Source organism: Pseudomonas sp. D47 (genome assembly GCF_045447305.1).
In the GTDB taxonomy this organism is placed as follows: domain Bacteria; phylum Pseudomonadota; class Gammaproteobacteria; order Pseudomonadales; family Pseudomonadaceae; genus Aquipseudomonas.
In genome coordinates, this window is sequence record NZ_JBJGXU010000005.1 from 57672 (window position 1) to 113046 (window position 55375).

The 55375-nt window shown below is 60.6% G+C and carries 56 protein-coding genes (2 of these 56 only partly in view); 24 read left to right on the forward strand and 32 right to left on the reverse strand.

Going from position 1 to position 55375, the window contains the following annotated elements:
• Positions 1-335 carry the 3' portion of a 2-C-methyl-D-erythritol 4-phosphate cytidylyltransferase gene (ispD, locus tag ACI77I_RS05970; RefSeq protein ID WP_094950039.1) on the forward strand. 376 nt of this gene lie to the left of the window's left edge, so 335 of the gene's 711 nt are visible here — the last part of the coding sequence; its start codon lies off the left edge, out of view; the stop codon is at positions 333-335.
• A 3-nt stretch (positions 336-338) separates the two neighbouring features.
• On the opposite strand, the gene ACI77I_RS05975 is transcribed toward ispD, so the two are convergent.
• Together ACI77I_RS05975 and ACI77I_RS05980 are read right to left on the reverse strand one after the other, a co-directional pair.
• Positions 339-3377, reverse strand: a complete 3039-nt coding sequence (locus tag ACI77I_RS05975; protein WP_406997128.1) for a dermonecrotic toxin domain-containing protein — start codon at positions 3375-3377, stop codon at positions 339-341.
• A gap of 69 nt (positions 3378-3446) precedes the next feature.
• Entirely contained in the window at positions 3447-4343 is an 897-nt protein-coding gene (locus ACI77I_RS05980; RefSeq protein WP_094950037.1) for a LysR substrate-binding domain-containing protein, read from the reverse strand.
• Positions 4344-4452: 109 nt separating this feature from the next.
• Between ACI77I_RS05980 and ACI77I_RS05985 the strand changes: the two genes are divergently transcribed.
• The 8 genes from ACI77I_RS05985 (at position 4453) to rpoS (ending at position 11576) form a co-directional block, all read left to right on the forward strand.
• Positions 4453-5565, forward strand: coding sequence for an S-(hydroxymethyl)glutathione dehydrogenase/class III alcohol dehydrogenase (locus ACI77I_RS05985; protein WP_012722612.1), 1113 nt, complete (start codon positions 4453-4455; stop codon positions 5563-5565).
• Between the two features lie 8 nt (positions 5566-5573).
• Positions 5574-6419, forward strand: a complete 846-nt coding sequence (fghA, locus tag ACI77I_RS05990; RefSeq protein WP_078047218.1) for an S-formylglutathione hydrolase — start codon at positions 5574-5576, stop codon at positions 6417-6419.
• 54 nt (positions 6420-6473) lie between these two features.
• Positions 6474-6947, forward strand: coding sequence for a 2-C-methyl-D-erythritol 2,4-cyclodiphosphate synthase (ispF, locus tag ACI77I_RS05995; protein ID WP_092487654.1), 474 nt, complete (start codon positions 6474-6476; stop codon positions 6945-6947).
• Complete coding sequence (gene truD, locus ACI77I_RS06000) at positions 6944-8002, forward strand: tRNA pseudouridine(13) synthase TruD (protein WP_094950036.1); 1059 nt, start codon at positions 6944-6946, stop codon at positions 8000-8002. The genes ispF and truD overlap by 4 nt, the downstream gene beginning before the upstream one ends.
• Positions 7990-8739, forward strand: coding sequence for a 5'/3'-nucleotidase SurE (gene surE / locus ACI77I_RS06005; RefSeq protein WP_094950035.1), 750 nt, complete (start codon positions 7990-7992; stop codon positions 8737-8739). The genes truD and surE overlap by 13 nt, the downstream gene beginning before the upstream one ends.
• Positions 8740-8780: 41 nt before the next feature.
• Positions 8781-9416 (forward strand): protein-L-isoaspartate(D-aspartate) O-methyltransferase, encoded by a 636-nt coding sequence (locus ACI77I_RS06010; RefSeq protein ID WP_169850588.1) that lies wholly within the window; start codon positions 8781-8783, stop codon positions 9414-9416.
• Positions 9417-9625: 209 nt separating this feature from the next.
• A complete protein-coding gene (locus ACI77I_RS06015; protein WP_242154772.1) occupies positions 9626-10462 on the forward strand; it encodes a peptidoglycan DD-metalloendopeptidase family protein in 837 nt (278 codons plus the stop codon).
• Positions 10463-10568: 106 nt separating this feature from the next.
• The gene (gene rpoS / locus ACI77I_RS06020; protein ID WP_094950033.1) at positions 10569-11576 is read left to right on the forward strand and encodes an RNA polymerase sigma factor RpoS; all 1008 of its coding nucleotides are present in this window, start codon (positions 10569-10571) and stop codon (positions 11574-11576) included.
• 263 nt (positions 11577-11839) lie between these two features.
• Here rpoS and ACI77I_RS06025 read toward each other — a convergent pair whose 3' ends face one another.
• Positions 11840-12049 (reverse strand): cold-shock protein, encoded by a 210-nt coding sequence (locus ACI77I_RS06025; protein ID WP_002554837.1) that lies wholly within the window; start codon positions 12047-12049, stop codon positions 11840-11842.
• Between the two features lie 389 nt (positions 12050-12438).
• Between ACI77I_RS06025 and dcd the strand changes: the two genes are divergently transcribed.
• The gene (dcd, locus tag ACI77I_RS06030) at positions 12439-13005 is read left to right on the forward strand and encodes a dCTP deaminase (RefSeq protein ID WP_003189215.1); all 567 of its coding nucleotides are present in this window, start codon (positions 12439-12441) and stop codon (positions 13003-13005) included.
• Between the two features lie 107 nt (positions 13006-13112).
• On the forward strand, positions 13113-13313 hold the full coding sequence (locus tag ACI77I_RS06035; RefSeq protein ID WP_406997129.1) for a hypothetical protein: 201 nt from the start codon (positions 13113-13115) through the stop codon (positions 13311-13313).
• A 30-nt stretch (positions 13314-13343) separates the two neighbouring features.
• On the opposite strand, the gene pdeM is transcribed toward ACI77I_RS06035, so the two are convergent.
• From pdeM to ACI77I_RS06105, 14 genes are all read right to left on the reverse strand, one after another.
• Positions 13344-13994, reverse strand: a complete 651-nt coding sequence (gene pdeM, locus ACI77I_RS06040) for a ligase-associated DNA damage response endonuclease PdeM (RefSeq protein ID WP_263274651.1) — start codon at positions 13992-13994, stop codon at positions 13344-13346.
• The gene (locus ACI77I_RS06045) at positions 13994-16474 is read right to left on the reverse strand and encodes a ligase-associated DNA damage response DEXH box helicase (RefSeq protein ID WP_406997130.1); all 2481 of its coding nucleotides are present in this window, start codon (positions 16472-16474) and stop codon (positions 13994-13996) included. Before ACI77I_RS06045 ends, pdeM begins: the two co-directional genes overlap by 1 nt.
• A 57-nt stretch (positions 16475-16531) precedes the next feature.
• The gene (locus ACI77I_RS06050) at positions 16532-17296 is read right to left on the reverse strand and encodes an ABC transporter ATP-binding protein (protein ID WP_094950030.1); all 765 of its coding nucleotides are present in this window, start codon (positions 17294-17296) and stop codon (positions 16532-16534) included.
• 13 nt (positions 17297-17309) lie between these two features.
• Positions 17310-18428 carry a succinylglutamate desuccinylase/aspartoacylase family protein gene (locus ACI77I_RS06055; RefSeq protein WP_242154780.1) on the reverse strand — a complete coding sequence of 373 codons (1119 nt, stop codon included), beginning with the start codon at positions 18426-18428 and terminating at the stop codon, positions 17310-17312.
• Between the two features lie 9 nt (positions 18429-18437).
• Positions 18438-19148: an ABC transporter permease gene (locus ACI77I_RS06060; protein WP_406997131.1), complete on the reverse strand. Its 711-nt coding sequence runs from the start codon at positions 19146-19148 to the stop codon at positions 18438-18440.
• Positions 19145-19873 (reverse strand): ABC transporter permease, encoded by a 729-nt coding sequence (locus tag ACI77I_RS06065; RefSeq protein ID WP_094950027.1) that lies wholly within the window; start codon positions 19871-19873, stop codon positions 19145-19147. Before ACI77I_RS06065 ends, ACI77I_RS06060 begins: the two co-directional genes overlap by 4 nt.
• Positions 19874-19932: 59 nt before the next feature.
• On the reverse strand, positions 19933-20712 hold the full coding sequence (locus tag ACI77I_RS06070; protein WP_094950026.1) for a transporter substrate-binding domain-containing protein: 780 nt from the start codon (positions 20710-20712) through the stop codon (positions 19933-19935).
• Between the two features lie 340 nt (positions 20713-21052).
• A complete protein-coding gene (locus ACI77I_RS06075) occupies positions 21053-22687 on the reverse strand; it encodes an ATP-dependent DNA ligase (RefSeq protein WP_406997132.1) in 1635 nt (544 codons plus the stop codon).
• Positions 22684-23688: a ligase-associated DNA damage response exonuclease gene (locus tag ACI77I_RS06080; RefSeq protein ID WP_094950024.1), complete on the reverse strand. Its 1005-nt coding sequence runs from the start codon at positions 23686-23688 to the stop codon at positions 22684-22686. Before ACI77I_RS06080 ends, ACI77I_RS06075 begins: the two co-directional genes overlap by 4 nt.
• Positions 23689-23880: 192 nt before the next feature.
• On the reverse strand, positions 23881-26322 hold the full coding sequence (locus tag ACI77I_RS06085) for a penicillin acylase family protein (protein WP_406997133.1): 2442 nt from the start codon (positions 26320-26322) through the stop codon (positions 23881-23883).
• Between the two features lie 156 nt (positions 26323-26478).
• Positions 26479-26685, reverse strand: a complete 207-nt coding sequence (locus ACI77I_RS06090; RefSeq protein ID WP_034137262.1) for an SEC-C metal-binding domain-containing protein — start codon at positions 26683-26685, stop codon at positions 26479-26481.
• Complete coding sequence (locus tag ACI77I_RS06095) at positions 26682-27164, reverse strand: LEA type 2 family protein (protein WP_094950022.1); 483 nt, start codon at positions 27162-27164, stop codon at positions 26682-26684. Before ACI77I_RS06095 ends, ACI77I_RS06090 begins: the two co-directional genes overlap by 4 nt.
• 19 nt (positions 27165-27183) lie before the next feature.
• Positions 27184-27654, reverse strand: coding sequence for a YchJ family protein (locus ACI77I_RS06100; protein ID WP_094950021.1), 471 nt, complete (start codon positions 27652-27654; stop codon positions 27184-27186).
• A 2-nt stretch (positions 27655-27656) separates the two neighbouring features.
• Entirely contained in the window at positions 27657-28154 is a 498-nt protein-coding gene (locus ACI77I_RS06105; RefSeq protein ID WP_094950020.1) for a DUF6231 family protein, read from the reverse strand.
• A gap of 190 nt (positions 28155-28344) precedes the next feature.
• Between ACI77I_RS06105 and ACI77I_RS06110 the strand changes: the two genes are divergently transcribed.
• The 3 genes from ACI77I_RS06110 (at position 28345) to ACI77I_RS06120 (ending at position 30245) form a co-directional block, all read left to right on the forward strand.
• Entirely contained in the window at positions 28345-29040 is a 696-nt protein-coding gene (locus ACI77I_RS06110) for an OmpA family protein (RefSeq protein WP_094950019.1), read from the forward strand.
• 160 nt (positions 29041-29200) lie between these two features.
• The gene (locus ACI77I_RS06115; RefSeq protein ID WP_094950018.1) at positions 29201-29494 is read left to right on the forward strand and encodes a DUF1145 domain-containing protein; all 294 of its coding nucleotides are present in this window, start codon (positions 29201-29203) and stop codon (positions 29492-29494) included.
• Positions 29487-30245, forward strand: coding sequence for a hypothetical protein (locus ACI77I_RS06120; RefSeq protein ID WP_094950017.1), 759 nt, complete (start codon positions 29487-29489; stop codon positions 30243-30245). The genes ACI77I_RS06115 and ACI77I_RS06120 overlap by 8 nt, the downstream gene beginning before the upstream one ends.
• Before the next feature lie 102 nt (positions 30246-30347).
• Here ACI77I_RS06120 and ACI77I_RS06125 read toward each other — a convergent pair whose 3' ends face one another.
• The gene (locus ACI77I_RS06125) at positions 30348-30812 is read right to left on the reverse strand and encodes a CopD family protein (RefSeq protein ID WP_242154787.1); all 465 of its coding nucleotides are present in this window, start codon (positions 30810-30812) and stop codon (positions 30348-30350) included.
• 99 nt (positions 30813-30911) lie between these two features.
• Between ACI77I_RS06125 and dinG the strand changes: the two genes are divergently transcribed.
• The 6 genes from dinG (at position 30912) to ACI77I_RS06155 (ending at position 39375) form a co-directional block, all read left to right on the forward strand.
• Positions 30912-33056, forward strand: a complete 2145-nt coding sequence (gene dinG, locus ACI77I_RS06130) for an ATP-dependent DNA helicase DinG (protein WP_094950015.1) — start codon at positions 30912-30914, stop codon at positions 33054-33056.
• Positions 33057-33154: 98 nt separating this feature from the next.
• Positions 33155-35452 (forward strand): beta-galactosidase, encoded by a 2298-nt coding sequence (locus ACI77I_RS06135; protein ID WP_242154789.1) that lies wholly within the window; start codon positions 33155-33157, stop codon positions 35450-35452.
• 82 nt (positions 35453-35534) lie between these two features.
• The gene (locus tag ACI77I_RS06140) at positions 35535-36680 is read left to right on the forward strand and encodes a serine hydrolase domain-containing protein (protein ID WP_094950013.1); all 1146 of its coding nucleotides are present in this window, start codon (positions 35535-35537) and stop codon (positions 36678-36680) included.
• Between the two features lie 143 nt (positions 36681-36823).
• Entirely contained in the window at positions 36824-37975 is a 1152-nt protein-coding gene (locus tag ACI77I_RS06145; protein ID WP_406997134.1) for an OmpA family protein, read from the forward strand.
• 27 nt (positions 37976-38002) lie between these two features.
• Complete coding sequence (gene pdxH / locus ACI77I_RS06150; protein WP_406997135.1) at positions 38003-38650, forward strand: pyridoxamine 5'-phosphate oxidase; 648 nt, start codon at positions 38003-38005, stop codon at positions 38648-38650.
• Between the two features lie 260 nt (positions 38651-38910).
• Entirely contained in the window at positions 38911-39375 is a 465-nt protein-coding gene (locus ACI77I_RS06155; RefSeq protein WP_003189251.1) for a glycine zipper 2TM domain-containing protein, read from the forward strand.
• 94 nt (positions 39376-39469) lie between these two features.
• On the opposite strand, the gene ACI77I_RS06160 is transcribed toward ACI77I_RS06155, so the two are convergent.
• The 3 genes from ACI77I_RS06160 to nhaA form a co-directional block, all read right to left on the reverse strand.
• A complete protein-coding gene (locus tag ACI77I_RS06160; protein WP_406997136.1) occupies positions 39470-39961 on the reverse strand; it encodes a DUF6124 family protein in 492 nt (163 codons plus the stop codon).
• Between the two features lie 272 nt (positions 39962-40233).
• A complete protein-coding gene (locus ACI77I_RS06165; protein WP_094950010.1) occupies positions 40234-41856 on the reverse strand; it encodes a methyl-accepting chemotaxis protein in 1623 nt (540 codons plus the stop codon).
• A 198-nt stretch (positions 41857-42054) separates the two neighbouring features.
• Positions 42055-43230: a Na+/H+ antiporter NhaA gene (gene nhaA / locus ACI77I_RS06170; RefSeq protein WP_242154797.1), complete on the reverse strand. Its 1176-nt coding sequence runs from the start codon at positions 43228-43230 to the stop codon at positions 42055-42057.
• A 216-nt stretch (positions 43231-43446) separates the two neighbouring features.
• On the opposite strand from nhaA, the gene ACI77I_RS06175 reads away from it, so the two are divergent.
• Entirely contained in the window at positions 43447-44541 is a 1095-nt protein-coding gene (locus ACI77I_RS06175; protein WP_094950008.1) for a PLP-dependent cysteine synthase family protein, read from the forward strand.
• A gap of 135 nt (positions 44542-44676) precedes the next feature.
• Here ACI77I_RS06175 and ACI77I_RS06180 read toward each other — a convergent pair whose 3' ends face one another.
• Both ACI77I_RS06180 and ACI77I_RS06185 read right to left on the reverse strand, forming a co-directional pair.
• The gene (locus ACI77I_RS06180) at positions 44677-46290 is read right to left on the reverse strand and encodes an NAD(P)/FAD-dependent oxidoreductase (RefSeq protein ID WP_406997137.1); all 1614 of its coding nucleotides are present in this window, start codon (positions 46288-46290) and stop codon (positions 44677-44679) included.
• 106 nt (positions 46291-46396) lie between these two features.
• On the reverse strand, positions 46397-47068 hold the full coding sequence (locus tag ACI77I_RS06185) for a COG3650 family protein (protein WP_094952963.1): 672 nt from the start codon (positions 47066-47068) through the stop codon (positions 46397-46399).
• A gap of 160 nt (positions 47069-47228) precedes the next feature.
• On the opposite strand from ACI77I_RS06185, the gene ACI77I_RS06190 reads away from it, so the two are divergent.
• A complete protein-coding gene (locus tag ACI77I_RS06190; protein ID WP_406997138.1) occupies positions 47229-47588 on the forward strand; it encodes a hypothetical protein in 360 nt (119 codons plus the stop codon).
• Between the two features lie 46 nt (positions 47589-47634).
• On the opposite strand, the gene ACI77I_RS06195 is transcribed toward ACI77I_RS06190, so the two are convergent.
• Positions 47635-48234: a short chain dehydrogenase gene (locus ACI77I_RS06195; protein ID WP_094952961.1), complete on the reverse strand. Its 600-nt coding sequence runs from the start codon at positions 48232-48234 to the stop codon at positions 47635-47637.
• 103 nt (positions 48235-48337) lie between these two features.
• Between ACI77I_RS06195 and ACI77I_RS06200 the strand changes: the two genes are divergently transcribed.
• Positions 48338-49252 (forward strand): LysR family transcriptional regulator, encoded by a 915-nt coding sequence (locus ACI77I_RS06200; RefSeq protein WP_406997139.1) that lies wholly within the window; start codon positions 48338-48340, stop codon positions 49250-49252.
• Here ACI77I_RS06200 and ACI77I_RS06205 read toward each other — a convergent pair.
• The 5 genes from ACI77I_RS06205 to ACI77I_RS06225 form a co-directional block, all read right to left on the reverse strand.
• On the reverse strand, positions 49243-49728 hold the full coding sequence (locus ACI77I_RS06205) for a DoxX family protein (protein WP_406997140.1): 486 nt from the start codon (positions 49726-49728) through the stop codon (positions 49243-49245). The genes ACI77I_RS06200 and ACI77I_RS06205 overlap by 10 nt on opposite strands.
• Positions 49725-50501: a putative DNA-binding domain-containing protein gene (locus tag ACI77I_RS06210; RefSeq protein WP_406997141.1), complete on the reverse strand. Its 777-nt coding sequence runs from the start codon at positions 50499-50501 to the stop codon at positions 49725-49727. Before ACI77I_RS06210 ends, ACI77I_RS06205 begins: the two co-directional genes overlap by 4 nt.
• Complete coding sequence (locus ACI77I_RS06215) at positions 50498-51376, reverse strand: DUF692 domain-containing protein (RefSeq protein ID WP_406997142.1); 879 nt, start codon at positions 51374-51376, stop codon at positions 50498-50500. Before ACI77I_RS06215 ends, ACI77I_RS06210 begins: the two co-directional genes overlap by 4 nt.
• Before the next feature lie 24 nt (positions 51377-51400).
• Positions 51401-51700, reverse strand: a complete 300-nt coding sequence (locus ACI77I_RS06220; RefSeq protein ID WP_083359753.1) for a DUF2282 domain-containing protein — start codon at positions 51698-51700, stop codon at positions 51401-51403.
• 69 nt (positions 51701-51769) lie between these two features.
• The gene (locus ACI77I_RS06225) at positions 51770-52030 is read right to left on the reverse strand and encodes a hypothetical protein (protein ID WP_176462993.1); all 261 of its coding nucleotides are present in this window, start codon (positions 52028-52030) and stop codon (positions 51770-51772) included.
• Between ACI77I_RS06225 and ACI77I_RS06230 the strand changes: the two genes are divergently transcribed.
• The gene (locus ACI77I_RS06230; RefSeq protein ID WP_406997143.1) at positions 51924-53216 is read left to right on the forward strand and encodes an MFS transporter; all 1293 of its coding nucleotides are present in this window, start codon (positions 51924-51926) and stop codon (positions 53214-53216) included. The two genes, ACI77I_RS06225 and ACI77I_RS06230, sit on opposite strands and share 107 nt — an antisense overlap.
• A gap of 50 nt (positions 53217-53266) precedes the next feature.
• On the opposite strand, the gene ACI77I_RS06235 is transcribed toward ACI77I_RS06230, so the two are convergent.
• The 3 genes in view from ACI77I_RS06235 to ACI77I_RS06245 are tightly spaced (at most 1 nt apart) and all read right to left on the reverse strand, a layout consistent with a single transcriptional unit that may run on beyond the window.
• Entirely contained in the window at positions 53267-53968 is a 702-nt protein-coding gene (locus ACI77I_RS06235; protein ID WP_094952956.1) for an ABC transporter ATP-binding protein, read from the reverse strand.
• Position 53969: 1 nt separating this feature from the next.
• Positions 53970-54737, reverse strand: a complete 768-nt coding sequence (gene livG / locus ACI77I_RS06240) for a high-affinity branched-chain amino acid ABC transporter ATP-binding protein LivG (protein ID WP_010212365.1) — start codon at positions 54735-54737, stop codon at positions 53970-53972.
• Positions 54734-55375, reverse strand: the 3' portion of a protein-coding gene (locus ACI77I_RS06245) for a high-affinity branched-chain amino acid ABC transporter permease LivM (RefSeq protein WP_064451210.1). It continues 612 nt past the right edge of the window; 642 of the gene's 1254 nt are visible here — the last part of the coding sequence; the start codon falls outside the window, past its right edge — the gene reads right to left on this strand; its stop codon occupies positions 54734-54736. Before ACI77I_RS06245 ends, livG begins: the two co-directional genes overlap by 4 nt.

A 55375-nucleotide genomic window follows, 5' to 3' on the forward strand; every position in this document is an offset into this window, starting at 1 on the left:
TGGCTGAACTGGCGCACGACCCAGTTGGCGGCTTGCTGGCCGTCCCCGCACGCGACACCCTCAAGCGCGCCGACAAGCACGGGCGCGTGGTCGAAACCGTGGACCGCAGCCTGATCTGGCAAGCCTATACACCGCAGATGTTCCGCCTGGGCGCCTTGCACCGGGCCTTGGCCGACAGCCTGGTGGCTGACGCCGTGATCACCGACGAAGCCTCGGCCATGGAATGGGCCGGCCAGGCGCCACGCCTGATCGAAGGGCGCGCGGACAATATCAAGGTCACCCGCCCCGAAGACCTTGAGTGGCTGCGCCAGCGCCGGGCTTATCAAGCGTCCTGACCTTCAAGCACTGACTTCCTCCAACCCGGGCTGGGTTTTCAGCGCGCTCACCAAGGCCTGAATGCTCTCGAACGGTTTCTCATCGACTGGCCAGCCGGTCACGCTGATGACGTACCGGCGGCCCTGCTGATTGATCCTGACACTGCGCAAATCCCCGCGTCGCGAGCGATAGTGAATCTGCGCTGCCTGAGTGGTAGCGTCCTGCGTGAGCATGAACTTGCCCGGCCGGTTCAGCAGGGTTTGGGGAGACTTCACCACCTGACTGTGCGACGCACCGGGCTGTGATTCCACCGAATGCTGCAAGGTGGCCGTGTCCACGCGCAAGACCAGGTTGGCCTTGACCGTGCCTTCCCCTCTGTTGATGCCCAGGCTGGCGGTGCGCCCCGGATCGGCTTCGATACCCAGGCGTTGGGTCGCCACTGCATCTTCGACCCGCAGGCTGATGCTGCCGGTGAGCTCCGCAAGCCCGGGGATGCCCTTGAACGTATTGGTGTGGGTGTTGCCCACCAGTGCCACCCATTTTCCTGGGCGGCGCTTGGTGGTCTGAAGCCATTGAATCACCTCGGTGGCGTAGTAGTTCATCATCCGTTGACGCAGTGTGCCGGCGGCGTCTTGCATGTCGCGAAGAATGTAGCTCGCGATGCAGTCGATCGGCTGGATCTTGATCCCCGCGTCACGGGCCTTGATGATGATGTTGCTGAACGAGTAATAGCGGTTGCGCAGGATCGGGTAGATCCCGTCCAGATATTGTTTCAGTTCATCGGCCATCGGCGCGGTCCTTGACCGGTAAAACGCCTTCAACAAGGGCACATGCACATCTGTCAGTAAATGCTCGAAGTAGATGCGTTTGACGCCTTGGCTGGCGAATAGCTGCATGTTGTCGATCAGGAGGGCTTTGCTCGATGCCGCTGCGTGGTTTTCGCCTATAACGAGGCCATCACTGGCGAGGAACAGTTTCTCGATAATGACCTGTTGTGATTCGTTCAAGCTGAATCTGGGGAGCACCGGTTGTATGGGCGACAAGGTCTGGTCGTTGAAGAACGTAGCCGAATCTTTGTCCAATTTGGCTCGCCTCTCGAAGAACACTTGCCGGGTATTCTTGATCGACTCTACGCTATCGCCAACGGGTTCGTAGTCTTGCGAAAACAAGCCTTTGTCGGTGAGCATGTCCGAGAGGGTGTCGCGCACGGGCGGTGGCATTTGGTAGGCCGCGAAGAAGCTCGAGTTGTCTGTGCCGCCAAACCATGTGTAAATCCGTTGCCAGGCATTACGGAAGGCCCCGCCGCCAGCCAGCCCGGCACGCCGCCATTGTTTGTCCGCGCTCTGAATGGCGTAGAGACCCGTGGACTGGAGGGTCTCGGGTGCGTTGGGGGCGGTCACGAAGAGTTCAAAAGAGCCCCAGGCATTCGGTGTTGTGTAGGTCAGGAACACCTCGCCCTGAATCTTTATGCGCTGTAAACCGCTGGGAGCGGAGGCGGTAACCAGCGGGCGACTTTCGGTGGGCGACGACAGTGCGGCTTCGCTTTGCACCTCGACACTGATCCGGCCGCCCCGCTCGCGTGAGGCCTGGCTCAAGGTGGGGCGCAGGCGCTCCAAGTTGTTGGCGCCTTTGGCAATGCCATGGAACACCACCGGCAGCGCATTCAGGGCGCCAAACACGATGCGCTCCATGGCTTGTGGTTTGTCTTTGAGCAAGTCGTCGGCACCGATTGCCATTGCGGCCAAGCCAGACGTCACGAAACAAAACTCCGCCAGTAGCGCGGAACCCATCGTCAGCGCCACAGGAATCGCCAGCAGGCAGGCTTTTTCGAGGGCGTCGAGGGTGTCGGCCTTGAAGGTATCCAGGGGCGAGACAATGGTTTTTGCCGCCATCTTTGCAATACGTGTCCTGATCTGCCGAGCGATGAATTCAAACGGGTTGCTGTTCAGCACCGGGTACATCGGGTTGTTGATGTATTGCTCAGGGTCCCAATAGCCGTTGTGCAGCAGGCTATTGAAAAAACCAGGTGGGCTGGAAACGTTTGGGTACAGCGCCATGCCTATCAGCGCTTCCTCGACGCCGCTGTACATCAGGCCGGAGTCGACGGTATCGGGTTCAAAGTGGTTGACCAAGGCTTTGCGCTGGGTGGGATCCTTCGCCACGTTTACCAATGCCATGCGCATTTCTGCCACAGCGTTGAAACCGTGGAAGGGCGAGGAGTTGCCCGGAATGTACAACAGGGTGATCTGGCTCTGGTTGTCAGTGATCGTCAGGATGTCCGTGGCTTCGGCCTGATGAATGCGCAGTAAACGCACCGACAGGTTTCTGTCCGCCTGGTAGGGCGCCTGAAAGTCTTCCAGGGTCAGGTTGCTGTAATCCTTGTCGACCAGGCCGGCCGCCCGGGCAGCCAGCTCCCTTTCTGCCACGGTCAGGGTGAACTCCTCGAACTGATCGAGGTAGGCCTTGGTAAACGCGATGCGCATCAGGGTGTTGTAATTATCCCGATGTGCGCTCCAGAACTGTGTGATTGCCCTGTCGTAGGCCTGTTCGAAATGGCTTGAGCGAATAGCATTTCTCAAGTCCTCGGGGGCGATGTCCAGTTGGGTGCTCGGGTCGTAAACTTGCGGCTCACTCTGTCGATACAGCGCTTCATAGCGCCTGGGCGGGATCCAGCCAGCGGTAATGAACTCTTCGTTGAACATCTCCGGGATGCGGTTATCCATCAGGCGCGGCAGTTCACTGACGATGTTGAAGTACGGCGCGGTGGTGGAAAAGCCAGTGGTATTGATCATGCCGCCCGGGGCGTGGGGGGCGTTGCTGATCATGGCCTCGGTGAGGGTCATGGATTGCACGATCACCCCGGTATACGCCGCGTTGGGCTTATCGGTGTTGTACTCGATGGTGGTCAGGAACGTGGTGTCCGGGTCCAATTGTTCCTGGCTGAACGGTTGCAGGCGGTCGTCGAGTAACCGGGCGGCGATTTCGCAGGGCACTGGAAAATCGGCCAGGACCTTGCGGACAAATTGATTGATGCGCTGAAGCTGGTAGGTGTTGGATGTCATGGGGTGGCCTGGCTATGCAGTGGGTGCGGCTATTTACCGGCAACCAGGCCATGAACAAGTGGTAGCTGTTTATTGCCGATAGACCGGATGTTCGCCCAAGCCCTGTTTGAGAAAATCCACCAGTTTCCTGACCTTGGGCGATAAATGCCGCTGCTGCGGATACAGCGCCCACACCGCCGTGTTCGGCGGCTGATGCGCTTCCAGCAGCGACACCAACGCGCCAGTGTGAAGGTGTTCCAGCACGTAATAGTCCGGCAACTGGCACAATCCAACCCCTTGCAACGCCGCATCCAATACCGCTTGCCCACTGTTGCAGCGCCAGTTTCCCTGCACCCGTTGAGAAAATTCGCGCCCGTCCTGGGCCAGTTGCCAAATATCCGAGCTGCCGATCAGGCAGTTATGCCGACTCAACTCCGACAAACTATGTGGTCGGCCATACCGTGCCAGGTAGGACGGCGACGCGCACAGGTACATGCGCCGAGGGGCCAAGCGGCTGGCGACCATGCGCGAATCCTGCAAACGGCCCAGGCGGATTGCCAGGTCGAGGCCTTCATGCACCAGGTCCAACTGGCGATTGCTCAACTCGATATCCACACGCAATTGCGGGTAGAGCCCCATAAACCGCGTGACCAGCGGCACGATAAAGCGCTCGCCGTACGCCACCGCGCAGGTCATGCGCAACATGCCCTTGGGTTCGCTGGTGAGGTCGCCGACGGCGCGCAGCGCTTCTTCGCGACCGTCCTGCAGGCGCTGGCAGTGTTGCAGGAAGGTCTGGCCGGCTTCGGTCAGGGTCACCTTGCGCGTACTGCGGTACAGCAACCGCGTTTGCAGGCGCTCCTCCAGGCGTGCCACCTGCCGGCTGATATGTGACGACGACACCCCAAGCCGCTCGGCCGCTGCCGTGAATTGGCTGCATTCGGCCACCGCAACAAACTCATCGATGCCTTCCCAGCGGTTCTCCAGCATGTCGATTATCCCTGTACAGCAATAAAGTTTTGCTTTCGCCCGGATTATTAATCACTGGGCCATGTTTTACACTCACCGCCTCAGTTTTTAATTCCATGGAGAAACCCGGATGATCAAGTCCCGCGCCGCCGTAGCCTTCGAAGCGAAAAAGCCCCTTGAGATCGTTGAAGTGGATGTCGCCATGCCCAAGGCCGGCGAGGTGCTGTTGCGGGTGGTCGCATCCGGCGTGTGCCATACCGACGCCTACACCTTGTCGGGCGCCGACCCAGAAGGCATCTTCCCGTCGATCCTCGGCCATGAAGGCGGCGCGGTGGTTGAAGCGATCGGCGAGGGCGTGACCTCGGTGGCCGTTGGCGACCACGTGATCCCGCTGTACACCCCGGAATGCGGCAAGTGCAAATTCTGCCTGTCGGGCAAGACCAACCTGTGCCAGGCCATTCGCGCCACCCAGGGCAAAGGCCTGATGCCCGATGGCACCACGCGTTTTTCCTACAAAGGCCAGCCGATTTTCCACTACATGGGTACTTCGACGTTCTCCGAGTACACCGTGCTGCCGGAAATCTCCGTAGCCAAGATTCCTAAAGAAGCACCGCTGGAAAAAGTCTGCTTGCTGGGTTGTGGCGTTACCACCGGCATCGGTGCGGTGATCAACACGGCCAAGGTCAAACCGGGCGACACCGTGGCGATCTTCGGCCTCGGCGGTATTGGCCTGTCGGCCATCATCGGCGCGGTCAAGGCCAAGGCCGGTCGCATCATTGCCATCGACATCAACCCGGCCAAGTTCGAAATCGCCAAGCAACTGGGTGCTACCGACTGCATCAACCCGAAAGACTACGACCGCCCAATCCAGGACGTGATCGTCGACCTGACCGACGGCGGCGTGGACTTTTCCTTCGAATGCATCGGCAATGTACAGCTGATGCGTGCCGCCCTTGAGTGCTGCCATAAAGGCTGGGGCGAGTCGGTGATCATCGGCGTGGCCGGTGCCGGCCAGGAAATCGCCACCCGTCCGTTCCAACTGGTCACCGGTCGCGTCTGGCGCGGTTCGGCGTTCGGCGGCGTGCGTGGTCGTACCGAATTGCCAAGCTACGTGGAAATGGCCCAGACCGGCGAGATCCCGTTAGACACGTTTATCACCCATACCATGGGCCTGGAAGACATCAATAAAGCATTTGACCTGATGCATGAAGGCAAGAGCATTCGTACCGTCATCCACTTCTGAGGTCGGCCATGAGTCTGGAAAACCTGTCCTGCCAGAAGAGCTTCGGCGGCTGGCATAAACGCTACAAGCATCATTCCGATGTGCTCGGTTGCGACATGACCTTTGCCGTGTACCTGCCGCCGCAAGCGGAGCAGGGCGGCAAGTTGCCGGTGTTGTACTGGCTGTCCGGCCTGACCTGCACCGACGAGAACTTCATGCAAAAAGCCGGCGCCCAGCGCATGGCCGCTGAGCTGGGGCTGATCATCGTCGCACCGGACACCAGCCCGCGTGGGCCGGGTGTGCCGGGCGACCCGGACAACGCCTGGGATTTCGGCCTCGGCGCGGGCTTTTATCTGAATGCCACCCAGGAACCTTGGGCCAAGCACTATCGGATGCATGACTACGTGGTGCAGGAATTGCCAGCGTTGGTTGAAGCGCACTTCCCGGCCTCGGATAAACGCGGCATCAGCGGCCATTCCATGGGCGGCCACGGGGCGTTGGTGTGTGCCTTGCGCAACCCGGGGCGTTACCAGTCGGTGTCGGCGTTTTCGCCGATCAACAACCCGATGGATTGCCCGTGGGGCCAGAAAGCCTTCTCCCGTTACTTGGGTGAAGAACGCTCGAAGTGGCGTGAATGGGATGCCTGCGTGCTGATCAGCGAAGCCTCGGAAAAACTGCCATTGCTGGTGGACCAAGGCGACCGCGACGATTTTCTCGCCGTGCAGCTCAAGCCAGAGGCGCTGCAGCAAGCAGCCAAGGCGGCCAACCATCCGCTCGAACTGCGCCTGCAACCTGGCTACGACCACAGCTACTTCTTTATCGCCAGCTTCATCGAAGATCATTTGCGACATCATGGTCGTGCTTTGCTCGGTTAATGTGAGGCAAAAGTAGGTAGAATCACGCCCTGAATTAAATCGGGGCGTTTTTTTATGCGTATTGGCCACGGCTATGATGTGCACCGTTTCGCTGAAGGCGATTTCATCACCTTGGGCGGCGTGCGCATTGCACACCACCATGGGTTGCTGGCTCATTCTGACGGCGACGTTGTGTTGCATGCCTTGAGCGATGCCTTGCTCGGCGCGGCGGCGTTGGGCGATATCGGCAAACACTTTCCGGACACCGACCCAACCTTCAAGGGCGCGGACAGCCGCGCGCTGTTGCGCCACGTGGTCGGCCTGATCCACGCCAAAGGCTGGAAGGTTGGCAACGTCGACAACACCATCGTCGCCCAGGCCCCGAAAATGGCCCCGCATATCGAATCGATGCGCGCATTGATTGCCGCGGACCTGCAAATTGAATTGGATCAAGTCAACGTGAAAGCCACCACCACCGAAAAGCTCGGGTTTACCGGCCGGGAAGAAGGCATCGCGGTGCACTCCGTTGCCTTGTTGCTGCGCGCATGAATGACTTGGAATTGCTGGGCCCGCGTGCCTATGGCGAGGCCTTGGGCAGCGCGGTCCTGAAGGCGACGGCTGAAGATTTTCAGGTCGACGAAGTCCTGGATATCCCGCTGACCGGCGACGGTGAACACCTGTGGCTGTGGGTCGAAAAGCGTGGTCTGAATACTGAAGAGGCTGCGCGGCGTATCGCCAAGGCTGCCGGCGTGCCGTTGCGCACCGTCAGCTATGCCGGGCTCAAGGACCGCCAGGCGTTGACCCGCCAGTGGTTCAGCGTGCAACTGCCGGGCAAGGCCGACCCGGACATGAGCGGTGCGGAAAACGACACCCTCAAGATCCTTAAAATGACCCGCCACAAGCGCAAGCTGCAGCGCGGTGCACATGCGGCCAACGGTTTTACCTTGCGCCTGACCCAGTTGGCCGGCGATACCGCCGCCATCGATGCGCGTCTGCAACTGATTGCCCAGCACGGCATCCCCAACTACTTCGGCGCCCAACGCTTTGGCCACAACGGCGGCAACGTAGTGGATGCGCGTGAATGGGCGGCGCGCAAGGCTTTGCCGGAGCAGCGCAATGTGCGTTCGCGGCTGTTGTCCACGGCGCGCAGTTTCCTGTTCAACAAAGTCTTGGCGGCACGTGTCGCAGACGGTTCCTGGCAGCGCGCCCAAGTCGGCGACCTGCTGGCCTTTACCGACAGCCGCAGTTTTTTCCCGGCCGGGGAAGCGGAATGCAGCGACCCGCGCCTGGCGATCCTGGACCTGCACCCGACCGGGCCGCAGTGGGGCGAGGGCGATTCGCCGGCCAGCGGCATCACCCATGAGCTTGAGCAAACGATTGCCGCCAGCGAAGCCGACCTGCGCGATTGGCTGGTGAATGCCGGCATGAGCCAGGAACGGCGCATTCTTCGACTGCCCATTGGCGGGTTGACGTGGCATTATCCCGGTCCTGACATTCTGCAATTGGAATTCGTCCTGCCGGCCGGATGCTTCGCCACTGTGTTGGTGCGCGAGCTTGTTGATCTGGTGCCGGTGGGGCAGACGGACAGCCCATGCGTATTCTGATATCAAACGATGACGGTGCCACCGCACCTGGCCTTGCCGCGCTTTATGCTGCGCTGCAAGATTATGCCGAGTGTGTGGTGGTTGCCCCGGACCAGGACAAGAGCGGCGCCAGCAGTTCGCTGACGCTCGACCGTCCGTTGCACCCGCAGGTTCTGGCCAATGGCTTTATCAGCGTAAACGGTACCCCCACCGACTGCGTGCACCTGGCGATCAACAGCTTGTTGGACCATGAGCCGGACCTGGTGGTGTCGGGCATCAACCTCGGCGCCAACCTGGGCGACGACGTGTTGTATTCCGGCACCGTGGCGGCGGCCCTTGAAGGGCGTTTCCTGGGGCGAACTTCGTTCGCTTTTTCGTTTGCCTCGCGGCAACTGGATAACCTGGCGACAGCGGCGTATTTCGCGCGCAAGCTGGTGCAAGCCCACGGCTCCCTGGACTTGCCGCCGCGCACCGTGCTCAACGTCAATATCCCCAACTTGCCCCTCGACCATATTCGCGGCATCCAGCTGACGCGCCTGGGCCATCGCGCCCGCGCGGCGGCGCCATTGAAGGTGGTCGACCCGCGTGGCAAGGAAGGTTATTGGATCGCGGCAGCGGGCGACGCCGAGGACGGTGGCCCGGGCACGGACTTTCATGCGGTGATGCAAGGTTATGTTTCGATTACCCCGTTGCAGCTTGATCGCACCTTCAGTGATGCCTTCAGTAGTCTCGATGGCTGGCTCGAGGGGCTGCGTTGATGGCGCGTGAACAAGACGACCTGTTGCGCCGTGGCATCGGGATGACCTCCCAGCGTACTCGCGAGCGTTTGATCCAACGTCTGTACGAAGAGGGGCTGTCAAACGCTCAGGTGCTGGAAGTGATCCGGCGTACACCGCGCCACCTGTTTGTCGATGAAGCGCTGGCGCACCGCGCCTATGAAGACACCGCATTGCCCATCGGCCACAACCAGACCATCTCGCAGCCTTATATGGTTGCGCGCATGAGTGAGCTGTTGCTGGCGGCGGGGCCGTTGGACAAGGTGCTGGAAATCGGCACCGGTTCGGGTTACCAGACCGCCGTGCTGTCACAACTGGTGGAGCGTGTGTTCTCGGTGGAGCGCATCAAGGTCCTGCAGGACCGCGCCAAGGAGCGCCTGGTGGAACTGAACCTGCGCAACGTGGTGTTCCGCTGGGGCGATGGCTGGGAAGGTTGGCCGGCGCTGGCGCCGTATAACGGCATCATTGTCACCGCTGTTGCCACCGATGTGCCGCAGGCGTTGCTCGATCAGTTGGCGCCTGGTGGCCGATTGGTGATCCCCGTGGGCTCCGGCGAAGTGCAACAATTGATGCTCATTATCCGCGAGGACGAAGGCTTTTCCCGGCACGTGCTGGGGGCTGTGCGCTTCGTGCCGTTGCTCAACGGCCCGCTGGCTTGATCATTTATTCGCTAGCAGTGAATTCTGTGAGTGGGGATGTGTCTTACGGCGGGGCTTGTAGAGTCAACATGATTGGAAGCCGGGTTTAAACATGATGAATTTTTCGTTTCAGTCGTGTGCCGGTAAAAATTCAATGCCCAGTTATACTTGCGTCATATTTCAAGCCTGATACAGGCGTTCATGTTCAGCCACCACAAAGGGAGCGGCGGGTGAGTCTCACAGGTCTTGCGCAGCGTATGAGTAAAACAAGCTTTCAGCGACTGGTGCTTGGCCTTGTCTTGAGTTCCTTATTGGCTGCTTGTTCGAGCACGCCTTCCGGGGGCGCGCGGGTAGTTGACCGTAATAATGCAGTGCCGCAAAAACCGACGGTCACCACCGGGCAGTATGTAGTGCGAAAGGGGGACACGATGTTCTCGATCGCCTTCCGTTACGGCTGGGATTACAAGGCACTCGCAGCGCGTAACAACATTCCTGTGCCCTATACGATACATCCGGGGCAGACCATTCGTTTCGATGGGCGCAGCGGTTCGGCGCCTACGGCAGTTGTGACAAAGTCCGGATCTTCGCCCTCGTCTTCGAGCAGAACCACCATCATCACCCGGCCTGCAGGCACCGCCGCGTCTACGGCTGCGAGCAAGCCGGCAGCCGCGCCGTTGCCGCCTGCAGGGCCTGCGCCGACCGGTTGGGGATGGCCTTCCAACGGGGTATTAATTGGAAAATTCTCTTCAAACGGTAGTTTGAATAAAGGCATTGATATCGCCGGGGATTTGGGACAGCCTGTTTTAGCTGCGTCTGATGGGACAGTGGTGTACGCCGGGAGTGGTTTGCGGGGCTACGGCGAACTGGTCATCATCAAACACAGCGATACCTACGTCAGTGCTTACGGCCACAACCGTAGGCTGTTGGTTCGGGAGGGGCAGCAGGTCAAAGTCGGACAGACAATTGCCGAAATGGGATCAACTGGCACAGACCGGGTGAAACTGCACTTTGAGATTCGCCGTCAAGGGAAGCCTGTAGATCCGCTGCAATTCCTACCCCGTCGTTGATAGGTTGCACAGCCTGTTCCCTCACGTAGAAGGAACAGGCTCCAGCGTTGCCAAGGATAAAGGCGTCGCTTGAGCTTGAGGTCGAACTCACCAAAGGACTATAACAATGGCTCTCAGTAAAGAAGCGCCGGAGTTTGACATCGACGATGAGGTTCTCCTTATGGAGACCGGCATCGCTACGGATTCGATGTCAAATGATGAAGGGCCTGCAACGCCTTCAGTTCGCACCAAATCCAAGAACTCCACTGCGTTAAAGCAGCACAAGTACATTGACTACACGCGGGCGCTCGACGCAACGCAGCTGTATCTCAATGAAATCGGCTTTTCCCCTCTGCTCACTCCCGAAGAAGAAGTCCATTTTGCGCGCTTGTCGCAAAAAGGCGATCCGGCTGGGCGCAAGCGCATGATTGAAAGCAACCTGCGGCTGGTGGTGAAAATCGCCCGACGCTACGTCAATCGTGGGCTGTCCCTGTTGGACCTGATCGAGGAAGGTAACCTGGGCTTGATCCGGGCGGTGGAGAAGTTCGACCCTGAGCGGGGCTTCCGCTTTTCAACCTATGCCACCTGGTGGATCCGCCAGACCATCGAACGGGCGATCATGAATCAAACCCGCACGATCCGGTTGCCGATCCACGTGGTCAAGGAGCTTAACGTCTACCTGCGGGCGGCGCGTGAGCTGACACAAAAACTCGATCATGAACCCTCGCCTGAAGAAATCGCCAACCTGTTGGAGAAACCGGTAGGCGAGGTTAAACGCATGCTCGGCCTGAACGAGCGCGTGTCTTCAGTCGATGTCTCGCTGGGTCCGGATTCGGATAAAACCCTGCTGGACACCCTGACGGATGATCGTCCGACGGATCCTTGCGAGCTGTTGCAGGACGATGATCTTTCCCAAAGCATTGACCAGTGGCTGTCAGAGCTTACGGACAAGCAGCGTGAAGTGGTGATTCGCCGCTTCGGTCTGCGTGGCCATGAGAGCAGCACCTTGGAGGACGTAGGCCTGGAGATCGGCCTGACCCGTGAGCGTGTGCGGCAGATCCAGGTAGAGGGCCTCAAGCGCTTGCGTGAGATCCTCGAGAAGAACGGCTTGTCGAGTGAGTCGTTGTTCCAGTAACGATTAATAAGGCCGTTACGACAAAACGCCCGGTGCATGAGAATGCACCGGGCGTTTTGCTGTGCGCCGTGAGCGTTTCCACGCTCTGCGTGGGAGCGCCTCTGTGACGCTCTGCGTCACGCTTTGGGGCGTAGAGCGTCCTTGGCTGAGTTCCCACGCAGAGCGTAGGAGCGATCGCCTATTCCCTTGGCGTAGAGCTAAATCCCAGGCATAAAAAAACCCCGCTTTTAAGGGCGGGGTTTTTTCGACTAAGTCAGTACAAGTTAGATAACTTGAACTTCTTCAGCTTGCATGCCTTTCTGACCGCGGGTAGCGATGAAAGAAACCTGTTGGCCTTCTTTCAGGCTTTTGAAGCCGTCGGATTGGATAGCTTTGAAGTGAACGAACAGGTCGTCACCGGATTGTGGAGTGATGAAGCCGAAGCCTTTTTCATCGTTGAACCACTTAACGGTACCAGTTTGGCGATTAGACATGGTGTATCTCCTTGGACAAAGTTAACTGCGACTCAGGAAAAGCCCTGGCCGAGACTGAGTGCAAAGAGCAGGAAAAATTCTTGGAGATGGTTGGATCGAAATTCAACATATCGTGTAGAGATTCTCAGTGACACAAGCAGCACAGTGGCGCCACCTTAACCCTTTTTCCGGAACGTGCCAATGGTATTTCCCAAGGTTTCTCTAAATTCGTGACTGGCGGTGGTATTTACAGTCCCTGATGGCTGCTATGTGAGCCCCGGCCCCACTGGCTACGGCCTATACCAGGCAGTGCATTCGTCAAGAAAACCCCGGCGCCCTTTGAACCCCAACGCCGGCCCCGGTAAGATGCCCAACAGAATTTTTCCACCTCGCTATTCAGGACACCCGCCATGAGCATCAAATCGGACAAGTGGATTCGCCGCATGGCGCAAGAGCACGGCATGATCGAACCGTTCGTTGAACGCCAGATTCGTGGCGAAGGCGATGAGCGCGTGATTTCCTACGGCGTTTCCAGCTACGGCTACGACGTGCGTTGCGCCGATGAATTCAAGGTGTTCACCAACATCAATTCGGCGATCGTCGATCCTAAAAACTTTGACGAAAAGAGCTTCGTCGACGTTAAGAGCGACGTGTGCATTATTCCGCCAAACTCCTTCGCCCTGGCGCGCACCGTGGAGTTCTTCCGCATTCCCCGCGATGTGCTGACCATCTGCCTGGGTAAAAGCACCTACGCGCGCTGCGGCATCATCGTCAACGTGACGCCGCTTGAGCCGGAGTGGGAAGGCCACGTGACCCTGGAGTTCTCCAACACCACCACGTTGCCGGCGAAGATCTACGCCAACGAAGGCGTGGCACAGATGCTGTTCCTGCAGTCCGACGAGGCCTGTGAAGTGTCCTATAAAGACCGCGCCGGCAAGTACCAGGGCCAGCGCGGCGTCACACTCCCACGCGCTTGATCGAAAGGTCTTACACGTAAAGGGAATTAGTCTGCGGGAAGTGACTCTATTGGGTGTACTGCCTCGGTGCGTGCAAAACGCACCGAGCCACGCTTGAGGAGTACTTTATGAAGATCGACCCGCGAATCAGCGCCGAACTCGCCCGGCTTGAACCCAACCAGATTGGTGTTCTGGCCTGGTCCCTGATGGCTGATCCGGCCTTTGCAGGTGGCATTCCCGGCCAGCCTGACGAAGATTGGCCCCAACAGCCCACCGAGCCCGGTGAGCCAACCCTTCCGGATGAGCCGCCACCCGCGCCTGTCGTCTGATCAGTCAGGGCAAGAGACATGGCCGGCTTTTCAGCGCACCGGCCATACTTGCTCGTCGCCGATCACAAAGATCCGCCGATCGTCGCTCTGCTCCACTGAATACCCCCCGGTAAACGCGCCAAATGCCGGCAACAGGCTGATCCGCGACCCCAACTGAAAGCACGGCAGGCGCAAACTCTGGCGGCCCTTGCCGCGCAAGCGAAACACCGGGTGCACATGCCCCGCCAGCACGTGGTGGCTGGCATGGGCATCCGGTTCGTGTTGCAGGGCAAACGGCCCCATCAGCAGCGGCTCGGGGAGCACCTCAATCCTCAAGTCGGCAGGCGGGTCGCCTGCGCGTTTATCGTGATTGCCGCGAATCAACGTCATGGCTACCTTGGGATTGCGCTCACGCCAGCCCCTCAAGGCGCTCAGGGTGCCGCTGGCGTGCGATCCCGGGCCGTGCAGGAAGTCGCCGAGAAAAATCACCTGCGCGCACGGTAAGGCCGATAACAGCCGGTCCAGGCGCAGCAGGTTTTCAGTGGTGGTGCCTTGTGGCACCGGTTGCCCCAGGCTGCGATAGGCAGACGCTTTGCCAAAGTGCGCGTCGGCAATCAGCAGGCACTGGCGAGCGGGCCAGAACATGGCCTTATCCGCCAGCAGCCAAAGCTCTTCTCCCTCAAGCGTCACTGAACAATGCATCAGCGTTTCCCGTTATCCGCGACTTTTTCCAGGTCCTTGACCATCCGCGCAATGCGCTCCGAGAGTTTTTCCGAACTCATGCTCTCGCGCATTCGCTCGACCAGCAGCGGGAAGGCCAGGGGTGTAGGCCGTTCGATCACATGCAGGTCCAATTGCAGCACCGCCAGATGGCGCAATGTCTGTTCCAGCCGACGAATGTCCAACTCATCACGCAGGACTTCTTCCCCGGCTTGGGTCAGCAACAGGTTCTGCGGGTCATATTGTTTGAACACTTCGAAGAACAAACCGCTGGAAGCCTGCACCTGCCGCGTGCTTTTCGGCGCGCCGGGGTAGCCGGGGAACACCAACCCGGCGATGCGGGCGATTTCGCGAAAGCGGCGCAGGGCCAGTTCTCCGGCGTTCAGGCTGGCCGCGACGTCGGTCAGCAAATTTTGCGGGCTCAGCAACGCCGCGTTCAGCAACAGTGGCCAATCCACCGGCGTGGCGCTCAACAGTTCCAGCCCGTAATCATTCACGGCAATTGAAAAGGTCACCGGCTGCTGTTGGCTGACCCGCCACGCCAGCAGGCTCGCCAACCCCAGATGCACCTGGCGCCCGGCGAACGGGTAAAGAAACAGGTGCCAGCCCTCCCGCGACTTGAGGGCTTCGGCCAGCAGATGCGCACGCGTCGGCAAGCCGGACCAGCGCAGCTGGGTTTGCAGCAAGGGTTGCACCGCCCGCATCTCCGGGCCATCGAAGTGCCCGTGTGCCGCCGCGTCAAAGCGCTCGACTACGGCCTGGGCCAGCTCGTTGGAAAGCGGCATGCGCCCGCCATTCCAGCGCGGCACAGCGGCTTTCTTCGCGGTGCTGCGGCGCACATAAGCGGTCATGTTTTCCACGCGCACCAGCTCCAGCAAACGCCCGGCAAACAGGAAGCCATCGCCGGGTTTGAGCCGTGCGATAAAGCCTTCCTCGACGCTGCCCAAGTTCTTGCCGCCGCCGCCCTTGCTCCAGAATTTCAGCGCAATACTCGCATCACTGACGATAGTGCCCACGCTCATGCGATGGCGGCGGGCCAACCGCGCATCCGGCACGCGCCAGATGCCCTGCTCATCGGGCTCCACCCGGCGATAATCCGGGTAAGCCGTCAGCGACAGCCCGCCATGGCGCACAAACCCTAGCGCCCAGGCCCAATCCGCCTGTGTGAGGTCGCGATACGCCCAGGCGCCGCGCACTTCCGCCAGCAGCGCATCCGGCGTGAAACCGCCGCCCAGCGCCATGCTCACCAAGTGCTGTACGAGTACATCCAGCGGTTTGTAAGGCGATTCACGGGTTTCGATGCGTCGCTGCGCAATCGCATCCTGGGCGGCGGCGGCCTCCACCAACTCTAGACTGTTGGTGGGCACCAGCGTCACCCGCGACGGCCGCCCCGGCGCATGGCCGGAGCGCCCGGCGCGCTGCATCAGGCGCGCCACACCTTTCGCCGAGCCAATCTGCAAGACGCGCTCCACCGGCAGGAAGTCCACACCCAGATCCAGGCTGGAGGTGCACACCACGGCTTTTAGCTGACCGTCTTTCAGGGCCCGCTCCACCCAGTCGCGCGTCTCCCGCGAGAGTGAGCCATGATGCAAAGCAATCAACCCCGCCCAGTCCGGACGGGCTTCGAGCAACGCCTGATACCAAATCTCCGACTGCGCCCGCGTATTGGTAAACACCAGGCAACTGCTGCTGGCATCCACTTCGGCCACCACCTGCGGCAACATTTTTAAACCGATGTGCCCGGCCCAAGGAAAGCGCTCGGTGGCGGGCGGCAACAACGTATCCACGTGCAACTTTTTGGCTGTTTGCCCCTGCACATTGATCCCGCCGCCTTGTGGGACCAAAACCTCCAAGGCGTGGGATTGATTGCCCAGCGTCGCGGAAATCCCCCACACCATCAGCTCCGGATGCCAACGCCGCAGTCGCGCCAGCGCCAGCTGCAGTTGGACGCCACGTTTATTGCCGATCAGTTCATGCCATTCATCCACGATCACCATGCGCACGTGCGCCAGGCTCGTCTCGCTGTCGGCACGCGCCAGCATCAACGTAAGACTTTCCGGCGTGGTGACCAGCGCAGTGGGCTGGCGGCGGGTTTGGCGTGCGCGTTCGCTGCTGCTGGTGTCGCCGGTGCGCAGGCCGACGCTCCAGGGAATCTGCAAGGCCGCCAGCGGCGCTTCAAGGGCGCGTGCGGTGTCGGCGGCCAGCGCACGCATCGGCGTGATCCACAGCACCGTCAGCGGCGCAGCCGGCGCTTTACGTTTACCGGTGGTGGGTGGGCGGGTGATGGCGAAGCGATTGAGGGCAGCAAACCACAGTGCATAGGTTTTACCCGCGCCGGTGCTGGCATGCAGCAAGCCTGACTGGCCCTGCTTGACCGCCGCCCACACGTCTTTCTGAAAGGCGAAAGGTTTCCAGCCTTTGGCGGCAAACCAGTGTTTGGCGAAGTCGAAGGGTTTTGCCATGCGGTGGCTGACGCTCTGGGGGCTCTCTTCCAGAGACCCTCCAGGCGCCGCAAAGGTTTACTTCAAATTGCCGCTCAAGAACTGCTGCAGGCGCTCGCTCTTTGGATTGCCCAGCACATCGGCAGGCGCACCTTGCTCTTCCACCAGGCCTTTGTGCAGGAACAGCACCTGGCTCGACACCTTGCGCGCAAAGCTCATTTCGTGGGTGACCATGATCATGGTGCGGCCTTCCTCGGCCAGCCCCTGGATCACCTTCAACACCTCACCGACCAGCTCCGGGTCGAGGGCCGAGGTCGGTTCGTCGAACAGCATCACCTCCGGTTCCATGGCCAGGGCGCGGGCGATAGCCACCCGTTGCTGCTGGCCACCGGAGAGGAATGCCGGGTACTGATCGGCCACGCGTGCCGGCAAACCTACCTTGTCCAGGTAGCGACGGGCGCGGTCTTCGGCGTCTTTCTTGCTGCAACCCAGCACTCGGCGCGGGGCCATGGTGATGTTTTCCAGCACGTTCATGTGGCTCCACAGGTTGAAATGCTGGAACACCATCGCCAACCGTGTGCGCAGGCGTTGCAACTCGGCGTCGTCGGCCACGCGCATGCCGTGGCGGTCGCTGACCATGCGGATCTGCTGGCCGTCGAGGGTCATTGCGCCGTCGTTGGGGGTTTCCAGGAAGTTGATGCAGCGCAAAAAGGTGCTTTTGCCCGAGCCGCTGGCGCCGATCAGGCTGATCACGTCGCCGGTCTTGGCCTTGAGCGAGACACCTTTGAGCACTTCATTGTCGCCATAGCTTTTATGCAGGCCTTCAACGGTCAATTTGTACATGGGGCGTGCATCCTCAAGGCGAAAGTAGGTAGCCGCTGCGGTAGGCTTCAGTACCGGCGACATGGCTGATGACCATCCCGGCAGTGGCCATGCGGCGCAGCGAACGGGCGTAAAGTAGGCCGGCGTTTTTACAGTGCACGGGCGTTACGCGGTCGGTAATGGGGTCGATGATTTCGGCGATCAATTGCCCGGCTTCCAAGTATTCCCCCGGCAGGGCGCTGAACACCAGCAAACCGCCGACTGGCGTGGTCACAGGTTCCACGCCTGCCAACGGGGTGGCCGGGTAGGGCAGCTCGGGCAGTGGCGCGACGTCGCCGGCAATCGCGCCGAAGCGGATCAGGTAGTCGATGATCGCCTGGCAGTCGAGGCTGGCGAGGCCGTGATTGACGTCGCCCTGGCCACGCAGTTCGACGGTCACCGAAAAGCTGCCTAGGGGAATCGGGAAGCGCTCGCCGAAGCGTTGCTGCAACTGCCACCACACCAGGGTGAAACACTCATCGAAGGACTGCCCGCCGGAATCGGTGGCGAGCAAGTTGGCTTCCGAGCCGATATAGCGCGCCAGCGGCTCCACCTGTGGCCACGCCTGGGGCGTGGTGTACAGGTGCGCCACGGCTTCGAAGTCGCAATGCAGGTCCAGCACCATGTCGGCGTCGCAGGCCAGGCGTTGCAGTACCAGGCGCTGGGATTGCAGCTGGGTGTCGGCGGTTTGCGCGGCCAAGGCCGTGGCCAAGGCGGCGCGAATCAGACGCGCGTTGTGCTGGGGATCATTGCCCAGCAAATATTCGACTTGGTCACCGACTTGCTCACTGAGGTCGACAAACAGGCGATTGAAGTTCTGCCCGCTTTCGAGCTCGTAGCGGCCCAGCGCAATGTCCATCAACACCTGCTCCAGGCCCACCGGGTTGGCAATCGGCACCAACACGATTTCGCTCAGCAGCCTTCCGGCCGCTGCCAACTCAGCCAGGCGCACCTTGAGGTGCCAGGCCACCAGCATGCCCGGCAGTTCGTCGGCATGCAGCGATGACTGGATGTAGATCTTGCCTTCAGCCTGTTCCGGGCCGAAGTGGAAACTGTGAATCTGCCGCGCCGTGCCGGGCACCGGCGCGATCAGCTCATGTACCTGATGACGCATAACGACTCCTTAGTGGCTCGGCCCGAGAAAGGCCAGCCAACGGCGCTCCGCCAGACGAAACAGCCCCACCAGGGCAAAGGTCACAGTCAGGTAGATCAGCGCAGCGATGCCGAATGATTGAAAGGTCATGTAGGTAGCCGAGTTGGCATCCCGCGCTACCTTGAGAATGTCCGGCACCGTCGCGGTAAACGCCACGGTGGTCGAGTGCAGCATCAGGATCACTTCATTGCTGTAGTACGGCAACGAGCGGCGCAGGGCCGACGGCATGATCACATAGGCGTACAGCTTCCAGCCGCTTAAGCCGTAGGCCTTGGCCGCTTCGACTTCACCGTGGGCCATGCTGCGGATCGAGCCGGCAAAAATCTCGGTGGTGTAGGCGCAGGTGTTCAGGGCGAAGGCGAGGATGGTGCAGTTCATCGCATCACGAAAGAACGCATCCAGCACCGGTTGCGCACGCACGGCCGCAATGCTGTAGATCCCGGTGTAGCAGATCAGCAGTTGGATATACAGCGGCGTACCCCGAAACAGGTAGGTGTAGAACTGCACCGGCCAGCGTATGTAGCGCTTGCGCGAAACGCGGGCGATGGACAGCGGGATCGACACCAGAAAACCAATCACCAGCGAGGCGCCGAGCAGCCACAGGGTCATCGCCAGCCCGGTGATGTTTTGGCCGTCGCTATAAAGGAAGGGGCGCCAGTATTGCTGCACAAGTTCGATCATCGCACGGCCTCCCGGGACCCAGCGGAGTAGCGACGTTCAAGCCGACGCAGGACGAAGTTGGAGGCGCTGGTGATCAGCAGGTAGATAAACGCTGCGATGACCAGGAAATAGAACAGTTGATAGGTGCTCTTGCCGGCATCCTGAGCCGCCTTGACCAGGTCCGCGAGACCGATGATCGACACCAGCGCCGTGGCCTTGAGCATCACCATCCAGTTATTGCCGATGCCCGGCAGGGCAAAGCGCATCATCTGCGGGAAGGTCACGTAGCGAAACCGTTGCCCGCGCTTGAGCCCGTAGGCGGTCGCCGCTTCCAACTGGCCACGCGGCACCGCGAGGATCGCGCCGCGAAAGGTCTCGGTGAAGTAGGCACCGTAAATGAAGCCCAGGGTGATGACCCCGGCGCTGAATGGGTCGATCTCGATGTAGTCCCATTCCATAAAGTCGGTAAAACCGGTCAACCAGATTTGCAGGCTGTAGAAAATCAGCAACATCAGCACCAGGTCGGGCACGCCGCGAATCAAGGTGGTGTAGAGCTGGGCGGGGATGCGGATCAGGCTGACGCTGGACAGTTTCGCGCTGGCGCCGATCAGGCCCAGCAGGACGCTGACGGCCAGGGAGGCGACCGACAGTTTCACGGTCATCCACGTACCTTGCAGCAACAGCGGGCCGAACCCCTTCAAACTGAAGGCACTCAGCCCCAGGGTTTGCAAAAGATCTTCAAACATGAATTCAGGACCTATGGCGATAAAAAAGCGCCCACCTGAAACAGGTGGGCGCCAGGGTGTTATTTACCGCTGTACAGGTTCAGATCGCCGAAGTGTTTCTTCTGGATAGTGGCGTAGGTACCATCATCGTGTAACGCTTTGATACCTTTATCGAGTAAGGCCTTGAGGTCTTTGTTACCTTGTTTGATACCGACCGCCGTTTTGGACGGCAGCAATGGGTCGTCGATGGCCTTGCTGACTTCGTAGTCAGCGCCTGCCGGCGACTTCAAAAAGCCCAGTTCGGCTTGCAGCATGTCCTGCACCGAAGCGTCGAGACGGCCGGACGTCAGATCGGCATACACCTGATCCTGGTTGGCGTAGGCCTTGGTGGTCACACCGGCCTTGTCCAGTACCGCCTTGGCGTAGGCTTCCTGAATAGTGCCTTGCTCGTAGCCTACCGATTTGCCCTTGAGGGACTCAGGCGTGGAGTAGTTCGCGCCTTTTTTGAACACCAGGGAAGTTGGGCCGGAGAACAGCTCGCTGGAGAAGTCGATCGCCTTTTCACGGGCTTCGGTCACTGTCATCGAGGAAATCACGCCGTCGAACTTGTTGGCGTTGAGGCCTGGAATCATGCCGTCGAAGTCACTTTCAACCCACTTGCACTTAACCTTCAGCTCGGCGCAGATCGCATTGCCCAGGTCGATATCGAAGCCCACCAGGCTGCCATCGGCGGCCTTGGATTCGAACGGCGCGTAGGAAGGATCGACACCAAAACGCAATTCCTTGTATTCCTTGGCTGTCGCAACACCAGCAGCCATGCACAGAGCCAGTGCAGAAAGGGTCAGCAATGCTTTTTTCATTATGTAATCCCTGGAAACCAAGATAAGCGCTTGTGGCGCGTTTAGGACTGTTACTGAACGGTGTCAGACGGATCACAAGTAGCAATTTCTGCACCATAGTTCCGAATGTAGTTCCGAATGAGCTTTTTAAAAGGTGGGATAAGGGAGATCTGAGTGTAGGAGATGCCCGAAAATGGGCGTTGATTTTTCAGTGCACCATTTTGGATCTGACGCAGATCAAAATGTGGGAGCTGGCTTGCCTGCGATGGTGGTGGGTCAGGCCCAATCTATTTACCTGACCCACCGCCATCGCGGGCAAGCCCGGCTCCCACATGGTTTTGCATGGTTTGTAAGTGACCAGTCAGGGCAATAGATCTTGCAAAGTTCCTAGGTTGTCAGCCTCATCCACCGCCTTATCCTGCCGCCACCGCAACATCCTGGGAAACCGCACCGCAATTCCGCTCTTATGCCGCTTGGACAGGGTAATCCCTTCAAACCCCAGTTCAAACACCATGCTCGGCGTCACGCTGCTGACCGGGCCGAATTTCTCTACCGTGGTTTTGCGCACGATAGCGTCAACCTTGCGCATTTCCTCGTCGGTCAGCCCTGAATAGGCCTTGGCGAATGGCACTAACGTGCGCTCCGTGCCTGGCGGGCCGTCCCACACCGCAAAGGTGTAGTCGCTATATAAGCTGGCGCGGCGACCATGGCCGCGCTGGGCGTAGATCAACACCGCATCGACGCTGAACGGGTCGACTTTCCATTTCCACCACACGCCCATGTCCTTGGTGCGGCCCACGCCGTACAGGCCATCCTTGGCCTTGAGCATCATGCCTTCCACGCCGAGGCGGCGAGAGTCTTCACGTTGCTGGGCCAGGTCGGCCCAACTCGTGCCCGTCAGCAACGGTGATGGCAGCAGCACCGGCTGCTTGCACTGAGCAATCACCTGCTCAAGCTGGGCGCGGCGCTCGGCCTGGGTGCGGTTGCGCCAGTCGGCGCCCTGATGTTCCAACAGGTCGTAGGCCAGGACGGCGACGGGCGCGTCCTCGAGGATTTTTTTGCTCAGGGTCTTACGGCCAATCCGCTGCTGCAGCAGGGCGAAGGGTTGCACCGACGCCTTCCACACCACGATTTCGCCGTCGATGACTGTGCCGTCCGGCAAGCCGCTGACCAGGCTGTGCAGTTCCGGGAAACGTTCAGTAACCAGCTCTTCACCCCGGGACCAAACCCACAGCCGGCCCTCACGCTTGACCAGTTGCGCGCGAATGCCATCCCACTTCCATTCCACCTGCCAGTCGGCGGGCGAACCGAGCAGGGCGTCGAATTGCTCCACCGGTTGCGACAGGCCATGGGCGAGAAAAAACGGATAAGGCTGCCCGCCGCGTTGCGCATGCTCGTCGGACGATTCGGCGGCGATCAGCTTGAGGTAGCCCTCTGCCGTAGGACGATTGGACAAGTCGGTGTAGCCCACCAGCCGCTGGGCAACGCGTTTACTGTCCAGGTCAGCCATGGCCGCGAGGGCGCGGGTCACCAGCAGTTTGGACACGCCCACGCGAAAGCTGCCGGTGATCAACTTGATGCACACCATCAGGCTCGGCTGATCCAATTGTGCCCATAACGCGGGTAGGCGCTCGGCCAATTCCAGCGGCGGCAAACCACGCAGGGGCAGGAGTTTTTCTTCCAGCCACACCGCCAGGCCGTCTTGCGAGGTGTAAGTGGATTCCGGCAGCAGCAAGGAAATGGTTTCGGCCAGGTCACCCACCGACTGGTAGCTCTCTTCGAACAACCACGGTTCGATGCCCGATGCTTCGGTGGCCATGTCCCGAAGCAGGCGCGTGGGCACTAGTTGCCGAGGCCGCCCGCCGGACAGAAAGTACACCGCCCATGCGGCATCCTCAGGCGGGGCTTGGCGAAAGTAGGCTTGCAGCGCCGTGAGCTTGGCATTGCTGGACGTGGTGGCGTCGAGGTTGGCATACAACTCGGCGAAGGCTTTCATGCCGTGGCCTCTTCTTCGTCATCGCCGTATTCGGTGCTGAAGCCCTGGGCATCCAGGCCTTTTTCCCGCAGGTGGCGCACCAATACGCCGACAGACCCGTGTGTGACCATCACCCGTTCGGCGCCGGTGTGTTCGATGGCCCACAGTAGCCCCGGCCAGTCGGCGTGGTCCGATAGCACAAAGCCGCGGTCCACACCGCGCCGCCGCCGTGTGCCGCGCAGGCGCATCCAGCCACTGGCGAAGGCGTCGCTGTAGTCGCCGAAGCGCTTGATCCAACTGCTTCCGCCCGCGGACGGCGGGGCGATGATCAGCGCTTGGCGCAGTAACGGGTCGGTCTTTTTGAAGTCGCCGGCGTAGAGGGTTTCGGGGATATACACCCCGGCCTCTCGGTACACACGGTTCAAGGGTTCGACCGCGCCATGGCTGAGGATCGGGCCGATGCTGGCGTCGATACCATGCAGGATGCGCTGGGCTTTGCCGAACGAATAACAGAACAACACGCTGGCCTTGCCGGCGGCACTATTGGCCTGCCACCAGTCATTGATCCCGGCGAAGATCTGCGCTTGGGGCTGCCAGCGGTAGATCGGCAGGCCAAAGGTGGATTCGGTGATAAAGGTGTGGCAACGCACGGGTTCGAACGGCGCGCAGGTGCCGTCGGGTTCGACCTTGTAGTCGCCGGACGCGACCCAGACTTCGCCCTGATATTCCAGGCGCACCTGGGCTGAGCCCAGTACATGCCCGGCAGGGTGAAAACTCAGGGTCACGCCGTGGTGCACGAGTTTTTCGCCATAGGCCAGGGTTTGCAGGTTGATGTCCTGGCCCAGGCGCGAGCGCAGGATGCCTTCGCCGGGCGCGGCGGCCAGGTAATGCTGGTTGCCGGTGCGGGCGTGGTCGCCGTGGGCGTGGGTAATGACTGAGCGTTCCACCGGGCGCCAGGGGTCGATGTAAAAATCTCCCGCGGGGCAGTAGAGGCCTTCGGGCCGGGCAATGACAAGGTCCATGGGCGTGCCGGGGCAATGGGCTTATCAAATAGGAGGAGAGGCGCAGCGCAGAAGTTCTATCGGAATGCATGCAGTGGGATCGTTCCCACGCAGAGCGTGGGAATGCAGCCCTGGACGCTCTGCGTCCGCTTTTTTATGGCGTGACGCGGAGCGTCACAGGAGGCATTGCCACGCAGAGCGTGGGAACGATCATTACTTGCCGGGAGTGAGGGTCAACCGAGTCTTCCCATACACCTTCTCAAAGTTCTGCGGCTGCATCGGGAAGCTCAGGTATTGCGCCTTGAGCGACGCATCGATGCCGTTCGCATAGTTCGGGCTGGCCGGGTTGCCGGATTGGCCGATGCCGCCCTGGCCCATCATCGGTTCCACCTGGCCGAAGTCGACAATCATGCGCAGCGCCGGCACCTGAGTGGTGTTGAAGTCCTGGCCCCAACTGTACGGCGCCGAGTTCAAGGTGTTGTGGTCGCCGCCACTGGCCAGCGGGCCGCGAATCACCTGGCCGTTGGTGTTTTTCCAGGTGGTGCTGTGCAGTTTGCCCCACTGCCAGGCCTTGTGGTCGCCACCTAACTGACTGTCGCCAGCTGTGATTGCGGCAGCCAGGCTGCGGGCCAGGATCGCCGGTTTGTCTTCTTTCTGCGCGGTGCGCGCGTCGTCCCAGAACGGGCTGTCTTCGCGGCCCAGCAGGTGGTCGGCGTTGGCGGAGTAGGACAGGTTGGCGTTGCTGATAAAGGCTTTCCAGCTGGCGCTGTTTTCCGGGCCGAGTTCGTCGAGGAAGATCTGCTTCGTGCTTTCCTGTAGGAACAGCTCATAGATCGCCGCGTCGGCGGAAGTCGGCGCCAGGCGCCCATCAAACGCCATCAGGCGGTTCAGCGCCTCGCGGGCCTTGGTCGCGTCGGCCGCCGGCAGTGCATCAATCGCCTGTTTCAACGGCTGAGCCATACCCGGCGCCTGGAACATAGTCTTGAGCTTGGCGGCGAATGTGGTGGTCTGGTCGTATTGCATGGCGATCATGCTGCGGCTGTCATGCTTGCCGGCATTGGCCAGTTGCGCCAGGCGCTCGCTGCGCTCCGGCGCATCCCAGGAGTTGGACAACTGCATGCCATAGCCGCGCGGCGCGGTGCGCTGGTTGGCGGTGCCGATCCAGCCTTGGGCCGGGTCCTGATCATACGGGTGCAGCATCGCGTCGGCGTAACCGTCCCAGTCAAAGCGTGTGTCCCAGCCCGGCGAGGGCAGCAGGCCTTCGCCTTCGCGGCGGTTGGGGAAGCGGCCGGTGACTTGCCAGCCGATGTTGCTGGCGTCGGCGAAGATCATGTTCAGGGCAATCGCGCGGATTTCCCGGGTTGCGTCCGAGGCCTTGCCGGCGTTTTGCGCACGGGACAGGTCGAAGAACGCATCCAGGCTCTTGTCGTCCTTGAAGTCGGCGGTTTGCAGGGCCAGGCCGAAACCGGTGTTCAGGGCCTGGCTGCTGTTGAGCAGGGCGCCGTGGCGGGTTTCGTATACCACTTCGCGCAGTGGCCGCTGGCCCTTGGCGAAGAAGGTTTCGTTACGCACGGTGGCCGGTAGCCATTTGCCGTTGTTCTCGTAGTACAACGCGCTGCCTTGGCGTTTGACCTTTTCCAGGAACAGGTCCTGGGTGTCGCCTTTGACCGCACTCATGCTCCACGCCACTTTGCCGTTGAAGCCGGACAACAGGGTCGGCAGGCCGGCAATCGAGGCGCCGACCGCTTGGTATTTCGGTGCGCGAATCTGCACGTAGCTCCACGGCGACGGCGCTTGCGGCTGGGCGGCAAGGTCGCTGGCCAGCAGGCTTTTGCCGCTGCGGCTGCGTTGTGGGCCGATCGCCCAGTTACTCGAGGTCGTCACCGCCAGTGCATTGAGGCTGTTGAGTTGCTGGCCGACGGCGTCCAACCCGGCGAGGCCGGTGATCTGCCCCAGGTTCACGCCCTTGAGCTTGTCGGTTTCGGCCAGTGGGATCGGCTCATCCGGCGCGCTAGGGGTGAGCCAGGCGAGCTTGTCGACCCCGACTTTCTGCGCCAGCACCAGCGACGAGAGTTCTTCCTGCAGGTTGCTCGACTCGCTGAAATTCAGCAGGGAGAACAACAGCGCCGAATCTTCCGGCTTCCAGTACTCAGGCTTGTAGCCGGTCTGGGCCAGGTCCGGCGGCAGCTTGTCGCGGTAGCGGAACAGGTAGGCGTTGACGCCACGGGCATACACTTCAAAGAAGCGCTTGAGGCGCGGCGACGAGGCGTTATACAGCTCGCCGGCGCTTTTTTTCAGGTTGACCGCGCGCATGAAGCGGTCGACGTCCAGCACTTGCGGCCCGGACATTTCCGCCAGACGGCCCTGGGCCAAGAGGCGCAAGGTGACCATCTGCGTGATGCGGTCGCTGGCGTGTACATAACCGAGGCTGAACAGCGCGTCATGGAAGGTGTTGCTTTCGATCAGCGGCATGCCCTGGGCATTGCGGCGTACCGATACATTCTGGGCCAGGCCTTTGATCGGCTGCACGCCGGCAACGGGCGGCAGGGTGTCCTGGGTGCTCTGGAGCTGGCAACCGGCCAGGCTTAATGCACTGGCCACTGCCGCGGCAACGCCGAACCGGGGAAGAAAATGTGAGAGGGCTGGCGAGGCCATGGCAAAGCTCCTGCGGGGGGTAGCGTCATTAAAGGCGCTACGTTAGTGAGCGCGGCGAAACGACGCAAGCAGGAGTTTTGGGTTAAGCGTGAGAACTTAAGTCTTGCGCAAATCAATGTGGGAGCGGCGCTCCCACATTTGGATCTTCAGCGCGGCTTATGCCCCGTGGCACTTCTTGAATTTCTTTTCACTGCCGCACGGGCAAGGATCGTTGCGGCCAACGTCCTTCAACGCATTGCGCACCGGCTCTTGGTGAGCGTGGCCGCAGTTCGGGCCGTGGACATGGCCGTGGTCGTGATCATGATGATCGTGATCGTGATCGTGGTTGCAGTCAGGACCATGGACATGGGGTTGCTGAGTCATCGATGTCGCTCCGGAATAAAATCGCCGGGGATTATCTCGCCATTGTGGGCCACCTGCACGTCATTACCGATGAATAATCCGGTTTTCAGCTCGCCCTCCAGGCGATAGGGCACGGGCTTGCTCGGATTCTTCAGCATCTGCACTACATCGCGTATCTGCGGCCAAAGGTTGGTGCGCACCGTCACCCTGAAAAAAGCGTGGCCGCGCGGTGGCACGGTCAGCCATTCGTTGGACTCGCCTTCGGTCAGCACAAAATCGTCCAGGCTGACCTTGTAGATCAGGCCGCGCACTGTGAGGTCGGCGTCGTCGCGGTTGTCGACGCGAAAGTACAGCTTGAATTTCTGCTCCAGTAACTTGGCCCGCACCACTTCGACTTTCACCAGCGATACATGGGGCGCGGGCGCATCGTCTGCGAACCACGAGGCGCAACCGCTCAGGCCCAGGGTTAACGCCAGCATCAAGCTGTAAATCCGAAGCATGGCGTGAGTCCTGTGGTGGTTAGAGGTAGCTGGAGCAGCACTTCTTGAATTTCTGCCCACTGCCACACAAACATACATCATTGCGCCCTGCCTTCACCTCCACCGTCGGGTCGATGAAGTACCAGCGCCCCTCATTCTGTACGAAAGACGACTGCTCACGGTGGCTGTGTTCGCCGGTGCTGTCGTGCCAGCGCGCGGTAAAGGTCACAAAGGCATGCTCCGGCTGGCCGCCAAACACCTCGGAGCTTTCCACTTCAAGGCCGAGCCAGGTGCTCTGGGCACTCCAGGTGCCGATGGCGACGCGGTCCAGGCCGGCTTGTTGCGCGGGCAACGTGGTGGCGACCAGATAGTCCACCAGCCCCAGCACATAGGCACTGTAGCGCGAGCGCATCAGCGCGGTGGCGCAGGGCGCCGGGTGGCCGGCGTGATAATGGCCGCAGCAGGCCTCCAGCAGATTGCCGCTGCCACAGGGGCAAATGGATGTACTCATGGTTACCACCAATACTTTCCGAAGTTTTCCGGGTTGGCCCAAAAGCGGGCGTTGAGCCAGTCCGGCACCTGTTTATAGTCAAGCAGATCATAGGTAAACAGCGTCAGAACCTGATCATCGCGCTGGAACCGTTCGCCGGCCTGCAGGGCCAGGGAGAAGAAGTCGGTGTCCTTCCAGCCGCAGGCGCCCAGATCGGCCAGCACCGCAATGCGGCTGGCATTGAGGTTGCGAATGCCGCCGAGCAAGGTCAGGCCTTGCGGTTTTGACAGGTGCTCCAGGCAATCGACCACCAGCGCCAAGTCAAAACGCTGCGCCGCCAGCTCTGCCGGCAATGGCCCGGGCGCAGCGATGGCGACAACGGTGCCCGGGTGCTCGGCTTGAAACGCCTCCAGCGCCGGAAACTGGCTGGCGCCCAACAGCAACAGGCGTTTGGGCTGGTGCAGATCCAGCAAAGCGGCCAGCGCTTGCTGTGGCGTACGGGAAGAAATACCAGCGATCATCAGAGATCCTCACATCAGGACCCTAGAGACTAGCGCGGCTGAGCCTGCGGGCCTAGAGCGGGCGGCGGCGAAAAGTCCTGCGTGAACGGCCAACCTCAATAAATACGGGGGTGCGGCGCAGTGGCGCAGATGAAAAGAGCCGTCTTTACTCCACCTGTCGGCCCTCGCCGACCCCCTCAGGAGAAATCAAATGAGCATCATGCGGACAGCTCTACCCTTGGTTCTGCTAACCGGAGTATTGACAGGTTGCGCAGGTTTGCAAAAAACCGATTGGCCCACCTGTGCCGCAGTCGGTGGTGTGACGGGCGCTGCGATTGGCGCCACTGAAAGTTCGGCGTACGCCGGCGCTGGCGCGCTGCTGATCGGCGGCATGGCTGGCGCCTATTGCTGGGTGCACGGCGATGGCGACGAAGATGGCGATGGCGTACCGGACAGCCGTGACAAGTGCCCGGGCACACCGAAAGGCATGCAGGTGGATGTGAACGGTTGCCCTCCGGTGCCGGTGGCGGCCGTGGTTGAGGAGGTGGTGGTAGTCAAGGAAGAAACCATCGTGATCCGCGATGTGCACTTCCAGTTCGACTCGGCCAAGCTCACGGCGGCGGACAAAACCAAGCTCGACACCATCGCCACGCGCCTGAAACAGGAAGCCCCGAGTGCGCAGCTGCGGGTCAGTGGGCACACCGACAGCGTCGGCAAAGACGCCTATAACCAGAAACTCTCGGAAAAACGCGCGCACTCGGTGACGGATTACCTGGTTAGCGCGGGCGTGCCGCGCAGCAACTTTGTATCGGTGGTCGGTGCGGGCGAAAGCCAGCCGGTAGCCGATAACAATGCCGCTGACGGGCGCGCGTTGAACCGCCGTGTGGAAATCAAAATCAGCCGCTGACGGCCTTTGCCCCTGTGGGAGCCACAGGGGCATTGCTGGCGATCCTCGTCGAAACCGCAGGCAAACCAGCCCTTTATCAAGTTTTTTCAACCTTCACTGGCAAATCGCCTGCAGAAGTCGGTACTGTGCGCCCAAAGAATAATAGGCAGGGGCATGCGGGATGAAGGTGTTTTGGGGGTTGGGAAAGTTTCTGACGTTGCTGTTCTGGGTCGTGGTAGTGGTCAATCTGTTCCGGCCGCTCGCCAATCCGTTCCACCTGTTGGTCAGCCTGGCCGGCAGTCTGTTGTTCCTGACCCATCTGTTGGAACTGCTGTTGTTCAACAGCAGCTTGAAACACCGTGCCCACCCTTGGCGTGACCGCTTGCAGATTCTGCTGGTGGGGATGTTCCATGTGCGGGGCCTGTCGGCGCCTGCCGCAATTGATGAAACGAACAAGGAGGCCAATCATGCGTAAGGTTTTTCTGTTGGCCCTGTTGGTCAGCCCCATTGCCCTGGCCCAGAGCGTCAGTGTCGAAACCAACTCGCTGATGCGCCTGCCCAGCAGTACCAGCGTGTTGCAGCTCGAACGCCTGGATGTGGCGGACTACGGCACGTTGCTGGTGCCGGCCACCATCAGCCAAGTCACGGTGGATGAGCTGCATTTGGGGCGTGAGGCGCGTATCGCCATCGCCCCCGGCAATACCGCGCTGCAATTGCAGGTGCGCAATGCGCAGCTGGAACATGGCAGCCAGATCACCTCGCGCGGCGCTCCCGGGACCCACGAACGGCCGGCCAAGGCCGGGCGTGATTTGGTCTTGCGCATCAATGCCCTGAGCGCCGAAGAGCTGTCGGTGGATGCCCGTGGCGGCGCCGGTGCCCAAGGTTATGCGGGCCTGGATGGCGCCAACGGCGTGGACCCGGGTTGCACCTGGGGTTCGGCCGGGCGCGGCGCCAATGGCGATAACGGTGGCGATGGCCTGCCAGGCGCGGCGGGCGCGACCGTGCGTGTCGAGCTGCCGCAGAGCTTCCCGGCGGAGCAGATCAAAGTCTGGGTGGATGGCGGGGCCGGCGGTTTGGCCGGCACGGCGGGTAAGCCGGGTAAAGGTGGGCAATCCAAAGGCTGCGTGGTGTATCGCGCCGATGGTGGCGACAAGGGCCGACCTGGCTTGGAAGGGCAACCGGGGCCGGCAGGGCCTGCGGGGGCTGTGACTATTCAGCGGCTCTGAGTCGCCTGGTCTGACACCATCGCGGGCAAGCCCGACTCCCACATTGAAATGCGATTACCTGTGGGAGCCGGGCTTGCCCGCAATGGCGGAATAAAGATCGCCTCAGAACATCGGCCGAGCCGAAGCAATCGCCACCACCACCAACCCAACAATCAGATTAATCCCCACCAACTTGCGAATCTGCCCCAGCGCAGCCGCACCTGTCGGCCAATCCTCAGCCGCCACCGCCTTGCGCAGTTCCGGGAACTTCAACGCCTGGATACGGATAAACAGCGCCGTCATCACCAGATACAAGCCCATCATCACTTGCACATAGCGCGGCGCGGTCTCAAACCCGCTGAAGCGCAGTTGCAGCAGGCCGATGCCGCTGATCGGCAAAACCGCCACCGCGACCCAGACCCACACGAAAAAACGTTGAAACACATTCGCCCACAGCTTGAGCCGGGCAGGGCCCTCAAGTGCCGCCATGGCGGCGGGGCGCAGGATCATCCAGGCGAAAAACATACCGCCGACCCAAACCAGGGCGGCCAATACATGCAGGGTGTAAGCGAGGCTAAACGCGGTCATTGTGGTACTCCGTTCTGCGCGGGATTAATTAGCGGGGTATGATAGCGGCCGATCCGAACCACTGAAAATTTATCCAGCGTTTTTTGCGCCCGACTATCCATGATCAGCACTGAACTTAAAACCACGATCCAGGGCGCCTATTCGCGTTTTCTCGAAGCCAAGAGCTTGAAACCGCGCTACGGCCAACGCCTGATGATCGCCGAAGTCGCCAAAGTCCTCGGGGATATCGACACCGACGACGAAGGTCGGCGCAGTGGCGACCCCGCGATCGTGGCCGTCGAGGCCGGCACCGGCACCGGCAAGACCGTGGCCTACAGCTTGGCCGCGATCCCGACTGCCAAGGCCGCCGGCAAGCGCCTGGTGATCGCCACCGCCACCGTCGCCCTGCAAGAGCAGATTGTCTACAAAGACCTGCCTGACCTGATGCGCAACAGCGGCTTGAATTTCACCTTCGCCCTGGCCAAGGGGCGTGGCCGCTACATGTGCCTGTCCAAGCTCGATGTATTGCTGCAGGAAGGTCACGCGCAAACCGCCACGGCGTCGCTGTTCGAAGAAGAAGGCTTCAAGATCGAGGTTGATGAAGTCAGCCAGAAGCTGTTTACCAGCATGATCGAAAAGCTGGCCGGCAATAAATGGGACGGCGACCGCGACAGTTGGCCCACCGCCCTGGAAGATGCCGACTGGGCACGCCTGACCACCGACCACAGTCAGTGCACCAACCGCCATTGCCCCAACTTCGGCCAGTGCGCCTTCTACAAGGCCCGCGAAGGCATGGGCAAGGTCGACGTGATCGTCACCAACCACGACATGGTCCTGGCTGACCTGGCCCTGGGCGGCGGCGCCGTGCTGCCGGACCCGCGCGACACCCTTTACGTATTCGACGAAGGCCATCACCTGCCCGACAAGGCTATCGGCCACTTCGCCCACTACACGCGCTTGCGCTCCACTGCCGACTGGCTGGAAACCACCGCCAAGAACCTCACCAAGTTGCTGGCCCAGCACCCGCTGCCCGGCGACCTGGGCAAGCTGATCGAGCAGGTGCCGGAGCTGGCGCGCGAGATCAAGACCCAGCAGCAGTTCATGTTCAGCGCCTGCGAACAGGTCGCCGACTTCAAGCCCGGCGAAGACGTGGAGGGCCGCGAGCGGCCGCGTCACCGCTTTGTCGGCGGGTTGATCCCCGAGCACATGCGTGAAATGGGCATCGAGCTCAAGAAGGGCTTTTCGCGCCTGACCGACCTGTTCACCCGCCTGACCGACTTGCTCAAGGAAGGCATGGACGGCGAGGTCAACATCGGCATCGCCAGCAACCAGGCTGAAGAATGGTATCCGCTGTTCGGTAGCCTGTTGTCGCGTTCCCAGGGCAACTGGGAGTTGTGGACCGCCTTCACCGTCGAAGACCCGGAAGACAACCCGCCAATGGCGCGTTGGCTGACCTTGTCAGAAAGCGGCGCGCTGTTTGATATCGAGGTTAACGCCAGCCCGATCCTTGCCGCCGAAATGTTGCGCCGCAACTTGTGGAACGTGGCCTACGGTTGCCTGGTGACCTCGGCCACGCTGACGGCCCTGGGCACCTTCGACCGCTTCCGCATGCGTGCCGGCCTGCCGAAAAAAGCCGTCACCGCCGTGGTGCCGAGCCCGTTCCACCACGCCGATGCGGGTGTGCTGCGGGTGCCGGACCTCAAGGCCGACCCACGGGACGCGCCGGCGCACACGGCGGCGATCATCCGCGACCTGCCGGCGTTGGTTGAAGGCTCGCGGGGCACCCTGGTGCTGTTCTCCTCGCGCAAACAGATGCAGGACGTGTTCGACGGCCTCGACCGCGACTGGCGCAAGCAAGTGTTTATCCAGGGCAACCTGTCCAAGCAGGAAACCCTGAACAAGCACAAGGCGCGCGTCGATGGTGGCGATTCCAGCGTGCTGTTCGGCCTGGCCAGTTTCGCCGAAGGCGTGGACTTGCCCGGTGCCTACTGTGAGCACGTGGTGATCGCCAAGATCCCGTTTTCGGTGCCGGATGATCCGGTCGAGGCGGCTTTGGCCGAATGGATCGAAGCCCGTGGCGGTAACCCGTTCATGGAGATCTCGGTGCCGGATGCTTCCTTGAAGCTGGTTCAGGCCTGCGGGCGCTTGCTGCGTACCGAGGAAGACCGGGGCACCATCACCTTGCTCGACCGCCGTTTGGTCACGCAGCGCTATGGCAAAGCCATCCTCAATGCTTTGCCGCCGTTCAGGCGCGAAATTTCTTAAGCCGCCGTGGGCGAATTCGCCCACTTCGTGGTCTATCTCACTGCTATCGATGTATGTCATCAGGCCAGTCACCGGCCGTTTGGGAGAACCTTGTTCGTATGATTCGCACGCTGCCCGCTCTTTTTGCCTTGTTGTTCGCTGCGCCCCTGATGGCCGCGCCTGCCGGGCAACAAACGCTGTTCAATTTCGTCCGGCCTGCCGATGTGGTCAAGGTGGCGACCCTGGACGCCAGCCTGCCGCAATACAACGCCGAACAAACTGCTGAAGGTGAAGTGCTGCGCCGCATCACCTTCAACCCGGCGGCTGAGCCGAGCCTGGTGCTCAGCCCGCAGACCGGCGTGTGGGACTGGTCGCAGTCCGGCGCCATGAGCCTGCGTATCCAGAGCGCGATGGACTGGGCGCTGACCCTCTACGTCAAAGTGCAAAGCACCGACGGTAAAACCTTGGTCAGCCGCATCGACCTGCCAGCCGGGCCAGCGCAGACCCTGCTGATACCGCTGCAAGCCAACACCCCGCTGAGCCAAGGCATGAAAGCCGGCCCGCCGATGCCGATCACCGTGGACGGCCAGCGTGTATTGCTGGCGGGCAGCGCCGGGGAAATCGACCGCAGCCAGGTGGCGTCGGTCACCCTGTCGATGGTCAAGCCCAACGCCGCGCAAAGCATCCTGTTGGAACGCTTCGGGGTTCAGGACAGCGAGCCGGTGCTGAAGGTGGCCTACAGCGAACTGGTGGATGCGTATGGCCAGTCCACCCGCGCGCGCTGGCCCGAAAAGGTCAGCAACGATGAACAACTCAAGGCCGCAGCAGCCAAAGAGCAGCTACAACTCAAGGGCTGGCTGGCTGAGCGCGACAAGTCTTCCCTGGACCAATACGGCGGCTGGAACAAAGGCCCGGCGTTTGAAGCCAGCGGTTTTTTCCGCACCGAGAAACGCGACGGTCGCTGGTTCTTGGTGACGCCGGAAGGCCATCCGTTCTACTCCTTGGGCGTCAACACCGTGGCGCCGGACAACAACCAGACCTATGTGGCCGGTCGCGAGTGGATGTTTGCCGCGCTGCCCAAGGCCGGCGAGCCGTTCGACACGTACTACGGCAGTGGTGATAACCGCGGCGGCAACGGCGCCGACCAAGGCCGGGGCTTCAATGTGGGGCGTTGGTACGATTTCTACGGCGCCAACCTGCAGCGTGCTTACGGCACCGACGGTTTTGATCAGAAGCGCTGGGTCACGCACACCCTAGACCGCCTGCAAGCCTGGGGTTTCAATACTGTGGGCAACTGGAGCGACGAGGATTTGGCCCGCGCCGACCGCGTGCCGTACACCTTGCCGCTGTCGATTGTCGGTGACTACGCCAGCATCAGCACCGGCACCGACTGGTGGGGCGGCATGCCCGACCCGTTCGACCCGCGTTTTGCCATGGCCACTGAACGTGCGGTGGCCATTGCTGCTCGCGATCACCGCGACGACCCGTGGCTGATCGGCTTCTTTGCCGACAACGAGCTGGCCTGGGCCGGCCCCGGCGACGATGCAAAATCCCGTTACGCCTTGGCCTACGGCACGCTGCGCATGACCACCGACGTACCGGCCAAGCGCGCATTCCTCAAGCAACTGCGCGACAAGTACCGCAATGAAGACGGCCTGTCGAAGGCTTGGGGCATTCACCTGGCGGGCTGGGAGCTGATGGAAGACCCAGGCTTCGAGCCGCCGATGCCAAACCCTGAGCATCCGGAGATCGAAGCTGACTTTAAATACTTCCAGAAGACCTTCGCCGATGCGTATTTCAAGACCATCTCCGATTCGCTGAAATGGCACGCGCCCAACCAGTTGCTGCTGGGCGGCCGTTATGCCGTGAGCACCCCGGAGGCCGTGGCGTCCTGCGCGCAGTATTGCGATGTGCTGAGCTTCAACATGTACACCCTCAAGCCGCAGGATGGTTATGACTTTGCCGCTCTGCGAGCCTTGGATAAGCCGGTGCTGATCACCGAGTTCAACTTCGGCTCGGCGGACCGTGGCCCGTTCTGGGGCGGCGTGACGCAGTTGGCCAAGGAAGAAGACCGTGGCGTGGCCTACAACAACTTCCTCAAGCAGGCCATGGCTGAGCCGTCGATTGTCGGTGTGCACTGGTTCCAGTACTTGGACCAACCAGTGACCGGGCGTCTGCTGGACGGTGAAAACGGACACTTCGGTCTTGTCGGCATCACCGATGTGCCGTTCCAGGGCTTTGTCGACAGCGTGCGTAAAAGCAACCTGGCGGCGGTCGATCAGTTGGGTAAAGAGGCGCAAAAGGCCAAGGCCGCCAGCGCGGTTCGTGAGAGCGAAGGCGGCAGGTCGGGGAGTGCAGGCAAAGGCGCGGGGCAGGGCGCCGGGCACGCCGGCGGTCACTCTGGAAACGGCCATTGATTCATCGATGACGGGTTCACAAAACCCCTAATGACTGGAACAATGACGGCCACTTCTTACAGGGTTTTCCGAGGCGGGTCAGGTGCAGATTCAGGGTCATTACGAACTTCAGTTCGAAGCGGTACGTGAAGCGTTCGCCGCGTTGTTCGATGACCCGCAGGAGCGTGGTGCTGGGCTGTGTATCCAGATCGGCGGCGAAACCGTCGTCGACCTGTGGGCCGGCACCGCCGACAAAGACGGTGCTGAAGCCTGGCACAGCGACACCCTCGTCAACCTGTTCTCCTGCACCAAGACCTTCACCGCCGTCACCGCCCTGCAATTGGTGGCCGAGGGCAAGTTGAAACTCGATGCGCCCGTGGCTGACTATTGGCCCGAGTTTGCGGCGGCCGGTAAAGAAACCATCACGCTGCGCCAGCTGCTCTGCCATCAGGCCGGGCTGCCGGCGATCCGCGAGATGCTGCCGGCCCAAGCCTTGTACGACTGGCAACTGATGGTCGACACCCTGGCGGCCGAAGCTCCGTGGTGGACGCCGGGCGAAGGGCATGGCTATGAGGCCATCACTTACGGCTGGCTGGTCGGTGAATTGCTGCGCCGTGCCGACGGGCGTGGGCCGGGTGAGTCGATCGTCGCGCGGGTTGCGCGGCCATTGGGCCTGGACTTCCACGTGGGTTTGGCGGATGAAGAGTTTTATCGTGTTGCCCATATAGCGCGCAGCAAAGGCAATATGGGCGATGAGGCCGCGCAACGATTACTGCAAGTAATGATGCGCGAACCTGCGGCCATGACTACGCGTGCATTTGCCAACCCACCGTCTATTCTGACCAGCACTAATAAGCCCGAATGGCGGCGCATGCAGCAGCCAGCGGCAAATGGTCACGGTAATGCGCGCAGCCTGGCGGGTTTTTATAGCGGATTGTTGGACGGTAGTTTGCTGGAAAGCGACATGCTCGAACAATTGACCCGCGAACACAGTGTCGGGCCGGATAAAACCTTATTGACCCAAACCCGTTTCGGTTTGGGTTGCATGTTGGATCAACCGCACTTGCCCAATGCCACGTTCGGCCTTGGCCCACGTGCGTTTGGCCATCCTGGGGCTGGGGGTTCGGTGGGGTTTGCCGACCCGGAACATGATGTAGCGTTCGGTTTCGTGACTAATACACTGGGGCCTTACGTACTTATGGACCCGCGTGCACAGAAGTTGGTCGGAATATTGGCCGGTTGTCTGTAAAGAGCTTGCTGTTTCACGTTTTTTTGTTACAAAGGCAACTATAAGAAGGCGCTGAACGAAATTTTGTAACTTTAATGTTCTGTAAGCGTCTGTTTAACGGGTCAACCAGACCCCCCGGTTTTTTCTCATTTTGTGGATATCTCATGTTATCGAACAAGTCCTTGGCACTGGCGCTGTGCCTCACTATTACTGGCTGCGCACAAACTCCACAAAATGATGCCGAAGGCGGGCATTGGTGGTCATTTGGATCTGACAAGGCTGCTACCAAGGACGCAGTAACCCAGACCGACGCCAAGCCGGATGCAAAACCAGCCGCTGGCGCCAAGCCTGCCGCGCCGGTGGCTGCTGCTGCTGCTCCTGCGCCCGCTGCTGCCCCGGTAGCCAAGGCTGATGCCGACGGCTCTAGCTGGTGGCCGTTCTCTTCCAAAAGCGCCGACGAAAAGGCCGCCGATGCCAAGGCTGACCTGAAAGCCGACCTTAAGGCCGCCGACCCGGCGACGCCTGCAGTCGCCAAGACTGACAGCGAGCCACGCTGGTGGTGGCCGTTCGAGAGCAAGCCAAAGCCACTGGCCAAGGTCGACGTGACCAACGTGCCGATGCCCGACCCGAAAATCACCCAAGCCTGGCTGGATGACTATGAGCCGCGCTTGCGCGCTGCTATCAAGGACAGCAACCTGCAACTGGAACGTCGCGACAACGTACTGGTGGTGATTGCCCCGGTAGACGGTTCCTACAACCCGAAACGCCCGGCGATGCTGCTGCCGGTTACCCTGGGCCCGTTCACCCGTGTTGCCAAGGCTGTTGAAGCTGACCCAAAGACCGCTGTACTGGTCCTGGGCCACGTTGATGCCACCGGCGCCGCCCCGGCGAGCCAGGCCTTGACCAAAGAGCGCGCGCAATCGATCGCCTCGATTTTCAGCCTCAGCGGCCTCAAGCAAGACCGCCTGATGCTGCGCGGCATGGGCGACCTTATGCCGCGTGCTGCCAACGACAGCAATCAGGGGCGTGCGCTGAACCGTCGCATGGAAATCATGTTCACTCAGCGTACAACTATGTTGGCCCTGCTGAGCAAGTACAACTCGGGCAAGACACCGCCTGTAGCCGAAATGGTGGCTGTGCAGAATGTGCCTGCTCCGGCGCCTGCTGCAAAAGCTCCGGCGAAAAAGGCTCCAGCGAAGAAAGCCGCTGCCAAGCCCGCCGCTAAAAAAGCCCCGGCTAAGCCAGCTGCCAAGAAGCCAGCCCCAGCCAAAGCCAAGGCCGCGACACCGGCTGCCAACGACCAGGCGAAAAACTGATCTGCTGAACCATAAGGATAAAGCCGCATGACCCAGGCACTGGCCGATATGCGCCGTGACTACACACGCGATGGTTTGAGCGAGGCCCAGGCCCCGGGCGAGCCGTTTGCGTTGTTCCACCAGTGGTTTGGCGACGCGGTGAAAACCGAGCAGCCACCGGTGGAGGCCAATGCCATGACCCTGGCCACGGTCGACCAGGACGGTCGCCCGCACTGTCGCATCCTGTTGCTCAAGGGGTTGGATGCACAGGGCTTTACCTTCTTCACCAATTATCAGAGCGCCAAGGGCGAACAGCTTGCGGCGCGGCCTTTTGCGGCCATGACGTTCTTCTGGCCCACCTTGGAGCGCCAGGTGCGTATCGAAGGGCGGGTGGTCAAGGTCACGCCTGAAGAGTCGGATGCTTATTATCAGGTCCGCCCGTTGGGCAGCCGACTTGGTGCTTGGGCCTCGCCGCAGAGCCAAGTCATTCGTGACCGTGAAGCGCTGCAGGATTTGCTCAAGGCTACCGAGCAGCGTTTCAGCGACACCCAACCCGACTGTCCTGAGCATTGGGGTGGCTATCGCCTGCTGCCCGAGCGCATCGAGTTCTGGCAGGGCCGCGCCAGCCGCCTGCATGACCGCCTGAACTATCGCCTGCAAGCCGGCGAGTGGACGCGCGAGCGCCTGGCGCCCTGAGCTGCACCTCTCGTCACATCCCCCGAATGTTGCCTACCACACGAAGTCTCTCTCCTAGAGGCTTCGCGTGTGCTGCTGCACGACTACAATGAACGGGCCCATGGCCGTCTTTGGAACAAGGGTGAGAGCTACCGTTCGTCTATTTTTCTGGTACTGGCAGTCTGTACTGAGGCTGAATGAAAGCAACTTTCTGACGTGCTTGCCGTGACAGGCGCCAAGCTGCGGCGTCTAATGAATACCTGTCCTTTGGAGTTGAAGCTATGCGTAAGTCCGTTTTACTAGTTGCCTGCTTTACCACCCTGTCGTTGTTGTTGGGTGGCTGCGCCTCGAGTCTGACCGGCGACTCGTACTCCCGTGACGAGGCGCGCCGTGTACAAACCGTTCGCATGGGCACCATTGAATCCCTGCGTCCGGTGAAAATCGAAGGCACCAAGACCCCAATCGGCGGCGCTGCTGGCGCAGTCATCGGCGGCGTTGGCGGCAGCGCCATTGGCGGCGGCCGTGGCAGTATCGTCACCGCGGTGATCGGCGCCGTAGCCGGCGGCCTGCTGGGCTCGGCCACCGAAGAAGGCCTGACCCGTACCCAGGGCGTGGAAATCACTGTTCGCGAAGACGACGGCAGCATGCGCGCCTACGTACAGGCCGTGCAGGAAAATGAAATCTTCCGCATCGGCGATCGCGTACGCATCATGACCGTTGACGGTACCAGCCGCGTTACGCGTTAAGCGTCGGCCGTAGCAACACAAAACCCCAACCGGGTAACCGGTTGGGGTTTTTTGGTTTTGTGGGCTGGGATTGCCGATAACATTTCTAGCTCTGTTATGTCGGGCACCGCTGCTCCATTGCACGATCTACTAACAGTCCCGCCAGTCCGAGTAGCTGCCCAATTGCTAACAATTGGCTGCGTAGTTTTCCGTCCGTTGTTTCTGCTAAATCAGAGGTCAGCCCACCTGCGCCTATCAGGGTTTCGTATGCATTTACCAATAAGGCCTCTGTGTTGGCGGCTGAGTTAATCGAAAACAGTGGTTCGTAACCATTGGGTGGCGCAGTGCCTGGCTCAGAATGATTGGCGGCGCGGCGTGCTTGTGCCAATAGCTGTGCAGTGTCTAACGGAGGTGGGTTCGGTGTGACCTTGTACATGGGTGGAGCCGCCCCTGATCGCCGCGACGCGATGGAAGGTGGCAGCTGTACGCAGGTTCGCGGACCGAGAACTTGGAACTCGGCATACCCGAAGGTATCCCGCGCACAGCTGCCATAACACGAAGCGTCAGCCATAGGAGTGGCTGACGAAAAGCGATGGCAATTATGCATCAAGTTAACAGGCCGCGACGCCTGATCGCTGAGTGTCAGCGAGTGGGGGAGACTAGTGCGTCACTTGCTGCAAGGCAATCCCGGCGACTCGTGGGAAATGTCTGATGGGTTTCTCCGGTGGCGCAAGAAACGCAGGCAATAAAACAGCCTTAGTGGGGCGGTTTTTTTTGCTGGATTTAAGGCCCAACTCATGGAGGGCCGAGTATGTCGAAGTTTGCCTGTGGCGAGGGGGTAGCATTCGGTCAGGCATTGTGAAGTTTTAAAGCCTCACTTCAAACCTGAAAGTGCTTCACCATCGTGTTCAATTCATGCGCCAGGCTGGCGAGGGATTGCGAGGCGGCCGTCGTTTGGGTCGAGCCTTGCGCCGACTGAATCGACAGCTGTTGAATATTCAGCAAGTTGCGATCAACCGCCCGTGCAACGTCGGCCTGCTCTGCCGCCGCCGTGGTAATCACCAGGTTACGGTCGTTGATCTCATCGTTAGCCGCCAGGATATCTGCCAGCGCTTGCTGAGCCAGCTCGGCCAACGCCAGGGTCTGCTGGGTCATGGTGCTGCTGTCGAGCATGGTGTGGACGGTGCTGGCGGTATTGGTCTGAATACTGCCGATCATTTGTTCGATTTCCTGGGTCGATTGGGCCGTTCGGTGGGCTAGGGCGCGCACTTCATCGGCGACCACCGCAAAACCACGCCCGGCCTCACCGGCACGCGCCGCTTCGATGGCCGCGTTCAGGGCCAACAGGTTGGTTTGCTCGGCAATGGTGCGGATCACATCAAGTACTTTGCCGATACCTTTGGCTTGCTCAGCCAGGCCACCGACTTGCCCGGAGCTGACCTCAACACCACGGGTCAGCGCCTGGATGGCATTCAACGCTTCGACCATGCGCTGCTGGCCTTTCAAGGCGATGCTTCGCGACTCTTGGGAAAGGTCGGAGGTCGAGGCGGCATTGCGCGCCACCTCTTCAATCGCGGTGGTCATCTCGGTGACGGCCGTGGCCGCTTGCTCGATCTCCCCATGTTGCTGCTGCAGGTCGCGGCTGCCCTCGGCCGTCACGGCGTTAAGCTCCTCGGCTGCAGCGGCCAGTTGGCTGGATGAGCCGGTGATTTGCCGCAGGGTCTGCACCAGGTTGTTACGCATGGTCTCTTGAGCCCTGAGCAGGCGAGTGGCCTCATCGTTGCCTGTCGGGTTGATGGGCTGGGTGAGATCGCCCTTGGCGATGGTTTCGGCCACCTGTACGGCTTCAATGATCGGCCCGGTTATGCTTCGGGTCAGCAGCCAGGCGACCAGCACTGTGCCGCCACTCACCAGCAGAATGACGATCGTGATGCCGCTCACCGCATGCTGGTAGGCGCCTACAGAGGTCTGCCCGGCTTGTTCGGCGCCTTTGTTGGCGAGGTCTATCAGTTGATCGAAGTTCTTGGTCATCTGCTCATAGCTTTCTCGAATGCTGTTGAGAAAGTCGCGGGCGCCGGCCTTATCGCCTGAGCGTGAGCGTTTGAGCATTTCGGTGTGGTTCTTCGCGTAGGCATCAAGGCTTTGGTTGAACACCTCCAGCCGTGATTGTTCCTCAGGCGTGCGCAGCAGCGCTGCATATTGCGCGAGCTGTTCCTTGACGCTTTTCAGGCGGCCGGCGGATTTGTCTTCATAGGTCTGCATGTCCGCATCGCCAGACGACAGGATGTGCGCCATTTCTCCCAGGCGAAAACGGTCGAGCGAGGCATTGGCCAGGGCCAGGAGCCTGACGCGCTGCATCCAATTGTTCTGAATGTCGGCAGCCTGTGACTGGACTTCGCCTATCTGCTTGAGGGCGAACAGACCGAGAAACACACTCAGCGACGCAATAGCCGCGAAGCCGATAAAGGCTCTGGCGGCGATTCTCATATTTCTCAGGAACATGGGGTTTTCGCTCGGGCTGGAAACGCGTTGGGGAGCATTCTCGGGCGTGTGTCCCGGGCGGGGACAGTTGGAGCGCCACAATCACTAGTCGGCGGCGAGCGCGAAGTCTTTAGGCGTTTGAGAAAAGTGTCATCTGCGGAAAAAGAAAAACCCCAACCGGGTGACCGGTTGGGGTTTTTGGTAGTGCTTTCAGAACGCTCAGGCTTTCTTGCGACTCGCCATCGCCGTCACCGCATAACCTATACACGCTGCCAGGATCGACCCGGTCAGAATCCCCATTCGATCCTCCCCGGCGAATTCACTGGCGCCCGGCACAAACGCCAGGGAGCCGACAAATAGGCTCATGGTAAAGCCGATACCGCACAGGATCGCCACCCCAAACACCTGGCCCCAGTTCGCGCCGCTGGGCAGGGCCGCAAGGCCGGTCTTGATGGCGAGCCAGGTGAGGCCGAACACGCCGACGGTCTTACCGATCAGCAGGCCGGCCGCGATGCCCAAAGGCACGTGATGGGTGAAGCTCTCCACGCTGACCCCGGTGAGGGACACGCCAGCATTGGCAAACGCGAACAGCGGCAGGATGGCGTAAGCCACCCAAGGGTGCAGGGCGTGTTCCAGGGTCAGCAATGGCGACGTTTCGGCGTTCTTGGTGCGCAGCGGAATACAGAACGCCAAGGTCACACCGGCCAAGGTGGCGTGTACACCACTTTTGAGCACACACACCCACAGGATCAGACCGATGATCAAGTACGGCCCAAGTTTGATCACGCCCAGGCGGTTCATCGCAATCAAGGCAATCAAACAGGCGCCTGCACCCGCCAAGGCCGCACCCGACAGGTCGGCGGAATAGAACACGGCGATGACGATGATCGCACCGAGGTCATCAATGATGGCCAGGGTCATCAGGAACAGTTTCAGCGACACCGGCACACGCTTGCCCAGCAGGGCCAGCACGCCGAGTGCGAAGGCAATATCGGTGGCCATCGGGATCGCCCAGCCGGAAAGCGCGGCAGGGTAGTCCTTGTTGATTGCCCAGTAGATCAGTGCCGGCACCACCATGCCGCCAATGGCCGCAGCGCCGGGCAAGACCACTTGCGATGGCTTGGACAGGTGGCCGTCGAGCAACTCGCGCTTCACCTCCAGGCCGATCAGCAGGAAGAACAGAGCCATCAGGCCGTCGTTAATCCACAGCAGAGCGGGCTTGGCGATTTTCAGCGCGCCAATTTGTGCCACCACCGGTACGTCAAGGAAGGCGCTGTACAGGTGCGACAACGGTGAGTTGTTGATGATCAGCGCCAAGGCGGCAGCGGCGATCAACAACAGACCGCTGGCGGCTTCCAGCTGGAAGAAACGGGTGAAAGTGCTACGCAGAGGCAAGGGATGCTCTCCAATCAAGGTTCAATAGGTGGGTACCCTAACCCGTACGGTTAGTTGTTAAAACAAAAGTTATATTCTTATTTGTTATAAGGGGCGGGCAGAGTTGATGTTGCGTCAAAGCCTAGCAATTGTGTGACTAATTGAGACGTCACTGTATCTGTGTGCAGTGTAGGAAACCCCCTAAAATCAGGGCTGAAATCTTTAGAGACGCACCCTATGAGTGACCACCGTACCTGGGCCCGCGAAGCCATCCGTATTATTGAAGCGGACTTTCAACGCAGCGCCGACACGCACCTGATCCCTCTGCCATTGCCGGGGTTGCCAGGTATCGAGTTGTATTTCAAGGATGAGTCCAGCCACCCCACCGGCAGCCTCAAGCATCGCCTGGCCCGTTCGCTGTTCCTGTATGCGCTGTGTAATGGCTGGCTCAAGCCCGGCGCGCCGGTGATCGAGGCGTCCAGCGGTTCCACGGCGATTTCGGAAGCGTATTTTGCGCGTTTGCTCGGCCTGCCGTTTATTGCGGTGATGCCGGCGACCACGTCCCAGGAGAAGATCGCCCAGATCGCCTTCTACGGTGGCAAGAGCCATCTGGTGAAGGATCCGACGCAGATCTACGCCGAGTCCGAACGCTTGGCGAAGGAAAGTGGCGGCCACTTCATGGACCAATTCACCTATGCCGAGCGCGCCACGGACTGGCGGGCGAACAACAACATCGCCGAGTCGATCTTCCAGCAAATGCGTTTTGAGCATTACCCCGAGCCGAGCTGGTTGATTTCCAGCCCCGGCACCGGCGGTACCACCGCGACTCTGGGGCGCTACGTGCGCTATCGCCAGCATTGCACCCGCGTGCTGTGTGCTGATGCCGAGCGCTCGGTGTTCTTTGACTATTACCAGAGCGGCGACGCCAGTCTGCGCCTGGATTGCGGCTCGAGAATCGAAGGGATCGGTCGGCCACGGGTCGAGGCGTCGTTTTTGCCCAAGGTCATTGATGCGATGGTCAAGGTGCCGGATGCGCTGTCATTGGCGGCCATGCATTACCTCGCCGAGCGGTTGGGGCGCAAGGTTGGGGGTTCCAGCGGGACTAACCTGATTGGCGCCCTGGTGGCGGCGCAGCAGATGAAAGCGGCGGGGGAGACGGGTTCGATCGTGGCGATCTTGTGTGACGGCGGTGAGCGGTATGCCACCACTTACTACGATCAGGCGTGGCTCACAGGGCAAGGGTATGAGCTGGGGGGGTTGATTGCGGCCGTAGCGGCCAGTGTTGAACGGGGTGAGCCGTTGCCGGATACCATCCTGCGCGCCAATATCTGACCCAACACAAAAACAAATGTGGGAGCGGGCTTGCTCGCGAATGCGATCCATCAGTCACTGATGTATTGACTGACACTGCGCTTTCGCGAGCAAGCCCGCTCCCACACTGGAGCTGCGGCATTTTCAGCTTTTGCGTCAGGCTTCGATGCCGAGCATATCCCGCGCCAACGCCTCGGCAATCCGAATCCCGTCAACGCCCGCCGACAGAATCCCACCGGCGTAACCGGCGCCTTCACCGGCTGGGAACAGGCCTTTCACGTTCAAGCTTTGCATCGATTCGTCACGGGTAATCCGCAGCGGCGACGAAGTGCGCGTTTCGATACCGGTCAGCACCGCGTCATGCAGCGAGTAGCCCTTGATCTGCTTCTCGAACGCCGGCAACGCTTCACGAATCGCTTCGATGGCAAAATCCGGCAGAGCCAAGGTCAAGTCACCCATGGACACGCCAGGTTTGTAGGACGGTTCCACACTGCCGATAGCCGTGGACGGCTTGCCAGCAATGAAGTCACCTACCAGTTGCGCCGGTGCCTCGTAGTTGCTGCCGCCGAGGATGTAGGCGTGGGACTCCAGGCGCTCCTGCAACTCGATACCCGCCAGCGGGCCACCTGGGTAATCCACTTCAGGCGTGATGCCGACCACGATGCCGGAGTTGGCATTGCGCTCATTACGCGAGTACTGGCTCATGCCGTTGGTCACCACGCGGTTCGGCTCGGACGTGGCCGCCACCACCGTGCCGCCCGGGCACATGCAGAAGCTGTAGACCGAGCGGCCGTTCTTGGCGTGGTGCACCAGTTTGTAGTCGGCCGCGCCGAGTTTCGGGTGCCCGGCGTATTTGCCCAGTCGCGCGGCGTCGATCAGCGACTGCGGGTGTTCGATACGGAAACCCACCGAGAACGGCTTGGCCTCCATGTACACGCCACGCCCGTGCAGCATGCGGAACGTGTCGCGGGCGCTGTGGCCCAGGGCCAGGATCACGTGCTTGGAGAGGATCTGCTCGCCGCCGTCGATCACCACGCCATTCAACTGGCCGTCTTCGATCAGCACATCGGTGACGCGCTGTTCGAAACGCACTTCACCGCCCAGGGCGATGATTTGCTGGCGCATGTTTTCCACCACGCCGGTCAAGCGGAAGGTACCGATGTGCGGCTTGCTAACGTAGAGAATTTCTTCCGGCGCACCGGCTTTGACGAACTCTTGCAGCACTTTGCGACCGTGGAATTTCGGGTCCTTGATCTGGCTGTAGAGCTTGCCGTCGGAGAAGGTCCCGGCGCCGCCTTCGCCGAACTGCACGTTGGACTCGGGGTTGAGTACGTTTTTGCGCCACAGGCCCCATGTGTCTTTGGTGCGTTGGCGCACTTCCTTGCCGCGTTCGAGGATGATCGGCTTGAAGCCCATCTGCGCCAGGAGCAGCCCGGCGAAGATCCCGCACGGACCAAAACCCACCACGATAGGGCGTTCGACCAGGCCCAGCGGTGCCTGGCCTACTACTTTGTAGCTGACATCCGGCGCCGGGTTGATGTTGCGATCATCGGCGAACTTGAGCAGCAGGGCGGCTTCGCCCTTCACGTTCAGGTCGACGGTGTAGATGAAGCACAGCTCCGACGACTTCTTGCGGGCGTCGTAGCTGCGCTTGAATAGGGTGAAATCGAGCAGGTCATCACTGGCGACGCCCAGGCGCTGTACGATGGCTGGCCGCAGGTCTTCTTCGGGATGGTCGATGGGCAGCTTGAGTTCGGTGATTCGTAACATGACGGGATCCGGTAGGCGGCGGACAAAAAGGCCGGCTGTTTTGCAAACCGGCGATTATAAGCCCCAATGGCGGTTTTTCGTCATGTTAAAACAGCGCAGGGTTGAATCAGTCGTCGCGCGAACCGCCAAACGCCGCGCAACCACGCTGTACCTGGCCGTTGACACGCAACTCGGCGGTCATGTGTTGCAAGCTGCCGCTCACTGGGTCGATGCAGCGTTGCGGGGCCACCCACAGTTCGATGTGCTGGTTATTGGCTTCGGTCATCAGGTTGAAACGGCCGTCACCCAGTTGTTCTTCCACAAAAGGCACCGCCAATGGCGGCTGGCCTTCGCGCTGCAGCACCATGCCCTTGGCCGTGACGTTCATCGCCCAGGCCGGTTTATGGCCGTTGGCCCGTAGAATCATGCGCTTGAAGTCCGGGTCGTTGCAGGCCGAGGTCGAACGTTCCATGCGATAGAGTTGTTGCAGTTCCACCGAGCCCTGGGTGCCGGTGGCGACCCCGGAGAACTTGCCGCGCAAGTCGGCAAACAGCGCGCCTTGCTGACCGGCCAGTGAGGCGGCTTCCTGCAGGATGCTGGTGCCACCGGTGTCGTTGACCACGTAGTTGCGCTTGTCGCCGCAAGGCTGGAACAACAGTTTGTCGCCGACTGCCGTCAGCTCACCCTGCATACGGGTCATGCCAACGGTCGATGGCTTGGCCGGCTCGCTTTCGAACATCTGGCAAGCGGTGAACAGGGGCAGCAGGGCGAACAGAACAAGGGTACGGGCGGCGCGCATTTATTGGGTCTCCAAACAAGTGCCGCCACGTTACGCAGGCTGGCGTAGCATCACAAGTCAGTTATATGAACGGATGACGTAGGATAAAGCCAGGAGAGCGTTTTCCTCATGCGCCGCGCGGGGTTGTGTGAAACGCTCGGGGTTTGTATCGGGAGCATAAATGATGAAGATGCCGGCTGCGCTATGCGGCTTGTTGTTACTCACCTCCAGCGCATGGGCTGAACAGCCTGCCAAGTTGTTTTACAACTCGCAGACTGACTTTGTCGAAATGAGCCTGGCACTGAAAGCGCCCGGGGAGCCAAACCCGGGCTATATCGGCTTAAGTGTGGTCCTGAGCCCTGAAGCCAGCGCCCGCACTGCGGCGTTGAGTGCGCAGGCAATGTACCAGCCACTGACGATTTACCTCAATGGCCGGCCACTGAGTACGGCCACCGTCAGAGGCGTAATTGACACTGGGCAATTACGATTGCAGATACCGAAGGAAAGCCTCGTGGAGATGATGCCGTCGCTGATGCGATAGAGGTTTCCAGCGCTGCCTGGCCTATTGGCAGCGCTTCGTAAAAACCTTAACCGACGATAAAGGTCTGGCCAGTCTGCAAGCCCTCGACGCTTTTCGCGTAGGCCAATGCCACATCGGCGCCCGGAGCGGGTTTGTAGCCACGGAAGTACGGCGCGTAGCTGCCCATGGCCTCCAGCAGGACTGTCGGGCTCACGGAGTTCACGCGCAGTCCGCGTGGCAACTCGATTGCCGCCGCTTTGACGAAGGCGTCAAGTGCGCCATTCACCAGTGCCGCGCAGGCGCCAGTACGGATCGGGTCACGGTTGAGAATGCCGCTGGTGAAGGTGAACGAGGCGCCATCGTTGGCATATTCACGGCCGATCAACAGCAGGTTGACCTGGCCCATTAGCTTGTCGCGCAGGCCCAGTTCAAAATCGCTTTCGCTCATTTCACCCAACGCCACGAACTTCACGCTGCCCGCCGCGCAGATCAAGGCATCGAACTTGCCTGTCTGTTCGAACAGCTTGCGGATCGAAGTACTGTCACTGATATCCACCTGGAAGTCGCCGCTGGTGCGACCGATGCTGATCACTTCGTGACGCTGAGCCAGTTCTGCCTTGACTGCCGAGCCGACCGTGCCGCTGGCACCAATCAATAGGATTTTCATCGTGCTGTTCCTCCAGGGGTAAGTGAAGTTTCAGTCTAGTGTGGCTTTTCCCGTGGATAAACGTGCTAATAGGCAACCTTTGGTTTTCAAATGGAAACAATCCATGAGCGAGATGGATGACCTGGCGGCCTTTACCGTTCTGATCGAAGCCGGCAGTTTCACCGTGGCAGCCGAGCAACTGGGGTGCAGCAAGGGGCAGTTGTCCAAGCGCATCAGCCAGTTGGAGGCGCAGTTTTGCGTGGTGCTGCTGCACCGCACCACCCGTAAGCTCAGCCTGACCGCAGCCGGTGCGGCACTGTTGCCCCAGGCTCAGGCGCTGGTGGTACAGGTGGAACGCGCACGTCAGGCATTGGCGCGGCTCAAGGACGATTTGGCAGGGCCGGTACGTATGACGGTTCCGGTCTCGTTGGGGGAAACCTTCTTCGATGGCTTGCTGCTGGAGTTTTCCAAGCAGTACCCCCAGGTGCAGATCGAGCTGGAATTGAACAACAACTACCGAGACTTGGCGCGCGATGGGTTTGATTTAGGCGTGCGCTCGGGGGCTATCGAAAATGAGCGCTTGGTGGCCAAGCCGCTGCTGGCCTGGCACGAAATGACCTGCGCCAGCCCGGCCTACCTGGAGCAACACGGCGAACCGCTGACCCCGGCGGACCTGGCCGCCCATACCTGCTTGCTCAACAGCCACTACAGCGGACGTGAAGAGTGGCTGTACCACCAGCAACATGAACTGCTGCGGGTGCGGGTCAGCGGCACGTTTGCCTCCAACCACTACAACCTGTTGAAAAAAACCGCGCTGGTGGGGGCCGGTATCGCCCGCCTGCCGTCCTACGTTTTACCCGCGGAACTGGCTGACGGCCGATTGCGCTGGCTCCTGCGTGATTATCAGACGCGGCGCATGCCGATGTACTTGGTTCACCCTTACCAAGGCGGCTTGCCGCGCCGCACCCAAGTGCTTGCAGACTACTTGGTGGATTGGTTCAAGCGCAGCGGCGAAGCGCTGGATCGTCTTCAGCGATAGCGGCGTGCAATCAGGTGATCGATGGACAAGCAGCCTGGGCCCTTGGCGACCAATAGCAACAGCAAGGCGATCCAGGTGCCGTGGGTTGGGTAGGCGTCCGGGTAAACGAAGAGTTGAATGGTCAGGGTCATGCCGATCAGGGCCAGGGCCGAGAACCGTGTGGCAAAGCCTACCAGGATCAGCACCGGGAAAAAGTGCTCGGCAAACGCGGCCATGTGCGCGGCCACTTCCGGTGACAACAAGGGCACGTGATATTCGCTGCGAAACAGCGGCAAGGTTGACGCGGCCAGTCGCGGCTCGCCGAACTGGAAGGTGCCGCTGATCAGGTCGATGGCAAAGCCTTCAACCTTGGTTTGCCCGGACTTCCAGAACACCGCCGCAATAGACAAGCGTGCGACAAAGGCGATCAGGCTGTAAGGGATTTTCTCGAGCAGTGCGATGGCCCGTTTAACCAGGCAGGAAGGGGTGGCGTTCATGGCGATACCTTTTGTTCTGTGTGCAAATGAGTGATGGCGTCGTGGCTGATCAGCAGGGTCAGGCATTGGTTAAGGTCGAATTCGGCTGAGGCTTGGAGGGCATGTTCCACTGCCTCTTCAAGCGGCGTGCCGTGGTTCAGGCTGTTGATGAACGCGACCGAACCGCTGTCGATGGCGAAGATCTTGACGGCCAGGCCTTGGCGCAACACCAGCGCGCTTTGGGCGTGCCAGGGGTCCAAGGTGGCCAGGCCGCCCTCGGTCTGGTGCGCAGCCCACACTGCCACCACTGCATAAGCGCAATTCAGCGTGGCCAGGGATGGATGCAGTTGCAGGCGCAGTTGTCCCAGGTCTGTCTGGCCTTGCAGTGCTTGAACAATGGCTTGCTGTTCCAGCGGCTGGGTATCCACCGCGTGATAGGCGCGCACCCGCAGGCGCTCAAGCCTTGCGACATCGGCCAGGTAGGGCACGCTGGCGGCCGGTTCAAAGTCCTGGATGAACGCGCCAAATTCGTTGCCGTACTCGCTGATCAGCGGACTGGTGGGCGGGCACGCCTGTACAAACAGCCCAGCCATGGCGCGAAAAAACTCATCGCCGACTAACTGCAAGGTCACCGGGTAAGCCGTCGCCAGGGCGTTGATCAACGCGCTGTGGACATTGTTGCGATACACCGCAAAACGGCTGGCCGGGTCGGCGCCGTTGCTGCTGAACAAACCGTCGGGGCAGGCCTGGCTGGGATCAATCAAGGCATTGGCAAACGCAGCGTGAAGGCTCATACGCTCACCTGCGCCAGATGCCAGTCGGCGTGCTGGGCTTCGGCGTGCAGCACACTGAACGCTGGCACTTGGTTATCTCGCTCGATCAACGTGGCCATCGGGCCGGTGCGCGTGAGGACCTGTTCGTACAGTTGCCACACGGCGTTATCGATGGGCGCGCCATGGTCATCGATCAGCAGGCGGTCACCCAGGCTGTCAGTGTCTTCGGCGAAGCCGGCCAGATGAATTTCACCGACGGCGTGCAAGGGCAGCGCGTCAATGTAGGACAGTGGATCGCGCTGGTGATTGATGCACGACACGTAGACGTTGTTGACGTCTAACAGCAGGCCGCAACCGGTGCGGCGGATGATCTCGCTGATGAAGTCCGTCTCGTCCAGCGTGGAGCGCTGGAATTGCAAGTAGGTCGACGGATTCTCCAGCAGCATCGGCCGCTTGAGCGTGCTTTGCACCTGGTCGATGTGTTCGCACACCCGGTTCAAGGTGGCGACGTCGTAGGCCAGGGGCAGCAAGTCATTGAGAAACACCGGGCCGTGGCTGGACCAGGCCAGGTGTTCGGAAAAAGACTGGGGTTGATAGCGTTCGATCAGCGTGGCCAACCGTGCCAAGTGCTCACGATTTAACGGCCCTTCGCCGCCGATGGACAGGCCTACGCCGTGCAGCGACAGCGGGTACTGTTCGCGGATCAAACCCAGGTAGTGATGGAACGGGCCGCCGGCCACCATGTAGTTTTCGGCGTGTACTTCAAAAAAACCGATGTCGGGCGAGGTCTCGAGCACTTCAATGAAGTGCTCGTTCTTCAGCCCAAGCCCGGCCCTGTGAGGGAGGCCGGGCACCTGAGCCGGTGAGACCGTGTGCTGGGGAAAAAGCGTCATCATCAGTACTCAGGCTGCGGGCTGTTTTCAGGATTTGGCGGTGAAGGCCGCTTCCTGGCCGAAACCGGTTGGCGAGGTGGAGCTTGGGGTTTTAGCGCAGGTGCCGGCTGGGACCAGTTTCCAGGCGTTGGCCTGGTCTTTGACTTTGGAGGTGCCGGCGCAGGAAGTGCCGGCGCCTGCGGCGCAATCGTTCTTGCCGGCTTCAGCGATGCCGAAGCATTTGTCCATTTTGGCGTCGTCGGCGTGGGCCATGTTCGACATTGCGGACAGGCTCAGGGCCGAACCGAGGGCCAGGATCAGGGTAGCGGCGGACAGTTTCGTGGTCATGGTGTATCTCCAGCATTGAGGGTGGGTAAGGAAGCGTTTTTGCTTGCTTACCCCTCTAGAGTCAAGGCTTCAGGTTGCGTTACAGCAGGTAGCAAATAAATCTTCGATGGGCAGCAAAATAGTGCAGCGAGCCTCAGTCTTCAGGTATCGGCGGTCCTGCTGGCGCTTGCTGTACGATCGAGCAACGGGCGAAAGTGCTTGCGACCAATAAGGAGCTTTGGCGTTGAACAAGCGGTTTACAGATTTTTTCATCAGCAGGAATTTTTCATTCCTATGGCTGGGGCAAGCGCTTGCATCGTTTGGCGAGTTTGTTTTTGAAAGCACGGTCATCGTCTGGCTGGTGACGGACTTGTTTCACAACAGTGCCTTTTTACCGACGGCGGTGGGCCTGGCAGTGGCGGCCTCGGCCATCCCGCGTGTGTTGGTGGCGCCACTGGCCGGAGCCTGGGTTGATCGAATGGCCCCGCTGTACGTGATGATCACCGCGGATGCTATCCGGGTGCTCAACTTCCTGATCTTTTTTGTGATCTATTCGCTGGCAGGGCTTGATCAGATGCAAGTGCTTGCCGGGGTTCTGCTGCTGTTGTTGGTTAACAGCACCGCTGCGCAATTTTTCAACCCGTCGCGTCAGGCGATCATGCAGGTGGTCATCCCGTCTGCGCGACGCGTTGAAGCCTCAGCCAAGGCGACGTTTTCTTTGACGGGTATTTCAGTGTTGTCGGCGTCTCTTGGGCCGGCGTTATTTGTGTGGTTAGGGCCTGCTGTGGCACTGCTGATCAATGTGCTGGCCTTTACGTGTTCGGCACTCTGTATCGCCTCCACCCAAGGCCTGCGCAGGACGTTGCTGGCCGAGCAGCAACGGTTGCCGTTCTGGCACGGGCTGCTCGCGGGGCTGCGGTTTTCGTGGCGGCACGCTTCCATTCGCACGCTGCTGGTCGGTGTTGCGTTGTATGGGTTTTCGCTCGGGGTGAACAACGTTGCATTGTCCTTGTATGCATTCAAAACCATGGGGCTGAGCCCTTATGAATACGGCCTGATACTGGCGGCGTTCCCAGTGGGGGGCTTGATTGCCGCCGTGCTGGTGCGGCCGTTGCTGAAGTCATTGAGTACACGTCAGGCATTTACTATTTCGTTGCTGTGCATGGGTTTCAGCTACCTGGCGTACTCGCTGCATCCGCCGTTTTACCTGGCTTGGGCGCTGATGTTCTGCTGCGGGCTGTTCTTTTCGGTGTTTGCGATTGTTCAAGGGCCGATGCTTCAAGAAGCTGTGCCTGAGGGTTATATGGGGCGTGTATCGGCAACGGTCACGCCCGTGCTGGCCATCGCATCGCTCACCGGTACGCTGGTGTGTTCCCAGACGTTGAACCTGGCGCAGAGCGTTATCGGGTATTTCGATATGCCGCTGGACGTGTATGGCCTGTCTATCTTTCTCGCTGCGGGCTTGCTGCTCACGGGGGGAGGGTTGATGCTGGCCGGCCAACGGGCGAGCAAAGGTCAACTTGCCGCGACGCTCTAAACCGCAATAAAAAAACGGCCCGAAGGCCGTTTTTGGTTGACGCCAATGGCTCAGCCACCGAGATAAGCTTCACGCACTTTCGGGTCCGTCAGCAATTGCTCACCCGTACCCTGCATCACCACCCGGCCGTTTTCCAGCACGTAGGCGCGGTCGGCGATTTTCAGCGCCTGGTTGGCGTTCTGCTCCACCAGGAACACCGTTACACCGTCCTTGCGCAGTTGTTCGATGATGTCGAAGATCTGCTGGATGATGATCGGCGCCAGGCCCAGGGACGGTTCGTCCAACAGCAGCAGCTTGGGCTTGCTCATCAGCGCCCGGCCGATGGCGAGCATTTGCTGCTCGCCGCCGGACATGGTGCCGCCGCGCTGGCTGAAGCGCTCCTTGAGCCTTGGGAACAGGTGCAACACCTTGTCCATCTGCTCTTGGTAATCGCCCTTGTCGGTGAAGAACCCGCCCATGGACAGGTTCTCCTCCACGGTCAGGCGCGAGAACACGCGACGGCCTTCGGGCACCACCGCAATGCTCTTGCGCATGATCTGCGAGGACTGCTGGCCCACCAGCTCTTCACCCATGTAGCGGATGCTGCCGCTGTGGGCCTGCGGTGAACCGCACAGGGTCATCAGCAAGGTCGATTTGCCAGCACCGTTGGCGCCGATCAGCGTGACGATTTCACCTTGGCGCACTTCCACGTTGATGCCGTGCAGGGCCTGGATCTTGCCGTAGAAAGTGGAAACGTTTTCGAATTGCAGCATTTTACGCTTCCCCCAGATAGGCTTTGATCACTTCAGGATTGTCGCGGATCTGCTCCGGCGTGCCGTTGGCCAGCGGCGTGCCCTGGTTGATCACGACGATGTGGTCGGAGATGCTCATGACCAGTTTCATGTCGTGTTCGATCAACAGCACCGTGGCGTTGTTTTCCTCACGCAACACGCTGATCAGCGCCTTGAGGTCTTCGGTTTCCTTGGGGTTCAAGCCGGCGGCCGGTTCGTCGAGCATGAGGATCCGCGGGCGGGTCATCATGCAGCGGGCGATTTCCAGGCGACGTTGCTGACCATAGGCCAGGGTACCGGCAGGGCGGTTGGCAAACTCGGTGAGGTTGACCTTGTCCAGCCAGTACTCGGCGTATTCCATGGCCTCGCGCTCGCTCTTGCGGAACGCCGGGGTCTTGAACAGGCCAGCAAAGAAGTTGGTGTTCAAGTGACGGTGCTGGGCAATCAGCAAGTTCTCGACCGCCGTCATGTCCTTGAACAACCTTACGTTCTGGAAGGTGCGCACCACGCCCTTGCGAGCGATTTCGTGGCCGGCCAGGCCCTGGATCGGCTGGCCGTCCAGCAGGATGCTGCCGCCGCTCGGCTTGTAGAAGCCGGTGAGGCAGTTGAACACCGTGGTCTTGCCGGCGCCGTTGGGGCCGATCAGCGCCACTACCTGTTTCTCTTTCACGGTCAGGGCCACGCCGTTGACCGCCAGCAAGCCGCCGAAGCGCATGCTCAAGTTTTCGACTTTCAGGATCTCGCGGCTCATTTGCGCAGCTCCATGTGTGGACGTTGCATGGGCAGCAGGCCTTGAGGACGCCAGATCATCATCAGCACCATCATGGCGCCGAACATCAACATGCGGTATTCGCTGAACTCACGCATCATTTCCGGCAGCAGGATCATCACGATCGCCGCCAGAATCACGCCCAACTGCGAGCCCATGCCACCCAGTACGACGATGGCGAGGATGATCGCCGACTCGATAAAGGTGAACGACTCCGGGGTCACCAAGCCTTGGCGCGCGGCGAAGAAGCTGCCGGCGAAACCGGCGAATGTTGCCCCGAGGGTGAATGCCGAAAGTTTGATAACTGTCGGGTTCATGCCTAACGCACGGCAGGCGATTTCATCTTCGCGCAACGCTTCCCACGCACGGCCGATCGGCATGCGCAGCAAACGGTTGATCACGAACAAGGCCGCCAGCGCCAGCAACAAGGCCACCAGGTACAGGAACACCACTTTGCTCACCGGGTTGTAGTCGATCCCGAAGTACTCGTGGAAGGTCTGCATGCCTTCGGCTGCGGTGCGGTCGAACGACAGCCCGAAGAACGTCGGCTTGGGGATGCTGCTGATGCCGTTGGGGCCACCGGTGATATCGGTGAGGTTACGCAGGAACAGCCGGATGAT

Bases quoted from the DNA above. Each gene is read 5' to 3' on its own strand.
- ACI77I_RS05975 (WP_406997128.1), bottom strand. From the start codon at position 3,377: ATGACATCCAACACCTACCAGCTTCAGCGCATCAATCAATTTGTCCGC.
- ACI77I_RS06110 (WP_094950019.1), top strand. From the start codon at position 28,345: ATGAGCATCATGCGGACAGCTCTACCCTTGGTTCTGCTAACCGGAGTA.
- ACI77I_RS06060 (WP_406997131.1), bottom strand. From the start codon at position 19,148: ATGATCGAACTTGTGCAGCAATACTGGCGCCCCTTCCTTTATAGCGAC.
- ACI77I_RS06035 (WP_406997129.1), top strand. From the start codon at position 13,113: ATGAAGATCGACCCGCGAATCAGCGCCGAACTCGCCCGGCTTGAACCC.
- ispF (WP_092487654.1), top strand. From the start codon at position 6,474: ATGCGTATTGGCCACGGCTATGATGTGCACCGTTTCGCTGAAGGCGAT.
- ACI77I_RS06045 (WP_406997130.1), bottom strand. From the start codon at position 16,474: ATGGCAAAACCCTTCGACTTCGCCAAACACTGGTTTGCCGCCAAAGGC.
- ACI77I_RS06095 (WP_094950022.1), bottom strand. From the start codon at position 27,164: ATGCTTCGGATTTACAGCTTGATGCTGGCGTTAACCCTGGGCCTGAGC.
- dinG (WP_094950015.1), top strand. From the start codon at position 30,912: ATGATCAGCACTGAACTTAAAACCACGATCCAGGGCGCCTATTCGCGT.
- ACI77I_RS06080 (WP_094950024.1), bottom strand. From the start codon at position 23,688: ATGGACCTTGTCATTGCCCGGCCCGAAGGCCTCTACTGCCCCGCGGGA.
- ACI77I_RS06190 (WP_406997138.1), top strand. From the start codon at position 47,229: ATGATGAAGATGCCGGCTGCGCTATGCGGCTTGTTGTTACTCACCTCC.
- ACI77I_RS06055 (WP_242154780.1), bottom strand. From the start codon at position 18,428: ATGCGTCATCAGGTACATGAGCTGATCGCGCCGGTGCCCGGCACGGCG.
- ACI77I_RS05985 (WP_012722612.1), top strand. From the start codon at position 4,453: ATGATCAAGTCCCGCGCCGCCGTAGCCTTCGAAGCGAAAAAGCCCCTT.
- dcd (WP_003189215.1), top strand. From the start codon at position 12,439: ATGAGCATCAAATCGGACAAGTGGATTCGCCGCATGGCGCAAGAGCAC.
- surE (WP_094950035.1), top strand. From the start codon at position 7,990: ATGCGTATTCTGATATCAAACGATGACGGTGCCACCGCACCTGGCCTT.
- ACI77I_RS06010 (WP_169850588.1), top strand. From the start codon at position 8,781: ATGACCTCCCAGCGTACTCGCGAGCGTTTGATCCAACGTCTGTACGAA.
- livG (WP_010212365.1), bottom strand. From the start codon at position 54,737: ATGAGCCGCGAGATCCTGAAAGTCGAAAACTTGAGCATGCGCTTCGGC.
- rpoS (WP_094950033.1), top strand. From the start codon at position 10,569: ATGGCTCTCAGTAAAGAAGCGCCGGAGTTTGACATCGACGATGAGGTT.
- fghA (WP_078047218.1), top strand. From the start codon at position 5,574: ATGAGTCTGGAAAACCTGTCCTGCCAGAAGAGCTTCGGCGGCTGGCAT.
- ACI77I_RS06215 (WP_406997142.1), bottom strand. From the start codon at position 51,376: ATGATGACGCTTTTTCCCCAGCACACGGTCTCACCGGCTCAGGTGCCC.
- ACI77I_RS06070 (WP_094950026.1), bottom strand. From the start codon at position 20,712: ATGAAAAAAGCATTGCTGACCCTTTCTGCACTGGCTCTGTGCATGGCT.
- pdeM (WP_263274651.1), bottom strand. From the start codon at position 13,994: ATGCATTGTTCAGTGACGCTTGAGGGAGAAGAGCTTTGGCTGCTGGCG.
- ACI77I_RS06155 (WP_003189251.1), top strand. From the start codon at position 38,911: ATGCGTAAGTCCGTTTTACTAGTTGCCTGCTTTACCACCCTGTCGTTG.
- ACI77I_RS06115 (WP_094950018.1), top strand. From the start codon at position 29,201: ATGAAGGTGTTTTGGGGGTTGGGAAAGTTTCTGACGTTGCTGTTCTGG.
- ACI77I_RS06185 (WP_094952963.1), bottom strand. From the start codon at position 47,068: ATGCGCGCCGCCCGTACCCTTGTTCTGTTCGCCCTGCTGCCCCTGTTC.
- ACI77I_RS06050 (WP_094950030.1), bottom strand. From the start codon at position 17,296: ATGTACAAATTGACCGTTGAAGGCCTGCATAAAAGCTATGGCGACAAT.
- ACI77I_RS06205 (WP_406997140.1), bottom strand. From the start codon at position 49,728: ATGAACGCCACCCCTTCCTGCCTGGTTAAACGGGCCATCGCACTGCTC.
- ACI77I_RS06235 (WP_094952956.1), bottom strand. From the start codon at position 53,968: ATGCTGCAATTCGAAAACGTTTCCACTTTCTACGGCAAGATCCAGGCC.
- ACI77I_RS06120 (WP_094950017.1), top strand. From the start codon at position 29,487: ATGCGTAAGGTTTTTCTGTTGGCCCTGTTGGTCAGCCCCATTGCCCTG.
- ACI77I_RS06145 (WP_406997134.1), top strand. From the start codon at position 36,824: ATGTTATCGAACAAGTCCTTGGCACTGGCGCTGTGCCTCACTATTACT.
- ACI77I_RS06175 (WP_094950008.1), top strand. From the start codon at position 43,447: ATGAGTGACCACCGTACCTGGGCCCGCGAAGCCATCCGTATTATTGAA.
- ACI77I_RS06025 (WP_002554837.1), bottom strand. From the start codon at position 12,049: ATGTCTAATCGCCAAACTGGTACCGTTAAGTGGTTCAACGATGAAAAA.
- ACI77I_RS06200 (WP_406997139.1), top strand. From the start codon at position 48,338: ATGAGCGAGATGGATGACCTGGCGGCCTTTACCGTTCTGATCGAAGCC.
- ACI77I_RS05980 (WP_094950037.1), bottom strand. From the start codon at position 4,343: ATGCTGGAGAACCGCTGGGAAGGCATCGATGAGTTTGTTGCGGTGGCC.
- ACI77I_RS06165 (WP_094950010.1), bottom strand. From the start codon at position 41,856: ATGTTCCTGAGAAATATGAGAATCGCCGCCAGAGCCTTTATCGGCTTC.
- truD (WP_094950036.1), top strand. From the start codon at position 6,944: ATGAATGACTTGGAATTGCTGGGCCCGCGTGCCTATGGCGAGGCCTTG.
- ACI77I_RS06075 (WP_406997132.1), bottom strand. From the start codon at position 22,687: ATGAAAGCCTTCGCCGAGTTGTATGCCAACCTCGACGCCACCACGTCC.
- ACI77I_RS06220 (WP_083359753.1), bottom strand. From the start codon at position 51,700: ATGACCACGAAACTGTCCGCCGCTACCCTGATCCTGGCCCTCGGTTCG.
- ACI77I_RS06065 (WP_094950027.1), bottom strand. From the start codon at position 19,873: ATGTTTGAAGATCTTTTGCAAACCCTGGGGCTGAGTGCCTTCAGTTTG.
- ACI77I_RS06125 (WP_242154787.1), bottom strand. From the start codon at position 30,812: ATGACCGCGTTTAGCCTCGCTTACACCCTGCATGTATTGGCCGCCCTG.
- ACI77I_RS06180 (WP_406997137.1), bottom strand. From the start codon at position 46,290: ATGTTACGAATCACCGAACTCAAGCTGCCCATCGACCATCCCGAAGAA.
- ACI77I_RS06210 (WP_406997141.1), bottom strand. From the start codon at position 50,501: ATGAGCCTTCACGCTGCGTTTGCCAATGCCTTGATTGATCCCAGCCAG.
- ACI77I_RS06160 (WP_406997136.1), bottom strand. From the start codon at position 39,961: ATGCATAATTGCCATCGCTTTTCGTCAGCCACTCCTATGGCTGACGCT.
- ACI77I_RS06100 (WP_094950021.1), bottom strand. From the start codon at position 27,654: ATGAGTACATCCATTTGCCCCTGTGGCAGCGGCAATCTGCTGGAGGCC.
- ACI77I_RS06225 (WP_176462993.1), bottom strand. From the start codon at position 52,030: ATGACCGTGCTTTCAAAAACAAACTCGCCAAACGATGCAAGCGCTTGC.
- ACI77I_RS06135 (WP_242154789.1), top strand. From the start codon at position 33,155: ATGATTCGCACGCTGCCCGCTCTTTTTGCCTTGTTGTTCGCTGCGCCC.
- ACI77I_RS06085 (WP_406997133.1), bottom strand. From the start codon at position 26,322: ATGGCCTCGCCAGCCCTCTCACATTTTCTTCCCCGGTTCGGCGTTGCC.
- pdxH (WP_406997135.1), top strand. From the start codon at position 38,003: ATGACCCAGGCACTGGCCGATATGCGCCGTGACTACACACGCGATGGT.
- ACI77I_RS06105 (WP_094950020.1), bottom strand. From the start codon at position 28,154: ATGATCGCTGGTATTTCTTCCCGTACGCCACAGCAAGCGCTGGCCGCT.
- ACI77I_RS06090 (WP_034137262.1), bottom strand. From the start codon at position 26,685: ATGACTCAGCAACCCCATGTCCATGGTCCTGACTGCAACCACGATCAC.
- ACI77I_RS06195 (WP_094952961.1), bottom strand. From the start codon at position 48,234: ATGAAAATCCTATTGATTGGTGCCAGCGGCACGGTCGGCTCGGCAGTC.